The organism is Rossellomorea vietnamensis NBRC 101237 (assembly GCF_001591825.1).
In the GTDB taxonomy this organism is placed as follows: domain Bacteria; phylum Bacillota; class Bacilli; order Bacillales; family Bacillaceae_B; genus Rossellomorea; species Rossellomorea vietnamensis.
In genome coordinates this window covers 1-57,671 of the sequence record NZ_BCVQ01000022.1, presented here as the reverse complement: position 1 = coordinate 57,671, position 57,671 = coordinate 1, and the positions used below count along the sequence as shown (strand labels likewise).

Annotated in this window: 48 protein-coding genes and 2 riboswitches (1 of these 50 running past the window's edge); of the genes, 20 read left to right on the top strand and 28 right to left on the bottom strand. The window is 44.2% G+C overall.

The window, feature by feature from the left end:
- Positions 1 to 635, top strand: partial view of a UDP-N-acetylmuramate dehydrogenase gene (murB, locus tag BVI01S_RS12780; protein ID WP_061810430.1) — the 3' portion only. It extends 286 nt beyond the left edge of the window; the window shows 635 of its 921 coding nt (coding positions 287-921); the start codon falls outside the window, past its left edge; its stop codon occupies positions 633 to 635.
- 66 nt (positions 636 to 701) lie between these two features.
- On the opposite strand, the gene BVI01S_RS12775 is transcribed toward murB, so the two are convergent.
- Positions 702 to 1,613, bottom strand: a complete 912-nt coding sequence (locus tag BVI01S_RS12775; RefSeq protein ID WP_082804730.1) for a helix-turn-helix domain-containing protein — start codon at positions 1,611 to 1,613, stop codon at positions 702 to 704.
- A gap of 356 nt (positions 1,614 to 1,969) precedes the next feature.
- Between BVI01S_RS12775 and BVI01S_RS12770 the strand changes: the two genes are divergently transcribed.
- Positions 1,970 to 2,437, top strand: a complete 468-nt coding sequence (locus tag BVI01S_RS12770) for an NUDIX hydrolase (RefSeq protein ID WP_061810428.1) — start codon at positions 1,970 to 1,972, stop codon at positions 2,435 to 2,437.
- Positions 2,438 to 2,646: 209 nt separating this feature from the next.
- Here the strand turns inward: BVI01S_RS12770 and BVI01S_RS12765 are convergent, their stop codons facing one another.
- The 4 genes from BVI01S_RS12765 to BVI01S_RS12750 all read right to left on the bottom strand — a co-directional run bounded on the left by BVI01S_RS12765 (position 2,647) and on the right by BVI01S_RS12750 (position 5,411).
- Positions 2,647 to 3,054: a hypothetical protein gene (locus BVI01S_RS12765; protein ID WP_156477327.1), complete on the bottom strand. Its 408-nt coding sequence runs from the start codon at positions 3,052 to 3,054 to the stop codon at positions 2,647 to 2,649.
- 145 nt (positions 3,055 to 3,199) lie between these two features.
- A complete protein-coding gene (gene gloA2, locus BVI01S_RS12760) occupies positions 3,200 to 3,586 on the bottom strand; it encodes an SMU1112c/YaeR family gloxylase I-like metalloprotein (protein WP_061810426.1) in 387 nt (128 codons plus the stop codon).
- A 30-nt stretch (positions 3,587 to 3,616) separates the two neighbouring features.
- Entirely contained in the window at positions 3,617 to 4,363 is a 747-nt protein-coding gene (locus BVI01S_RS12755) for an NERD domain-containing protein (RefSeq protein WP_061810425.1), read from the bottom strand.
- Positions 4,364 to 4,484: 121 nt separating this feature from the next.
- Positions 4,485 to 5,411: a manganese-dependent inorganic pyrophosphatase gene (locus BVI01S_RS12750; RefSeq protein WP_061810423.1), complete on the bottom strand. Its 927-nt coding sequence runs from the start codon at positions 5,409 to 5,411 to the stop codon at positions 4,485 to 4,487.
- Between the two features lie 175 nt (positions 5,412 to 5,586).
- Here BVI01S_RS12750 and BVI01S_RS12745 point away from each other — a divergent pair, with 175 nt between their 5' ends.
- The 3 genes from BVI01S_RS12745 to BVI01S_RS12735 all read left to right on the top strand — a co-directional run bounded on the left by BVI01S_RS12745 (position 5,587) and on the right by BVI01S_RS12735 (position 7,495).
- A complete protein-coding gene (locus BVI01S_RS12745; protein WP_061810422.1) occupies positions 5,587 to 5,820 on the top strand; it encodes a hypothetical protein in 234 nt (77 codons plus the stop codon).
- 94 nt (positions 5,821 to 5,914) lie between these two features.
- On the top strand, positions 5,915 to 6,667 hold the full coding sequence (locus BVI01S_RS12740) for a plasmid pRiA4b ORF-3 family protein (RefSeq protein WP_061810421.1): 753 nt from the start codon (positions 5,915 to 5,917) through the stop codon (positions 6,665 to 6,667).
- Positions 6,668 to 6,703: 36 nt separating this feature from the next.
- Complete coding sequence (locus tag BVI01S_RS12735) at positions 6,704 to 7,495, top strand: SDR family oxidoreductase (RefSeq protein WP_061810420.1); 792 nt, start codon at positions 6,704 to 6,706, stop codon at positions 7,493 to 7,495.
- Between the two features lie 79 nt (positions 7,496 to 7,574).
- Here BVI01S_RS12735 and BVI01S_RS12730 read toward each other — a convergent pair whose 3' ends face one another.
- Positions 7,575 to 9,581, bottom strand: a complete 2,007-nt coding sequence (locus tag BVI01S_RS12730) for a penicillin-binding transpeptidase domain-containing protein (RefSeq protein ID WP_061810419.1) — start codon at positions 9,579 to 9,581, stop codon at positions 7,575 to 7,577.
- Between the two features lie 252 nt (positions 9,582 to 9,833).
- On the opposite strand from BVI01S_RS12730, the gene trhO reads away from it, so the two are divergent.
- Positions 9,834 to 10,799 carry an oxygen-dependent tRNA uridine(34) hydroxylase TrhO gene (gene trhO, locus BVI01S_RS12725; protein ID WP_061810417.1) on the top strand — a complete coding sequence of 322 codons (966 nt, stop codon included), beginning with the start codon at positions 9,834 to 9,836 and terminating at the stop codon, positions 10,797 to 10,799.
- A gap of 277 nt (positions 10,800 to 11,076) precedes the next feature.
- Entirely contained in the window at positions 11,077 to 12,279 is a 1,203-nt protein-coding gene (locus BVI01S_RS12720) for a LysM peptidoglycan-binding domain-containing protein (RefSeq protein ID WP_167562118.1), read from the top strand.
- Between the two features lie 46 nt (positions 12,280 to 12,325).
- Here the strand turns inward: BVI01S_RS12720 and BVI01S_RS12715 are convergent, their stop codons facing one another.
- The 3 genes from BVI01S_RS12715 to BVI01S_RS23285 all read right to left on the bottom strand — a co-directional run bounded on the left by BVI01S_RS12715 (position 12,326) and on the right by BVI01S_RS23285 (position 18,619).
- On the bottom strand, positions 12,326 to 13,612 hold the full coding sequence (locus BVI01S_RS12715; RefSeq protein ID WP_061810416.1) for a DUF3221 domain-containing protein: 1,287 nt from the start codon (positions 13,610 to 13,612) through the stop codon (positions 12,326 to 12,328).
- A gap of 113 nt (positions 13,613 to 13,725) precedes the next feature.
- Positions 13,726 to 18,033 carry a DUF8508 domain-containing protein gene (locus tag BVI01S_RS12710; RefSeq protein ID WP_061810415.1) on the bottom strand — a complete coding sequence of 1,436 codons (4,308 nt, stop codon included), beginning with the start codon at positions 18,031 to 18,033 and terminating at the stop codon, positions 13,726 to 13,728.
- A 160-nt stretch (positions 18,034 to 18,193) separates the two neighbouring features.
- Positions 18,194 to 18,619, bottom strand: a complete 426-nt coding sequence (locus tag BVI01S_RS23285; RefSeq protein WP_061810414.1) for a VanZ family protein — start codon at positions 18,617 to 18,619, stop codon at positions 18,194 to 18,196.
- A 406-nt stretch (positions 18,620 to 19,025) separates the two neighbouring features.
- On the opposite strand from BVI01S_RS23285, the gene tagU reads away from it, so the two are divergent.
- Positions 19,026 to 19,964, top strand: coding sequence for a polyisoprenyl-teichoic acid--peptidoglycan teichoic acid transferase TagU (tagU, locus tag BVI01S_RS12700; protein ID WP_061810412.1), 939 nt, complete (start codon positions 19,026 to 19,028; stop codon positions 19,962 to 19,964).
- A 98-nt stretch (positions 19,965 to 20,062) separates the two neighbouring features.
- A riboswitch (cyclic di-GMP riboswitch) is annotated at positions 20,063 to 20,147 on the bottom strand.
- Positions 20,148 to 20,696: 549 nt separating this feature from the next.
- Positions 20,697 to 21,869, top strand: coding sequence for a YecA family protein (locus BVI01S_RS23160; protein ID WP_280512997.1), 1,173 nt, complete (start codon positions 20,697 to 20,699; stop codon positions 21,867 to 21,869).
- Positions 21,870 to 21,961: 92 nt separating this feature from the next.
- Here the strand turns inward: BVI01S_RS23160 and BVI01S_RS12690 are convergent, their stop codons facing one another.
- From BVI01S_RS12690 to BVI01S_RS12670, 5 genes are all read right to left on the bottom strand, one after another.
- Complete coding sequence (locus tag BVI01S_RS12690) at positions 21,962 to 22,777, bottom strand: MetQ/NlpA family ABC transporter substrate-binding protein (RefSeq protein WP_061810410.1); 816 nt, start codon at positions 22,775 to 22,777, stop codon at positions 21,962 to 21,964.
- Positions 22,778 to 22,798: 21 nt separating this feature from the next.
- Positions 22,799 to 23,464 (bottom strand): methionine ABC transporter permease, encoded by a 666-nt coding sequence (locus BVI01S_RS12685; RefSeq protein WP_061810409.1) that lies wholly within the window; start codon positions 23,462 to 23,464, stop codon positions 22,799 to 22,801.
- Complete coding sequence (locus tag BVI01S_RS12680) at positions 23,454 to 24,467, bottom strand: methionine ABC transporter ATP-binding protein (protein ID WP_061810408.1); 1,014 nt, start codon at positions 24,465 to 24,467, stop codon at positions 23,454 to 23,456. Before BVI01S_RS12680 ends, BVI01S_RS12685 begins: the two co-directional genes overlap by 11 nt.
- A 69-nt stretch (positions 24,468 to 24,536) precedes the next feature.
- Positions 24,537 to 24,642, bottom strand: a riboswitch (SAM riboswitch).
- 209 nt (positions 24,643 to 24,851) lie between these two features.
- Positions 24,852 to 25,070, bottom strand: a complete 219-nt coding sequence (locus tag BVI01S_RS12675) for a DUF2922 domain-containing protein (RefSeq protein WP_061810406.1) — start codon at positions 25,068 to 25,070, stop codon at positions 24,852 to 24,854.
- A 40-nt stretch (positions 25,071 to 25,110) separates the two neighbouring features.
- The gene (locus BVI01S_RS12670; protein ID WP_060672475.1) at positions 25,111 to 25,329 is read right to left on the bottom strand and encodes a DUF1659 domain-containing protein; all 219 of its coding nucleotides are present in this window, start codon (positions 25,327 to 25,329) and stop codon (positions 25,111 to 25,113) included.
- A 136-nt stretch (positions 25,330 to 25,465) separates the two neighbouring features.
- On the opposite strand from BVI01S_RS12670, the gene BVI01S_RS12665 reads away from it, so the two are divergent.
- Complete coding sequence (locus BVI01S_RS12665; RefSeq protein ID WP_061810405.1) at positions 25,466 to 26,293, top strand: glycosyltransferase family 2 protein; 828 nt, start codon at positions 25,466 to 25,468, stop codon at positions 26,291 to 26,293.
- 39 nt (positions 26,294 to 26,332) lie between these two features.
- Here the strand turns inward: BVI01S_RS12665 and BVI01S_RS12660 are convergent, their stop codons facing one another.
- From BVI01S_RS12660 to BVI01S_RS12640, 5 genes are all read right to left on the bottom strand, one after another.
- On the bottom strand, positions 26,333 to 29,059 hold the full coding sequence (locus BVI01S_RS12660; protein ID WP_061810404.1) for a YhgE/Pip domain-containing protein: 2,727 nt from the start codon (positions 29,057 to 29,059) through the stop codon (positions 26,333 to 26,335).
- Between the two features lie 73 nt (positions 29,060 to 29,132).
- Positions 29,133 to 29,705 carry a TetR/AcrR family transcriptional regulator gene (locus tag BVI01S_RS12655; protein ID WP_061810403.1) on the bottom strand — a complete coding sequence of 191 codons (573 nt, stop codon included), beginning with the start codon at positions 29,703 to 29,705 and terminating at the stop codon, positions 29,133 to 29,135.
- 151 nt (positions 29,706 to 29,856) lie between these two features.
- Positions 29,857 to 31,236, bottom strand: a complete 1,380-nt coding sequence (locus BVI01S_RS12650) for a Glu/Leu/Phe/Val family dehydrogenase (protein ID WP_061810401.1) — start codon at positions 31,234 to 31,236, stop codon at positions 29,857 to 29,859.
- 222 nt (positions 31,237 to 31,458) lie between these two features.
- Positions 31,459 to 32,865 (bottom strand): coiled-coil domain-containing protein, encoded by a 1,407-nt coding sequence (locus BVI01S_RS12645; RefSeq protein ID WP_061810399.1) that lies wholly within the window; start codon positions 32,863 to 32,865, stop codon positions 31,459 to 31,461.
- Positions 32,852 to 33,370, bottom strand: coding sequence for an RNA polymerase sigma factor (locus BVI01S_RS12640; RefSeq protein WP_061810397.1), 519 nt, complete (start codon positions 33,368 to 33,370; stop codon positions 32,852 to 32,854). The genes BVI01S_RS12645 and BVI01S_RS12640 overlap by 14 nt, the downstream gene beginning before the upstream one ends.
- 238 nt (positions 33,371 to 33,608) lie before the next feature.
- Here BVI01S_RS12640 and BVI01S_RS12635 point away from each other — a divergent pair, with 238 nt between their 5' ends.
- The 6 genes from BVI01S_RS12635 (at position 33,609) to BVI01S_RS12610 (ending at position 40,935) form a co-directional block, all read left to right on the top strand.
- On the top strand, positions 33,609 to 34,397 hold the full coding sequence (locus BVI01S_RS12635; protein ID WP_061810394.1) for an ABC transporter ATP-binding protein: 789 nt from the start codon (positions 33,609 to 33,611) through the stop codon (positions 34,395 to 34,397).
- On the top strand, positions 34,381 to 35,136 hold the full coding sequence (locus BVI01S_RS12630) for an ABC transporter permease (RefSeq protein ID WP_061810393.1): 756 nt from the start codon (positions 34,381 to 34,383) through the stop codon (positions 35,134 to 35,136). The genes BVI01S_RS12635 and BVI01S_RS12630 overlap by 17 nt, the downstream gene beginning before the upstream one ends.
- 38 nt (positions 35,137 to 35,174) lie before the next feature.
- Positions 35,175 to 36,170 (top strand): aliphatic sulfonate ABC transporter substrate-binding protein, encoded by a 996-nt coding sequence (locus BVI01S_RS12625; RefSeq protein WP_061810392.1) that lies wholly within the window; start codon positions 35,175 to 35,177, stop codon positions 36,168 to 36,170.
- Positions 36,171 to 36,232: 62 nt separating this feature from the next.
- Complete coding sequence (locus tag BVI01S_RS12620) at positions 36,233 to 36,823, top strand: SCO family protein (protein ID WP_244886937.1); 591 nt, start codon at positions 36,233 to 36,235, stop codon at positions 36,821 to 36,823.
- 393 nt (positions 36,824 to 37,216) lie between these two features.
- Positions 37,217 to 38,434 carry a helix-turn-helix domain-containing protein gene (locus tag BVI01S_RS12615; RefSeq protein WP_061810391.1) on the top strand — a complete coding sequence of 406 codons (1,218 nt, stop codon included), beginning with the start codon at positions 37,217 to 37,219 and terminating at the stop codon, positions 38,432 to 38,434.
- An 89-nt stretch (positions 38,435 to 38,523) separates the two neighbouring features.
- Positions 38,524 to 40,935, top strand: a complete 2,412-nt coding sequence (locus BVI01S_RS12610) for a putative bifunctional diguanylate cyclase/phosphodiesterase (protein ID WP_061810390.1) — start codon at positions 38,524 to 38,526, stop codon at positions 40,933 to 40,935.
- A gap of 40 nt (positions 40,936 to 40,975) precedes the next feature.
- Here the strand turns inward: BVI01S_RS12610 and BVI01S_RS12605 are convergent, their stop codons facing one another.
- The 3 genes from BVI01S_RS12605 to BVI01S_RS12595 all read right to left on the bottom strand — a co-directional run bounded on the left by BVI01S_RS12605 (position 40,976) and on the right by BVI01S_RS12595 (position 42,765).
- The gene (locus BVI01S_RS12605; RefSeq protein WP_061810389.1) at positions 40,976 to 41,578 is read right to left on the bottom strand and encodes a TasA family protein; all 603 of its coding nucleotides are present in this window, start codon (positions 41,576 to 41,578) and stop codon (positions 40,976 to 40,978) included.
- A gap of 69 nt (positions 41,579 to 41,647) precedes the next feature.
- Complete coding sequence (gene sipW, locus BVI01S_RS12600; RefSeq protein WP_061810388.1) at positions 41,648 to 42,193, bottom strand: signal peptidase I SipW; 546 nt, start codon at positions 42,191 to 42,193, stop codon at positions 41,648 to 41,650.
- Positions 42,190 to 42,765: a hypothetical protein gene (locus tag BVI01S_RS12595; RefSeq protein WP_061810387.1), complete on the bottom strand. Its 576-nt coding sequence runs from the start codon at positions 42,763 to 42,765 to the stop codon at positions 42,190 to 42,192. Before BVI01S_RS12595 ends, sipW begins: the two co-directional genes overlap by 4 nt.
- A gap of 242 nt (positions 42,766 to 43,007) precedes the next feature.
- On the opposite strand from BVI01S_RS12595, the gene BVI01S_RS12590 reads away from it, so the two are divergent.
- The 3 genes from BVI01S_RS12590 to BVI01S_RS12575 all read left to right on the top strand — a co-directional run bounded on the left by BVI01S_RS12590 (position 43,008) and on the right by BVI01S_RS12575 (position 47,297).
- On the top strand, positions 43,008 to 44,765 hold the full coding sequence (locus BVI01S_RS12590) for a M4 family metallopeptidase (protein WP_082804731.1): 1,758 nt from the start codon (positions 43,008 to 43,010) through the stop codon (positions 44,763 to 44,765).
- Between the two features lie 277 nt (positions 44,766 to 45,042).
- Entirely contained in the window at positions 45,043 to 45,963 is a 921-nt protein-coding gene (galU, locus tag BVI01S_RS12580; protein ID WP_244886936.1) for a UTP--glucose-1-phosphate uridylyltransferase GalU, read from the top strand.
- Positions 45,960 to 47,297, top strand: coding sequence for a UDP-glucose dehydrogenase family protein (locus BVI01S_RS12575; protein WP_061810385.1), 1,338 nt, complete (start codon positions 45,960 to 45,962; stop codon positions 47,295 to 47,297). The genes galU and BVI01S_RS12575 overlap by 4 nt, the downstream gene beginning before the upstream one ends.
- Before the next feature lie 14 nt (positions 47,298 to 47,311).
- Here the strand turns inward: BVI01S_RS12575 and BVI01S_RS12570 are convergent, their stop codons facing one another.
- The 5 genes from BVI01S_RS12570 to BVI01S_RS12550 form a co-directional block, all read right to left on the bottom strand.
- The gene (locus BVI01S_RS12570; protein ID WP_061810384.1) at positions 47,312 to 48,433 is read right to left on the bottom strand and encodes a histidine kinase N-terminal domain-containing protein; all 1,122 of its coding nucleotides are present in this window, start codon (positions 48,431 to 48,433) and stop codon (positions 47,312 to 47,314) included.
- Positions 48,434 to 48,609: 176 nt separating this feature from the next.
- On the bottom strand, positions 48,610 to 49,638 hold the full coding sequence (locus BVI01S_RS12565; protein ID WP_061810383.1) for a MupG family TIM beta-alpha barrel fold protein: 1,029 nt from the start codon (positions 49,636 to 49,638) through the stop codon (positions 48,610 to 48,612).
- The gene (locus BVI01S_RS12560) at positions 49,635 to 50,993 is read right to left on the bottom strand and encodes a PTS transporter subunit EIIC (RefSeq protein WP_439951112.1); all 1,359 of its coding nucleotides are present in this window, start codon (positions 50,991 to 50,993) and stop codon (positions 49,635 to 49,637) included. Before BVI01S_RS12560 ends, BVI01S_RS12565 begins: the two co-directional genes overlap by 4 nt.
- A gap of 94 nt (positions 50,994 to 51,087) precedes the next feature.
- A complete protein-coding gene (murQ, locus tag BVI01S_RS12555) occupies positions 51,088 to 51,990 on the bottom strand; it encodes an N-acetylmuramic acid 6-phosphate etherase (RefSeq protein WP_061810381.1) in 903 nt (300 codons plus the stop codon).
- Between the two features lie 524 nt (positions 51,991 to 52,514).
- Positions 52,515 to 53,063, bottom strand: coding sequence for a competence protein ComK (locus tag BVI01S_RS12550; RefSeq protein ID WP_167562117.1), 549 nt, complete (start codon positions 53,061 to 53,063; stop codon positions 52,515 to 52,517).
- A 263-nt stretch (positions 53,064 to 53,326) separates the two neighbouring features.
- Here BVI01S_RS12550 and BVI01S_RS12545 point away from each other — a divergent pair, with 263 nt between their 5' ends.
- Positions 53,327 to 56,272, top strand: a complete 2,946-nt coding sequence (locus tag BVI01S_RS12545; RefSeq protein ID WP_061810379.1) for an EAL domain-containing protein — start codon at positions 53,327 to 53,329, stop codon at positions 56,270 to 56,272.
- 405 nt (positions 56,273 to 56,677) lie between these two features.
- Here BVI01S_RS12545 and BVI01S_RS12540 read toward each other — a convergent pair whose 3' ends face one another.
- Positions 56,678 to 57,523, bottom strand: a complete 846-nt coding sequence (locus tag BVI01S_RS12540; RefSeq protein WP_061810378.1) for a tyrosine-type recombinase/integrase — start codon at positions 57,521 to 57,523, stop codon at positions 56,678 to 56,680.
- Positions 57,524 to 57,671 lie beyond the last annotated feature (148 nt).

Sequence of the window (57,671 nt, the reverse complement as noted above, 5' to 3'; positions counted from 1 at the left end):
ATGTTTCTCAAATTGTTGCCCAAAGCGGAGCTGCAATCATTGACGTGTCACGAAGAGCATTAGCAGAGAAATTATCTGGACTGGAGTTTGCGTGTGGAATCCCAGGTACGGTGGGCGGCGCATTGTTTATGAATGCCGGGGCATACGGTGGGGAGATCAGCGACGTGCTTGATTACGCTTATGTAGTGGATCGCCATGGAGAACTCGTGAAGCGGACGGCAGCCGATCTTGAATTGGATTACCGTCACAGTAATATAGCCGAAAACGGGGACATTGTCCTTGAAGCAACGTTTAGCTTGAAACCAGGAAATTACGAAGAAATCAAAGAAATCATGGATGATCTGACCTATAAGCGTGAATCAAAACAGCCGTTAGAATATCCTTCATGCGGAAGTGTATTCAAACGTCCTCCAGGATATTTCGCAGGCAAATTGATCCAAGATAGTGAACTTCAAGGGACCAGCATCGGAGGAGCAGAGGTTTCAACAAAGCACGCTGGTTTTATCGTTAACAAGGACAACGCAACAGCGACAGACTATATTGCCCTTATCGAACATGTTCAGAAGACGGTAAAAGAAAAGTTCAACGTCGATCTGGAACGAGAAGTGAAGATCATTGGTGAAGACAAAGAATAGAGAAAAGGCTTGGGGATACCTTCCTCAAGCTTTTTTTTACTGAGAACCTGTTTTGTTAGAAAACGATTATCCTTCATGACTGCTGTCACAATTTGACAATTCATTTACATAGGCTGTTTTCTTTTCAGTCAGAAAATGATGATACTTCTGATCCCCCTTCATTTCAAAAATCAGAAGGGCTTTCTCCACATGAGATAGAGCTTTCAAGAAATTCCCCTGAAGTTCATAATTATATCCGATCTGATAATGTAATTCGGCCAACAAATGTAAATTCTCCGTGTCGATACACCATCGTATCGCTTCTTGACAGTACCCGATGGACTCTTCAAATCTTGATAGACGGGATAACACTCTTGCAATATTGTATAATAATCTGGTCTTGATCGATTTGTTATTCACTTCTCCTTCTAATGATAGGGATTGTTTGACCTTATTATAGGATTCTAATGCTTCATCAAGATGGTTTTCTTTAAATTGAATCGCACCGATTGTCAGTTGAATTTCCATTTCCCTCTCAGATAATGCTTTTTTCAGATTTCGAGTGAGTGTAAATGCGGTTTGTAATGTTTCTAACGCCACGGTAACATCGTTCTCAACCTCAAATTGGTAAATCCCTTTATGCCATAGAAGAAGCTGGAGATTGAATGGATGTGAGATGAACACCTGATTTTTCTCTTCTACATTTACAATCTCAATCATTTCCTCAAACTGCCTGTCTCTTCTTAGCTTCCATAGCTGCCTTTCCACTTCTTTTACATAATCCAGCCGTGGGATGGTAGCAATCTCAAAGAAGTAGTTGATATCAACACCTAGTTTTTTGGATATTTGATAAAGCGAGGTTGCGCTGGGATAGACAGCCCCTTTTTCTATCCTGCTGATTAGGGCCTGGGTACACACACCCTCAGCCAATTCCCCTTGGGTTAATCCTACGGTTTTTCTTAATTCTTTTATCTTGTTTCCTATAATAGAATAATCCATCTTTGCACCATACTTTCAATCATCTTAGTGAATGAGATTCCTCTTTGCTAAGCCATCATCCAGCAATCATTAGAACGAGTAAATTCTATCAAAAAGTTCATACCAGAAATATTAATATATTTATATTATTTATGAAATCTCAAAGGAATGCTACCTTTCCCTTTATTAGCAGAGGATAGTGCCCTGAGACCCTCAATACATAAGTTGCCGGAATATGATTAAATAAATGTAACGACAAATTACAATACCTTTTGATAGCATTTCTCACATGTTGGGGGGTGCTCTTTTTTTGTTTATTTATACGATACCAATTATATACAATACTATAATAAGGCATATGAGAAAGGATAATATCCATGAATGACTATATTAGGAGCATGCGGGAAAAAATCGGGAGTGATACGCTTTTAACTGTAGGATGCGGGGCACTCATTCAAGATCATGAAGGAAATCTCCTTCTTCAAAGAAGATTTCCTGATGACATTTGGGGAATTCCCGGTGGATTAATGGAAATTGGTGAGTCCTTTGAAGAGACGGTTAAAAGGGAGGTGTACGAAGAGACAAATTTACACATAACAAAACTGAATTTATTCGGAATTTACTCCGGGAGTAAGGGGTTTGCCACATATCCAAATGGAGATAAAGTATTTAGTGTTCAAATTATTTTTCTTGTAACCGAATATGAAGGACTATTGCAGAAAAACTTCGAAAGCAGTGAGCTACTCTTTCTTTCTAAACAAGGGCTGCCTTCAAACATAAATACTCATCAGGAACCCTTCATTATGGACTGGGTTAACGATGTGGATACTCCTATTATCAAATAACACTGATAGAGAATATTAATATATTTATATTTTCTTTGAATAATGGATTATTCGATTGTTTTTCTACAATCTGAATACCAATTCAATGCAAGAAGCTAAATACATTTATTTTATAACTATGTTTTAATAAATGTAACGACAAATTACAATACCTGTTGATGGCACTTTTCCTAGTGAAAAGTGCTCTTTTTTTGATAATCCGGAAGTGGTTAGAAATTGTAATCCCAAATGATCTTCCACTCACCTTCCTCCTCGACCGCATAGCATGTCTGGTTTATGGTCAATTTTCCAAATTGGCTGTCGTATGTCATCAATACATCGCCTTTTTTAACATTTTTAAACGTTGGCCCATCCTTACTGAACTTGAATTCTTTCTGATCTGATATCTCTTCGACTTCCACTTCAAAGGAGTCGACGTCCATATGCTCCATAAAAACATGATTCTTGGTCTGTATATAAGTAGACTTACTGAATTTTTTCTTCATCTCAGAATGAAAAAGTTCCCATGAACTCCCAAAATCACCTTCCTTCTCGAAATCATAAAAGTCTTCGATCACCTGTTCAGGATTATTCGAGTACCTCTCTCCTACACTGATGAACAAAAAGATCATCATCATGATTATCACACCAATCCCCACAAACACTAATGGAATGGGACTTCTCCTTCGCATATCCTCACCTCAAATAAACTCGTCTACTCTTATCTTTATGAGCCTTTCAGCGATATATGTGAAGTATAAAGAAATGAGGGACGGACCTCTATCAGATTTCATAGAGCTCCAATGGCAGTCCATCCGGATCTTCAAAAAACGTGAATCGCTTATGAGTATACGGATCTATCCTTATTTCCTCGGTTTCAATCCCCTTTTGATTTAACTCCTTTGCCGCCTCCTCGATATCCTCCACTTCCAAGGCTAAATGACGCAGTCCTTGCGCTTCAGGATAACTCGGACGGGCCGGGGCTTCAGGGAATGAGAACAGTTCAATGATATATTCTTCGTTTAACGCGAGGTCGAGCTTGTAAGAGTCTCTTTCTTCCCTGTAAATCTCCTGCTTTATATCCAAACCCAGTTTATTGACGTAAAAGTCTTTCGATTTGGTGTAATCTGAGCAGATGATGGCGATGTGGTGGATTTTTTTGAAGTTCATTCTGACAATCTCCTTTCTATTCCGTTCTTATTATGCAATAAATCGACATTTTGGAAAACGGCTGCATCCCTTAAATGATCCCTTTCCATCTTTCCGGTTACGAGTCACTAATGGATTTCCGCACTTTGGACATACACCTGCATTCACTTTCACCTGTTTTTCCCGCTGACCTGCCCTGACTTTCTTCTTATGTGTCCTTCCAGCTCCTTTTTCAACGATATTTCTTGCCTGCAGCAGCTCGGAAATCCCTTTAATTTGGAGCGAATTCAGGACTGTCTCATCATGATTCTCAATTAATTTCACCAACTGATTGGAATAAATGACAAATGAATGAGGAGAGGTAACGTCCATTTTTTTAATCGTGGATTTAGGATCAAAGGCAATGATTGAATAAAACGGAGGCTTGATTCTTTCGCCGATGATTTTCTCAATTGCTTTAATGTGTCCATAATTTTGGTAGAGGGGGTTATGAAATGCCTGCTTCTGCTTATAAATGACCTGAGTCCATTTTTTACTTCGTTCGCTTCCATAAATCCACCCTTGGTAATTTTTCGTTTCAATCACAAAGATGCCTGCTTTGGACAATACAATATGATCGATTTGAGTGGTTTTGCCATTTTGTGAAGGAATCAACATATCATGTAAAACAACATAGCGATCAAGATCAAGTTTCCCCAAATAGTACTTTACTTTCCCTTCTCCAATTTTCCCTTTTACTGTTGGGGTTGAAGCAAGAATTGCCACCAGCAGCATTAATAATAAAATAAGATAGCTCAATCAAAACACGTCCCCTTTGTGGAATTATTAACCAATTTTAATAGTACCACAACATCGGGACTTTTCTCCTGCATTTTCCCAACAAAAAAGAACAGTCCCGAAAGACTGCTCCAACTGATCCTTATTTCATTGCATCCGTCAACACAGGTACGATCTGCTTCTTACGGGAGACCACGCCTTTTAATAGGGCCGTGTTGTTTTGAAGTGTGACGTTGAACGCCTTTTCCACTTCAGCCGACTTGCTTCCAAGGGCAAGAGCCGTCGAGTCGTTATCCAGGATGTTTGTTACGACAAGAAGGAATAGATCCAGACCTTTTTCCTTGATCATCGTTTCCATGGCCGCTTCAACTTCTGCCTGGCGTCCGAATACGTCATTCACATCGACGACGTTAATTTGAGCCACTTCCACTTTCGCGGTCCCCATGGAGAATTCTTTCGCATCAAGGGTCACAAGTTCAGCGACTGATTTCGTGCTCATGTTGGCGCCTGCCTTCAGCATTTCCAATCCGTACACTTGTGGGTCTACCCCTGCGATGTCAGCCAGTTCATTTGCAGCCGCGACATCTTCGTCTGTGCAGGTCGGAGATTTGAATAGCAGAGAATCCGAGATGATAGCGGAAAGCATCAATCCAGCCATTTCCTTCGTGACTTCTACCCCTTTTTCCTTGTAGATCTTGTTTAAGATCGTTGCCGTACATCCAACCGGCTCAGCACGGTAGTACAGGGGATCTGCCGTTTCAAAGTTCGCGATGCGGTGGTGATCGATGACTTCAAGAACGCGTACTTCCTCGATGTCCTCGGCGCTTTGCTGGCGCTCATTGTGGTCAACCAGGATGACCGTATCCGTCTCAGCCGCAACCTTCTCTACTAAACGCGGTGCATCGACTTTAAAGTAATCAAGGGCATATTGCGTTTCACCGTTCACTTCACCTAGACGAACCGGCTCCACGTCCATCCCGATTTTTGATTTCAAATCTGCATAAACCAGTGCCGATGTAATCGTATCTGTGTCCGGGTTTTTGTGACCGAAAATTAGTGTTTTACTCATTAATCATTCTCCTAACTCTATGTAATGTGATTCATTAGTTATCTCTCTTTACATTTTCTTATATTACCATATTTAAAAGCAAAACCGTATGTCCGGATAAGATTTTTTCCAGTGATTGTGAAGGTAATATTCCCAGATTCTGTGTTAAAATAAGCAGAAGGAGGTGAAAAATACGATGGATCAGATCTTACAAGCAATCAGAGAACTTCAAGGACAAATGACTCGTTTTGAAAACAACATGAATGAGCTAATGACCAAAATAGAAAATCGTATGGACAAACTCGAATCCAGAATGACCGTGCTCGAGAAAAATGAGCAGCAAGACAGTTTGACGATTTTTGTAAAGGAAAACCGGGAACATAAAAGAGAACTTCATAAAGTGAAGCGGCGGGTGGGGATGGAGCCTTAGTCTTATTACGCTTCCTTCTTTATATAAGACTATAAATCATCTCCCAACATGTTCTCCCCTTATACTCAATGGTGATAATCCAAGGAGGAAAATTATGCTAAATCATGAAGATCTCCTGCAAAGCCTCATCACTAAGCTGAAAACCTCGGAAGAATACAGAGCATTACCTCCCCTAGATCAGAAAAGACTTGAAACTACGCTTATCGAACAATTCCAAGAACCAATATTGACTCAAATTCTGCCAAATGTAACTAATCCAAAGGTAGAAAAAGAAGTAACACAACCTGTGGAGAAAAAAACCTTTCAGTTAAAAATTTCTTTAAAAGGGGCAAAACCGCCCATTTGGAGACGGGTACTCATTCCTAACATTGTTTCCCTCCATCAATTTCATCATGTAATCCAAGCAGTAATGGGTTGGACGAATTCACATTTATACTCTTTCGATACTCGACATGGTGAGTTTGAATATCCTAACGAAGAGTATGAATTTGATGCGAATCGGACTTATGACTCCAGTAAAGCGATCCTTGGAAATGTGTTGGATGAAGAGAACGATAAGATATCTTACACCTATGATTTTGGAGACAATTGGCAGCACCAGATCCTCCTCGAGAAAATATCAGAGGATCAAAAATTGAATTTTCCGGTTTGCCTTAAGGGGAAACGAAATCGTCCTCTAGAAAATGGTGGGGGTATCAAGCATTATCAACATGTTTTAGAAGTACTATCAAACCCCGGTGAAAAAGATGAGGAAGTCATGTTTTTCAGGGAATGGTTTGCGGATCACAACCCCGAAGAATTTGACTTGGAAGGAACCAACGAAAGATTAAAAGAAATACGGTTTTAATATATAACGGCAGACAATAAAATGAGGTGGATTGAAATGGATTTCGGATTAAAAGATAAAGCAGTCATCGTGACCGCATCAAGTAAAGGTTTAGGAAAAGCCACGGCACTGGAACTGGCGAAAGAAGGAGCCCGCGTGCTTATTTCCAGCAGAAATGAAGAAGAGCTTCAGAAGACTGCAAATGAAATCATCGAATTAACCGGGAATCAGCACATTCATTACATGACATGTGATATGACGAAGCCCGAAGATATCCGCTCCCTCGTAGAAACCTCGGTATCGAAACTGGGTGGCGTGGATATTCTCGTCAATAATACGGGCGGCCCGCCAGCGGGAGGATTTCAAAAGTTCGAGGATGACGATTGGCAGTATGCCTTTGAATTGAACCTCCTCAGCTATATTCGAACGATCAGGGAGGTCATTCCTCATATGAAAAGAAATAATGGTGGGCGGATCGTGAATATTGCTTCATCGTCTACGAAGCAAGCCATCGACGGTCTGATTCTATCAAATACGTTCAGGACCGGAATGGTCGGGTTATCAAAAAGCTTATCAAGGGAACTCGCACAGGATCACATTCTCATCAACACGGTCGGTCCCGGAAGAATTGCAACGGACCGGGTGGCGGAGCTGGATCAACTAAACGCTGAGAAACGGAATATGACCGTGGACGAGCTGAGAAGTATGAATGAGAAAACGATCCCTATAGGACGCTATGGTGAACCGGATGAGTTTGCCAAAGTGATTGCCTTCCTCGTTTCAGATGCCAATACCTACTTAACCGGGCAATCATTGGTCGTTGATGGTGGAATGGTCACTGCTTTATAAACACTTTAATCCCCAAAGGAGGTCTTTGGGGATTATTTTTCGCATTGAAAAAGAGAGGAGCATCTGCCCCTCTCTCTCTTTATTTCCAAGTATCATAAAACTTCTTGGCCACTTGGACAGTATGCGTACTTCCCCCGGCATCTTGTACATCTTCAAGGAGCATGGCAAGGACCATGGACGGATCATTCTGATCATAGGAAACGAACACTCCATTTTCCTTGCCTTTCGTCCCCTGCTCCGACTTGATCTCTGCCGTACCGGTCTTACCGGCAATCTCCTTACCTTCAACACTCGCTTTTCCGGCGATGCCTTCTGTGACCACTTTTCGAAAATCCGTTTTCATCATATCTGCCTGTTCTTTCGAAAGCAGATCCTTCTTCCACACTTTTGGTTCTTCATCCTTCAGGAGTTTTGGTTCCATCATCGTGCCATCGTTGATGATCCCGCTATATGCACTTGCGATGTGAACGATGCTCATCAGCACTTCCCCTTGACCGAAAGCAGAATCGGCCAGCTGGACTTCTTTGGAGATTTTTCCGTCGTTTGAAACCTGTGATTTATAGATCGGGTAAGACATAGGAATTTCTTCGCCAAAGCCGAAATCCTTCAAACCTGCAATAAACGTCTCGGCACCCATATCCAGTCCGACCCGTGCAAAATAGATGTTGTCCGAGAATTTAAGGGCGCTTTCGAGATCCACTTTGCTCTCATTGTCGAAAACACGGACCACTTTATAATTACCCCATGATTCATCCTTTTGCCACTTCTTCCCCGGGATATCATAGATTTTTGAAGGATCCAGCTTGCCGGATTTCAGACCGACGGATGCTGTGATGCCCTTCATTGTGGATCCCGGTGAATAGGCAAGCTGGAATCGGTTCCTGAGCGGTTTTTTCGGATCGTCCGCCAGTTTTTTATATTTTTCTGAAGACATCCCTAATACAAACTCATTCGGATCATAGGCAGGCGTGCTCACAAGGGCCAGTGCCTCTCCTGTTTGGGGATTGATGGCGGCTGCCGTTCCTGCCTCATCCTTCATCTGTGCGTATATTTTCTTTTGCATCTCGGCATCAATGGTTAAGGTGATGTTCTTTCCGTCCTCAACCGGTTGCTCGGCTACGGTGAAGGTGTCTTCTGTATCTGGTTGCTTCAGATAGATACGCTGTCCGTCTTTGCCCCGCAGCTGATCCTCATAGACTTCCTCTGCTCCGCTTAAACCCATCAAGGATTGAGCAGTATAGCCTTTGTCTTTTAGCTTCTCCAATTTTTCTGCTGTCAGCTTTCCGATATAACCGGTCAGATGGGCAGTGGCTTCTCCGTACGGATATTCCCTTGCAGGCACCCGCTTGGAATAAAGGCCGTCCAGTTCAATTACTTCCAGTGCGAGAGGACGCTCTTTTAAGGCAATTTTTTTAATTGGGACAAAATAGTCAGGCTTCACCCAGCTAGCGTCCAATTTACTTTTTATTTGGTCTGTTGACAAATCCAATAGGGATGACAGCTTGCTCAAGTCATTTTCATTGAACTCTTTCGGGACAATCCCAAGCTCAAAGGCTTCCCCGTTGACAGCAAGGGGCTGCTGATTCCGGTCGAGGATCTCGCCGCGTTTGGCAGAAATGCTTTCCACTCCGACTTTATCATCCTTTTCCATTTCAGGCAGGATGAACGAAGGGTCCCAATCCACGAACCAGTTTTCATCGTCGTCCTTTTTTTCTTTTGTCAACGTGACATCTTTTTTATATGAAACCTCACCGGCGAGAGTTTTAAACGAGATGGTCATGGGGAATTTGGCTTTTGTTTCTTTATCCCACTCTACCTCTTCATCAGGCTTTTTAAAGGATACATTTACATCCTTCACTTCCAGATCTTTATAGATGTCTTTATATCTTGTAACGAAATCTGCTTTTTTGTATGTATCTTTGGTTGAAGAGTTTGCGTAATCTGAGAACATACTATCAAACTTCCCTTTATTCCAAAGATCCACGTATTCCTGCAGGCGATCATCCGGCTGGGCCTTTTCCTGACATCCTGCGAACAGTAGGCTGAGAGCGATGAAGGTACAAAGCAGCATGATTTTTTTGATCATATGTAGTGACAACCCCTTATTTATTCTTATACTCATTGTTTCAAATCGTATCCAGATTTACAAATTTAATGTATTTATATTTTATATTCTAAACTCAATTTCCACCACCATTTCCTCACAATCCCCAGTATTTCTCACTCTCATATGATGCATTTTCGTAAAAATTTGTTATAATAGTACATCGTAAGAGTAATAAGGAACTGAATCCTAAGATTATATCTTGCAAATATATATCGATAGGTGGAAATAAACATGAAAGATTACCGAGTACTACTGTATTACAACTATGTAGACATTGAGAACCCCGAGGAAGTCACTGCCCAGCACAAACAAATGTGCCAGGATATCGGCCTGATGGGGCGCATCCTGATTTCTTCTGAAGGAATCAACGGGACATGTTCCGGTACGATCGAACAGACGGATGCTTATATGGAAGCGATGAGACAGGATCCACATTTCAAGGATACTGTATTCAAGATTGATGAAGCAGACGAGCACGCGTTCAAGAAATTGAAAGTGAAGCACCGTCCAGAGCTTGTGACTCTCCGTCTTGAAGATGATGTGAATCCGAATGAGCTTACTGGTGAATATCTTGAGCCAAAGGATTTCTTTGAACAAATCCAACAGGAAGATACAATCCTCCTTGATGCACGTAACGACTATGAATATGAATTGGGTCACTTCAGAGGAGCCGTGAAGCCGGATATCAAAAACTTCCGCGATCTTCCGAACTGGGTCCGCGATAATAAAGATAAACTTGAAGGCAAGAAAATCATCACGTATTGTACAGGTGGGATCCGCTGCGAAAAATTCTCAGGCTGGCTAGTAAAAGAAGGCTTTGAGAATGTTGCACAGCTGCACGGAGGTATCGCAACTTACGGTAAAGACCCTGAAGTAAAAGGGCAACTTTGGGACGGTCAGCTTTACGTATTCGACGAGCGCATCGGTGTTCCTGTCAACCAGACCGAACACGTTGTCGTAGGGAAAGATTTCTACACAGGCGAACCTTGTGAACGCTACGTAAACTGTGCACACCCGCCTTGTAACCGAAAGATCCTTTGCTCTGAAGAAAATGAGCATAAATATATGAGAAGCTGCTCACATGAGTGCCGCACGAGTCCTGAGAACCGCTATGTTATGGAACACGGTTTGACGGAGGAAGAAGTGGCAGAGCGTTTGGCAGTGATTGAGAATGAGAAGGTAAAAACGACTATTTAAGTGATAATATATAACAAACCGCTTGGAGTAATCTCCAAGCGGTTTGTTTATGTTGCTATTTCTTCTCTCCCCTGATAAAAATCCAAAGCTCCCTTTCAATCTTTATTAAGATTATATCTATTACACATAATCCAAATTCCCCACAAAAATTTTCAAAAAATTTAGACTTACTAACAATCTTTTATGATATATTCTAATTAATACTATAATCTTCCACTATATGATAAAAAATGTCGGAATCAACCAATATCTCATGTTGAAAAGGAGAACAGACAAATTGAAAAAAGCGATCGTAACAGTGACGACAACGGCAATTTTATCTTCCGGTTTCATTGCACATGCTTCGGCCAGCACTCATAAAGTCGAGTCCGGTGAATCTTTATGGTCGATCTCAAAAAAATACAATACAAATGTGAACGATTTAAAAGCATTGAACAACTTGTCGAGAGATGCTATATTTCCAAACCAAGTTCTAAAAGTTGTCCAGACAAGCTCTCTTCCTCAGACCCAACCTAAAACTGATCTGCCCAAATCCATCATTGTTCCAACCAAATCATATGAGGTTAAGTCTGGTGATACTCTTGGAAAGATTGCAAATTTATACTCCATTTCAATATCTGAGTTAATGAAGCGCAATAACCTGACAAATCATTTAATTTTTCCAGGGCAGAAACTTAATGTATCGAACAGTTCTTCAACACCTTCCACACCCGATACATATGAACCAAGTCACCCAATTATTCAGCAAACAGCTACATACACAGTAAAATCCGGAGATACTTTATCACATATCAGCGTAAGGCTTGGCATGTCTATTCAGCAGATTAAAGATCTGAACGGTTTAAAAAAGGATACGATTTATATCGGCCAACAGTTGAAAACAGTCAAAACCACGGGTACCCAAACGGAAGAAACACACACACTACCCGAAAATACGACAGAAAGCAAAAAATATACCGTGCAGCCTGGAGATTCTCTTTCAGCCATTGGAAATCGGTTTAACGTATCCATACAGGATTTAAGGACGTGGAATAACCTTACGAATGAGCGTATTTTGGCTGGTCAGGTTCTTTCAATAGGCCATTCTATTGATTCGTCCACCCCGGTGAATTCCCCTCAGGGCGGTGTTGATGTAGTCACTCAGGCAAAATTGCTCCTTGGAACCCCCTATGTTTGGGGTGGCACAACACCTGCAGGCTTTGATTGCAGTGGATTCATTTATTATGTACATAAAGAGGCTGGTCAAGCGTTAAAAAGATACTCAAGCGAAGGGTATTACAGTCGGTCATATTACGTTGACAGTCCAAAACCCGGCGATTTGGTATTCTTTGAGAATACCTACAAAAAAGGAATCTCTCACCTGGGGATTTATTTAGGGAATAATCAATTTATCCACGCAGGGGACAACGGCGTAGAGATTACTAGTTTGAGTGACTCGTATTGGAGTTCAAAGTTCGATGGATTTAAACGATTGTATTGATTATTAAAGAGTGCATGGATTCTGAGTCCATGCACTCTTTTTCTAGTTACCTACTTTCCTCATCTGGTATGACAATCTCGATTACTTCTTTATCCTTAAGGAATATAATGGTCCACTCATCTTCTTTTTCATTATAAGAGAGATCCCGGATACTTAGGATGTAATGATTTTGATCATTCCCCGCTTTTTTGATCCCCGACTGAATCACTTTTGACTCTGATAAATCAGCATGTTCCGGTTTATACTCAGGGAGAACGTCCACATAGAGAGCTGTACCCTGACCCGGATAGGATTCCATAATGGGTCCGGAAGCCTCTACCTTTACCCTTTGTCCCACTTGTAATTTTTGTGAGGCTTCCGGAAACTTATATCTTGTAGCTGAATAAAATTCCTTCTCTCCGCCTGTTTCACTAAAGTCTACTGACTGAGCAGAAACCAGGAGCATTCCGTTCTCCCCAAGATTCATGACGTATTCACCTTCTTTTGACGTCTCCTTGGAGTACTTATCTTTAGGATAAGTTATGTCCTTTTCTCCTTTCTTAGGAACAAGTCGACCTTGTTGATGAAAGACCACCTTCCTGTTTGGGAAAGCATCGACCAAACCGTCTTTCTGATCTTCGGTGAGAAAATTATGTCCGATTTCAATATTCCCGGTAACGGTATCCACTGAGACTTCACCTGCTAAACGATCCGGTGTCTCATGCTTTTTAACAATGGCTCTCACTTTTTCATTTACTTTATTCATCAAAAGATTATTTTCAGCTGTCGTATGGGGTGTATAGAAGATAAAGAGATCTTTGGCTTTAAGTTCTCCAGCATCCACCTTTTTTTGCATTTCAGTGAGAAACTTTTTCAATCGGTCATCTGGTTTTTTAATACCAATCCAAAAACCTGATTGCTCAGCCCCCCTACTCTTGCTTTCTGAAAAGACGACTCCAGCTTCATCTAATCCTCGGTATCCTCCATATATTTCTTCCAACAGCGGCATAACCGTATTTCCAACAACCGATTGAAGTGCTAATTCATTTGCTAATTCATCAGTGGGTTTACCAAATTGCCCTTTTTTATAGTCCTGCCCTTCTTTTACTTTTTGGACAGTTTGATTCCATTTTGGTGTCTCTTGGGCCGTTTGTTCCAGCTTCGCTATGATGTTTCGGTCACTTATGATCTCAATGGTTTTCCAGCCTGAATTGTTTTCCGGCACGGCGGATTGAGATTGAGCTTGATCTTCACCTTGACTTTGTTGGATGGTTCCAACTTGACTACCGCTCCCACAAGCCGTTAACGATAAAAACACTGAGATCATGACGGTATATTTTAATTGATTTTTCATCTACTCATCCCTTTTGGCTTGATACATATTAGACGAAAAATAAAATAAATAGTTACATAATCAGGAAAAAAAGCACCTACTCTTAAAGAGTAGATGCTTTTGCTTGATCAATCTTAGTTCATAAACTCAACAAAACGTAATGTCTCAGCAATGATTTTTGCCATTTGATCCCGCTTTGTATAATCATTTGGCTTGAATACTCCGCCTGCCATACCGTTCATGATACCAGCCTGAGTGGCAAGGTCGAGGGCTTTTTGAGCTTCATCAGACATGTATTTAGAATCCTTATATTGCTCAGAACCCTTATTACCATCTAAATCTGCTTCATCATATCCGACATAATCCATAGCTCTAGCAATCATAATGGCTGCTTCCGCACGGGAAATTTTATCGTATGGTTTAAAGGTACCATCTTCCTTACCTTTTATAATACCTGCTTCCCACGCTGCCACAAGTTCACCATCTTTATTTACTGCTTCGTTTCCTGAAACATCTTTAAACTGACCGGCATAAGGAGCATCCGCAACTAGTCCTAAGCTTCTGGATATTAAAGCAGCAAATTCACCACGGGTCATATCGGCATCCGGAGAATAAAGTTCTGCGGTTTTCCCGTAGATTATGTGTTTAGAAGCTAATGTTTCAATATACTCCTCTGCCCAGTTCACTCCGTCATTCACATCTTTGAAGGTTTTGTCCATTTGGACGACTGCATAACGACTATTGGTCTGACTCATGATCATAGCATTGTTACCATCAAATAAAGTTGGAACAGCTCTGATGGTTCCATCTTCTTTAATCATAACCGCGACTGCTTTGCTTGGATCCACTTCTTGATCTGTCATAAGGCTACGCTTTACATATTGATCGAAGTGTGACAACTCTACTTCTTTTTCTCCATCGTTTACTACTACATTAAATTCAACGACAGGAGAAACAACTTCAAGGTCACCGAGTTCAGTTCCTGACACTTTCTTGATTACAACTCTCGCACTATCGATATTCTGTACATCCAATTCATTGATAGGAAGCATATATGTTCCGAAAGCAGTCTTTACTTCAATGACAGTTGCTTCGTTATTATCTTTCAATGCTTGAAGAACCTTGTCTGAAAGTTCTATAGCTTGAGCATCTGTGCTTAACTCGAAGGTGACTTTTTCAAATTCACCGCTGAATTTTTTCAATAGTTGTGATACTTTTTCATCGTTTAGCTTTTGAACACCAGAAACGATCAACGAGGAATCCAGATCAATCGTCAGTCTCCCATCTTCTGGTTCCGTTGGGTCTGGGTCAGTAGGTGTACCGCCGTCGTCATCTTCATTTTCAAAGTGAATTTTAGCAAGTACCGGATCATGGTCGCTTGCACGTCCATCCTCTTCACTAAAGTCAGAGTTGATGTTGACACTATCAATCATTGTCGAGTTTGCTAGATTATTTGTTACTAAAATATGATCAAGGACTTGAGAGTTTCCTTGATAGATATAAGAATATCTCTCTTTAGTAGGAAGCTTCTCCATCATATCGGTTAAAACATCGCCTTTAAGCGTCTTAAGAGGGTTGGAGAATTCAAAGTCGTTCAGGTCACCCAGAACCACGACATTCGCGTCATCAACGTTTTCGTTCACGTCTTTCACGAAGTTATTGATGATTGTAGCCTGTTTAACACGCTGTGCTTCACTTCCAAGGAAAACCGGATGTTCTGCACCGAATAATGCACCGTCTCCCCCTTTGGAGTTAAAGTGATTCGCTACGACGATGACTTTTTCACCATTGAACATGAACTCGGCAGCGAGTGGCTTACGGGAATCATCAAATGCTTCGTTCATTGGGTCGACGCGTCCCGGGTTTTGTGTAAGTCCGTTTTCATCTACATCCACCGGTGTGACCGCATCTCCAGCTTCTTTGTCTGTCAATTGAACGCGATCCGGATTATAAATGAATCCGACACGGATATTTCCGCCAGGCTGACCGCCGTCCACTTTGTCACTAGGTGCAATATCAGTGAATTCGTATGTCGGACCACCGGCTTCTTCAATCGCTTTGATGATGGCTTTATAAGAAGCACTTGCATCAGTCGTTCCATCATCCGTTGGACCGTTATTATCCTGAACTTCGACAAGGCCGACGATATCAGGGGTTTTCAAATTCTTAACGATTGATTCGGCAATCTTATCCACTTTACTTTGGTCGATTCCAGCGTAGAAGTTCTCAATATTATATGAAGCGATCGTCAAGTCTTCTTTCACCGGAGTGATGGCCGTCACTTCACGGACTGTACCTCCGTCAATGATTTCAGGGAAATCACCTGTTGGACGGATTTTGAAGTTACTGTAATCGTAGCTCACGTTTCCAGTAACGGATCCATTAAGGGTATCGCCTGTTTTGGCATTGATATTGATCCCATCGACGTCAATCAACATTCTCTCTGGATTGTAATCTTCAGGAGAAATCAATACGCCTCCCGCTCTTGTGCGGAGTTGGTCATCGCTTGTGTTTACAACGACCGAAAGTTCATCATATTCAATCGGACCTGTGATCGTGGCATCAGGAATTTCAATCAGCATTCCTTCAAGACTTTCATAGAAGTCCAAGCCGTCTGTTTCGGGATCAAATGTTTTCATTTCATCGTCTTCTACCACTTCAGTAGGCGGAACGCGGTCCTCACCCACCACAACTGCCGCAGGGACAGTGTTGCCTGAGGATTCTACCGATACAGCCGATGCAGTAATTTGAGTCGTCAGAAGATCTTTTGCATCGGAATAGCCGTCTTCTCTCCACTCTTTTACTTGTCCAGCGACGTTCACTTTGTCCCCTACGTTTACGGAACTTCCTTTCGCATAAACATAGATTCCTTCAGAAGTCGCTACATTATCGTCAGGAGTCTCTGCCTGCATGTAGAATGCACTCGAGCCAGCCTTTCCTGTCACAATCCCTTCCACGTTTGAAACGGTCATGTTTTCATAAGGAGATGTATGGGATTCTCCCTGGATATCGTGGATGCTTAAGCCGTCTGCAGATTTAAGGATTTTGTAGGTGAAAGTGGCCACTTCACTTGTGTCTCCGTCTTTTACTACGACGGCTTTGATGGTGACATCTGAAGTAAGCTCTAACGGTTCAGTATATACAGGACTCGCAGATGTAGGATCAGTTCCATCCGTTGTATAGTGAATAGACCCACCTTCCGTTGCAGTTTGAAGTGTCACCTTCGTCCCTTCGACTACAGAACCCGAAGCGGGATCAGCCGTTACAGAGAAGGCCGTTTCAATGACATCTGCCGTATTCCGAGGGACCAGTTTGTATTCGTCAAAATTATAATCAACCACTCCACGAAGGATTTCGTACGTTTTGCCAACTTCAATCATTGTCCCATCATTTGGTTTAATAACGAACTCACCCTTGCTGTCTGTTGCGGTGAAGTTACCGTTACTGTCTTTGGATTTCACAGTCACATCCGTAAATTCCACAAATATCCCTTCATGCTCTTCACCATTCTCCGCTGAGAGGTCTGTAGATGTCAGAGAAGCTGGTGATGGGACTCCCTTGTCTTCTTCTGTGATTTCTACACTTGTAGCCGTTGCTTCGATTTGCTGCATTCCATAGTAGTCTCCGAGTTTACCTTCTGCGATGACTTCATCACCCGGCTCGGCAGTGAGTCCGCTTGCACGGACGATGACGCCTGCTGTCCCGTCCTGGATGAACAGATTGATTTGTCCGCCTGCTTCAAAGACCGCGGTTGCTGTACCCTGGACTTTGACTACTGTTCCTTTAGGGGCTGTGCGGGCATCTGCTATAGTAGATAATTCAACGGGTTCTGTGTCTGAAGGAATATCTCCTGATGGATGGAAACCCAGGTAATCAATTGTGTCTTGTGGTAAAGCACTCCAATCGACTGAAGGCTCGAAGTCGTTCGTTTCATCAGAATCACCTGTGAAAACAGAGTCTTTACGAAGGAGCGTAACCTCACTTGCAAATGTAGCTGAAGAGCCTACTTGTCCGATTGAATCAATAACCGTGTCACCTTTATTTAGTGTAATAGGGTCATTTCCGTTAAAAGAAGTGACCGTACTGTCTTGAATATTTGCTTTTGCAAGAATAGCTGTACTTGCCTGCTTATTGGAAATAACCAGTACTTCTCCATTGCTTAGCGTTCCGGAGAGTTGCATCGACCTTTTATTTGTTTTATCACCGTTTATATATAGTTCTAAGGAGTAATTGTCTAAATTAATGTCTAAACCAGTTCCGTTATACAACTCAATTGCTTTATTATTACTCGAACCCTCGATATATTCCGAAATGATTAAGTCCTGAAATCCTTCCTCCGCAGCAGATACATTCTGAGGTAATGAAGGGGTCAATAAACCTAAAGCCATACCGGAAGCAACGGTTGCACTTAGCAATTGCCGCTTAATTTTTTTACTTTTCATACTCTTCCTCCTGTCCATAGTTAAATAAAGTGGAAGATTCGCCACTATTTTCAAGTATACAACAGGATTTGTCATAATAGTGTAAATTAAGAGTTAATTCTTTATTAATTGTATGCGTTTTCAATCCTTCACTATCAACCTTTACGAATGACAAAGTGGCTCACCCATTGGGTTCTATTGGATAATACTTCTTCTGTGAAAGCAGAACCCTTAATGCAAAATAAGAGAATATACCTACAGAATCATAGAAAACATCCAGGAGGCATCCAGTTCGTGAAAAGTATACCTGAGCGATTTCCGTTATGAGGGCGTATCCGATTGAGATTGGTATGACAATGAGAATTTTATTAGCTACACGACTAAGCAGCAAAGAGAATAGGAAAAAGCACATACCGTGTCCGATTTTCTGAGTGAAGTAAGTGGGAGAACCAAATGGGTAGCCTGTGAAATTCAGAAATGGATTGAAGTCAGGATGAGGGTTAAACTGGAAATGTAGTTGCTGATAAAATACCAATTCATGTACATTCTCGGTACAGGTCAAAAGGAAGATAAGAATACCAAACGATAATGTTGCAATGAATTTCATTTATTTCACCTCTTATAGCATTTTCACCATTAGAGTTTGAATATATAACTTACTCTTCTTCAAATTTATTTCTTCTCATTTTCTCCCAAGAATTTATGTTCTATTAAATAGAAAGAAACCCTTCTATGTTGATTGGCTTGACACCAAAATGTGTTTGGGGGCATGGAGATTTACACGGTCTCTATTATACTAGTGGCATACCCTGACCTAAATTAATAAGTCCGTCCCCGCCTTCCTGCATTTTTTGAAGTGAATTCCCACTTTAAATATCTTTAAAAGTATATTTACCATTATGAAAAATTGTATTGTATAATTGGACTACATCTGTTTCAACATTTTCAAACTGTTTTCCAATGACCGTTAGTATTCTATTAAAAGATAAAATAGCAAAAAGTGGGGATCAATCTTGAGAAGTGATAAACATAAAAAAAACCGTAAAAAAAGAAAATGGACAAAGGTAGTTGGTATCATCCTTCTTTTGTTCATATTAGGCGGAGGTGCATATACATACAGCATTTATCACTCCCTTAACAAAGCAGTGGAGACCATTCATTCTCCAATTGATCGGGACATGAGCTCTAAACGCACCAAAGAAATCGAATTCAATAATAAACAACCCTTCTCTGTTCTTCTTTTGGGAGTAGATGAAAGAAAAAATGATTCTGGTCGTTCAGATACCATGATTGTTCTGACTGTAAACCCTTCTGAAAAATCGGTAAAAATGATCAGTATTCCCCGTGATACTTTAACTACCATCGTTGGGAAAGGGACAGAAGATAAGATTAACCACGCCTATGCATTCGGTGGAGTGGAGATGTCTATGGATACTGTTGAGAACCTCCTGGATATTCCAATTGATTACTATGTCAAAATTAATATGGAAGGTTTTCAGGATATCGTTGACGCCGTGGGAGATGTGACCGTTCAAAATGATTTAGATTTCAGCTATGGTGGATTTGACTTCCCTGAAGGTGAGCTTACATTAAATGGGGATGAAGCACTTGCTTTCTCACGGATGAGATATGAGGACCCACGTGGAGATTTTGGCAGACAGTTAAGACAGCGCGAAGTCATTCAAGCGGTCATCCAAAAAGGGGCCAGCGTATCAAGCCTGTGGAAATTTGACGATATCTTTGATGCTTTGGGAAGTAACATCAAGACGAATCTAACATTTGAAGAAATGGTCGATATTCAGAAGCACTATAAAGATGCGTCTAAAGACATTCAACAAATTCAAATTAAGGACGGGCATGGAGAAAAGATTGATGGAATCTACTATTATCTCATCCCGGATGAAGAATTGAATTCAATTCAGACAACGTTACAAAAACATTTAGATATTTAACTCGGAGAGGAGCTTATGCTTCTCTTTTTTCTTATTAAGGTGTTTTTTAGACAAAAAAATAAACCTATGTGTTAGGCTATCGTTCTCCTCAAACCGAATTCGGTAACTGGCAAGCATAGTCTCCTGACCTTAGCCCCTGTAGTTTTGCGTCACCACTTTTCAATGGGTTTGCCTTTGTCGGACGGTTTACTATTATTATCTTTCGCTCATCCAAAAATCCGTTTTCGTGGAGTATGGAATACTTTTATATATATTACTTTCTCTTCGCTTTTAAAGAACTTTATTCCAAAGAACTTTAATGGTGTCCAAAGTTCTTTCATATAATAGACCGGCAATAGTCTCCCTCCCTCAACATTTTATATTTATTTCCATATTTCTATGATAAGGTAACTAGTCTGAATTATCTATCAATTTTAAAACCTATATATCGACACTTTCAGACAATAAAGGAAAAGGATAATTATTGTTATACAGATGGTGTCGACTTTTGATTCGGTAAGTTCATTGCTCTTCATATTGAAGTATACCCCTCCTGATAGGAAGTATAGTTTCTATTACCTTTTTGACGTAGAATGGGCTGTTCGCTGAAACGGTTCCGTTGTATGCCATATTCACAGATTACCAGCTTTCAAGTTCCATAGAGTTTAATTCCCTATGCGGAAGTCCGTCCCTCTTCCATTTTCCCCTTCCACCCATTACACTGAAGGAAATACGATGATAAAGGATGATTGGATGAACAGTTTTGTTGAGAGGGTTGAGCCTTATTTTTTGAGTGAGGACCCGTTTGTGCAGAGGTATGCGATTGAGATGTTGGAGGATACTTATTTACCTGAAGGAAATACATTTTTGATGGGGTTGAAAGCCGTTGACCGTGGACCGGTATCGAGATATTCATCCCCTGTTCTTCCTAATTTATTGTACCTGCCACTGGATGAAGATGGCATGAAAGAAGTAATCAATCGATTAAATGGCATGAATAAACAGGATAAAAACCGACTGTTTTACACTCAATTCGTTACAAACGCCAGCACTGAATTATTAATTACATATAGAAAAGAAGTAAAAGCATTTGTTGGTGAGGAACAGTTAAAAAAAGTAGAGAAGCTTCCTTCTTTAACGGTAGAAGGGCTATATATGGCATTGGCTGACGTTATGGTCTACCTGGATGAACATGAGTTTAATCAAGGCCTTTATGATCATGGAAAAAGAATCATCAAAGAGCTTGTTAAAAAAGGCGGCATTGAAAGCTGGGAAGTACAGAATGGACTTCAGAACAATATGGATGAAAAGGAGTTTTTCGGATTTGAAGGTATTTATCAAGTCTACATGGCCGGTGAAATCCAGGAAGAAAGTGTTGTCCCTCAATTAGCCAGTCTCTTCAAAAATGAAGAAGAAGGTGACTTTTTATTTGAGGAAACAGCAAATGCCCTGGTCAAAATAGGGACGGACCTTGTAGTGCGGGAAGTTGAAAAAATAGCCCTATATGGGAATACCTACTTCTACACTCTGGACGTACTGGGCAGGATCAAATCTAAAGAAGCCGAAAAGGCACTATTAAGACTGTTTAATCAAACAGATGACCTTATTGCCAAAACGATCATTGCAGATAATCTATGTCGGCAATTATCAATAGACGCCATCCCTATGATAGAGGACTTTATTGAAACGGGGTATGATGATGGGTTGTTTTGTTTAGAAGAATCTCTGTATGTCAATTGCGTCATGAATGGGATTCAACACCCCAAACTTTCAGAATGGAGACACTTGCTGGAGATAATGGAACTTGAAATGTTAAATGAGCCACCTGCGTTTATTCCGCAACCCGTCATAAAAGAAGAAAAAATCGGACGCAACGACCCATGCCCGTGTGGAAGCGGGAAGAAATATAAGAAGTGCTGCCTATAATAGATGAGGGACGGACCTCCGCATTTTCATGCGGAAGTCCGTCCCTATCACGTTTCACTATTGAATTATGGTGAAAATCGAGGTCCGTCCCTCTACTCCATCCACTCCGGCTTGCCGAATCCTTTGAATTCTTGGTCGATGGTTTTTTCGAATTGGTCGGCTTCGACGACGGCTTTGATGTCTTTGGCGAGTTGTGAGTCGACGTCTTTCGTGTTCATGACTACGCGGTTTCGGTATTGGTCAGGCATGTCCTCCAGTTGCAGGGCATCGAGTAGGTCCATGTCTGCTGCCAGTGCATAGTTCCCAGGAACTGCTGATAGATCGACACTGTCGACTGCCCTTGGAAGCTGTGCCGCTTCGATCGGCTTGAACTGAAGGTTTTTCACATTTTCATCAATGTCTTTTTCGGATACGGTCAATGGATCCGTGTCCGGCTTCAACGTGATCAGCTTGGCGTCCTCAAGGATTTGAAATGCACGTGCCGCGTTTGTCGGATCATTCGGGATCGCGATGGCACTGCCTTCTTTGATGTCCTTGATGGAATCGAACTTCTGTGAGTAAATTCCCATCGGAGCCGTTGGTACGACAATGACTTCGGACAGGTCCATGTTATGCTGCTTCGCGAAGGTTTCCATATAAATTTTGTGCTGGAAGAGGTTCGCATCCAGGTCCCCCTGTGCCAGTGCGTTGTTCGGCTGTATGTAATCACTAAATTCTTTCACTTCCACCGTATAGCCTTTTTCTTCAAGACCGGGCTTGATCGCTTTGGTCACCATATCACTGTATGGGCCGGATGTGGCCCCGATGGTCACTTCTTTTTTATCTTCCGAGCTTGCCTCTTCTCCGCCGCAGGCAGCCAGTAAGCTCACTGTTACCGCTAATGCTACAAATAATATCCACTTTTTCACTTGTTGTTCCCCCTATAGTTGTTATCGTTTATCGACTAATCGTGCAAATATATCACCCGTATATTGGATGAGTTGAACTAAACAAATCAGGATGACGACGGTCGTGATCATCACCGTATTGTCATAGCGGTAGTATCCGAAGCGAATCGCAAGATCCCCGACTCCTCCGCCGCCTACGATGCCGGCCATGGCAGAATAGGCGACTAAACTGATCGTTGTAATCGTGATCGCCTGAATGACGGCCGGACGCGCTTCCGGTAACAGCACGTCTTTGATGATCATCCATGGACTCGCTCCAACTGAAACCGATGCTTCAATGACTCCCTTGTCAATTTCTCTTAAAGACGTTTCTACCATTCTCGCAAAAAACGGAATGCCCGCAACCGAGAGTGATACCGATGCCGCCGTCGGTCCGATGGTTGTCCCGGTCAATAGTTTGGTTAAGGGTAAGAGTGCGACTAATAGAATAATGAATGGAACCGAGCGGACCATGTTCACCACGAATCCGACGACCTTTTTAATGAAACTATTTTGCAGGAACAGTCCCTTGTCTGTGACGAACAGAAGAATCCCCAACGGCAGTCCCACTATGATCGCTACCGCCAGCGAAATCCCCACCATATACACCGTTTCAAAAAAGGCTTTATTCAATTCTGGCAGTATAGCAGTCAATGAATCAGGCAGCATCCTCCAGCACCTCCAGGCTTTGTGTCTTCGCTGTAATATAACGAATCGTCGCTTCGATTTCGTCAGCTGATCCAATCAATTCCATAATGAATATCCCAAGTGGGACATCCTGAATATATTCAATCTTGCCGTGAAGGATATTCCCCCGCACCTTGTAGCGCTGAAACACCTCTGATACGACGCTTTCCTCGGCGATGGATCCTTTGAACTGAATCTTGATGAGCTTTCCTTTTCTCGATTCCACCAGATGCTGAGGCAGTTCGAATTGGAGAATCGTTTCGATGAACTGCTTCGTCAAAGGCTGTTTTGGTTCGGCAAACAGGTCATACACGGGACCTTCCTCCACGATCTTCCCGTCCTGCATCACAGCCATCCGGTCGCAGATTTCTTTGACGACTTCCATCTCATGGGTGATAAGGACAATCGTCAATCCCAGTTCCTTGTTGATCTTTTTCAACAGCTTTAAGATCGATTTGGTCGTATTCGGATCGAGGGCAGATGTTGCTTCGTCACAAAGTAGTACGGATGGGTTGTTTGCAAGGGCCCTCGCGATTCCTACCCTCTGCTTTTGTCCGCCGCTGAGTTGAGCAGGATACGAATCCGCTTTATCTGAGAGACCGACCATCTCGAGGAGCTCGGTGACTCTCGGCTTGATTTCCCCTTTTGGTACATGTGCCGCTTTCAAGGCAAAGGCCAGATTGTCAAAAACCGTCTTCGATTTGATCAGGTGAAAGTGCTGGAAGATCATGCTCGTTTTTTGACGGGCAAGTCTTAACTCCTTGGATGTGAGCTTCGTGAAATCCTGTCCATCGATGATGATTTCCCCGGATGTCGGGGTTTCAAGTAAATTCAGGCAGCGAATGAGTGAGCTCTTCCCCGCTCCGCTGTACCCGACGATCCCGAAGATCTCCCCTTTTTTGATGGTGACAGAGACGTTGTCGACACCGACCACCGTTTGCTTTTTCGTTTTGTACGTTTTTACTAGATTCCGAATCTCGATCAATGTGCACACCCCTTTTTCTCCAATAAAAAATGCCTCTTTCAACTGAAAGAAGCATCGCCTGTTTATCTCGACTTATCTTTCAGAATGAAATCATTCTGCAGGAATTAGCACCGTTCCATTTCTGGAGGTTGCCGGACGTCATAGGGCCTGATCCCTCGGTCACTCTTGATAATTGAATGTATGTAATTTTCAAAAATTTATCTTATAGAGGATAATACTGGGTATGGGACGGGAAGTCAATAGGGGATTTTGAGGGTGATTTTATGTAAGCGTTATCTTTGTTGTCCCCTCAGTGTTTACTATTTTTCTCAAAAAAACCAATCTTTCTAAGCAGGTCTCTTCACAATCAAAAATGTCCCCCATTAAGGAGGACACTTCCACTCGCTACATCACATCATAATCCGTCACATTACGTTCCACCACCCGGGCACCTTCCACACTCACAAATGCGCCCGTCGAACTTGCAAACACATTGGTCGCAATCAGGTTGTCCATCGCGGCTTTCACTGCCACTGTATCGATCGGATCGATCGGGTCATTGATGGATAACTTCGCCGACTTCCCGGTTTCCGTTTTAAATTCCAGTTCCAATACTTTCGCCATCGTTTATACCTCCTTCCCATGTGATATCACTCACTTTCTCTTACTCATTAATGTCAAAACTCTGGAGCTTCTCGACGTTGAAAAGCGCTTTGGATGAAAGACTTGCGATGGATAACGCCGCACTGTTCATCTCATCAGCTGATGCCAGGGCATTGATGTAGCTGTACGATTTGTACGCGAACTTAGGCTTGCCTTTCTCATCCTGGCCGTCATTGTAAGCAAGACGAATTCTCGTCGACTTCAGATCCGCTGTTGCCATGTACCTCACCTCCTTTCACCCTTTATATAGGCGAAGGCGAGGCAGAAAGACACCTTCCATAAAAATATTGTGGCATTAAACAATTCAGAGAAGAATATTATAGGTGAATATACCCACCCCCAAAAAGGAGAATATGATGATAAATGACCCTATAAGTGTTGTCATACCAACCTATAACCGACCATTATCCTTATGTGAGCTATTGGAAAGTCTCATCCGGCAAACACATCCGCCGACGGAAGTAATCATAGTGAACGATGGTGGTGAGAATGTAGATTTTGTAAAGCCTCTCTATCCGGAATTAGAGGTGACGATTCTGAATCCATTCCCGAAACCACATCACGTAACGGCCAGAAACCTGGGTATTCAGGCTGCAAGAGGCTCATATATTCTTTTATGTGATGATGATGACATGCTGCTTCCCCAGCATATTGAAGAATCGATGAAATTAATGAGAGAAGAAAATGTGGATTTCGTGCATAGTGACGCTGAAATATTTGATTTCAGAGTAGAAAATGGCGTTAGAGTTCCCAAGAGTCAAAAGCTTTTTGCCTATCACTATACGTTAGACGACATGAAGAAATTCTCGACCTACATCCCCTCAGGAACAATTTATCGACGAGATATCCATCAAGTCATTGGGCATTTAGATCCTGAGATGAACAACTACTGGGATTGGGACTTATTTTTGCGGGTGTACGAGACATTCAATATACGAAGGTTGCCCATGGCAACGGTCCTTTACGCGTACGGCCACACGAGTAACTCTGCGGCCCCTGCTAAAATGCGTCACTACCTGGACAAACTTTGTGCCAAACATAACTTGAACCCACTCCCCACCAACAACTTCTGGACCCTGCTCCAAGAACCCGAACTGCTCGCGCGGAAAGCATCCTCCCATAGAAAATGGGACGGCCAACCGATCCGCTCCCGCTATAACAGAGGGACGGACCTCCACTCCTAGCACCAGCTCCTAAGAATGAAGGTCCGTCCCTCAAATGGTTTATGCTTCTATTTCCCGATAATGCTTCCTGCGAAGGATGCGAAATCTGAATGTGAGATAAAGGATGGTCCCTCCCATGGCAACACATAAGAAGATGAGGGTGAACATCACATTATGCCACATGAACGCATAATCCCCTGTGGAGATGATCGCCCTGAATGCATTGATCGTATACGTCATCGGCAGGAAGTTTGAGAAATGCTGCAGGAATTCAGGTACCAGTTCGATCGGATAGGTTCCTGCACTGCTCGTTAATTGTAAAATCAAGATGAGGATCCCGATGAATCTCCCTGGATTATCAAGGGATGTGACCAGGAATTGGACGATGGATAAGAACGTCCAGCTCGCCAGGATACTCATCATGATAAAGAGCGGGATACTGGTCACTTCAAGGCCGAGTCCCCATAAAAGAATGGAATCTGCCAGCAGTGCCTGGAAAACCCCTGCAAACATGAGAACGCCGAATTTCCCGATGAACCAACCGAACCCGCTTCTCGGCGTGACAGCCGGTTCCCTCATTGGGAAGATGATCGAAATCACGAGGGCACCGACAAATAAGCTGAGTGACAGGAAGTACGGGGTGAAGCCCGTTCCATAGTTTGGTACATCGTGGATCGGTTTGTCTGTAAGCTTGACTGGTTTTGCGAACATATCATAAATATCGTCATTGGCGTTGACGTCATTCGCATCCTCGGCACCGTCCGCAAGCTTGTTTTTCAGCTCGGATGATCCATCCGTCAGCTTATTCAGGCCGTCTGTCAGATCCGTTGAACCGTCTGATAGTTTTCCAAGACCCGAGGATAGATCTGTCGATCCGTTCCGGAGTTCTCCCAGACCGCTCATAAGATCCTTGAATTTGGATGAGAACATCCCCAGTCCTTCTGACAGGTCATCGGATCCTTTCGAAAGCTCCCCAAGTCCGTTATACAGTTTCCCGGTTCCGTCATATAAGCCGCCGAGACCGTTGACGAGCTGATCGGAGCCTGTAGATAAGCGGCTTGTTCCATCGGCGAGATCGGATGATCCTTTGGCGAGTTTCGCGGATCCTTCTTGAAGGGCATCGGTTCCATTGTCGAGTTTACCGAGGCCTGTCGTTAATGCGGTGCTTCCGTATTCGAGTTGCTGGACCCCTGTTTGGGCCTCACCTAATTTTTCACTGAATTGAGAAAGACCGGCAACGAGCTGACTCTGACCATCAGCCAGTCGATTTGCTCCATCTGACAGCTTCTGCTGACCATCTGTAATCTGACCGAATCCGTTTAAGATCTTTGACTGGCCATCAGACACCTCTTTAGCACCCGATGACAGATCTTCGGATTTAGACTGCAGCACCGTTGCGTTGTCTGAAAGCTGCTGCAATCCTCCACTTACCTTTTGGCTGCCTCCCGTCAATTGACCAAGGGATGATTTGAGTTTCTGCAGTCTTTTCTTTTGAGCAGGATCCTGTTCCTGTTGGATCAGGGTATCGACATTGGCCGTTGCTTCCTTAAGCCCCTGACTGACCTGATCTGAGCCTGCTTTTGTATCGCTGGCGCCGTTTTTAAAATCAGTAGCTTTGCCAGATAATAATTCTGCCCCATCCGCTACCTTTTTAGAGCCTTCTGCCAAAGCAGGTAAGTTACTATTCATTTCATTTAATCCGGCCAGTGACTCCTGAAGGCCCCCTGCAAGATCCTGTGCGCCTTTCTGTGAGTCCTTCGCCCCGTTCAGAAGTTCTTGATTCCCTTCTGTCATTTGCGTGACGGCTGCATCAAAGGATTGTAGCCCGTCCGACACTTTTTTAGAGCCCGTATAAGCTGAATCGACACCTGTTGAAAAAGCAGTGGACTTCCCGGCGAGTTCCTGAAGCTTTTCATTTAACGTCTGAGCTCCGCTATTCACGCTGTTGATCCCGCCGTTCAGGTCTTCTGCGCCGCTTTGTGCTTTGCCGATATTTTCTTTCAGTGCACCTGCTCCGCTTTGGGCTGAATTGACGCCATTTTCAAGCTTATCGGCACCCGCCGCAACGGATCCGACCCCGTCATCGAGTTTATTCGCTCCCGATTCGGCATCTCCCAGTCCGTCCGACAGTTTATTGGCACCTTCATGGGCCGAGTCGATCCCGTCATGAAGGTCATCGGATCCAGAGGAGGCATCGCCAAGCTTATCATTTAGCTCGCCTGCGCCGTCACTTGCTTCAGTCAGTCCGTCCCCAATCTCCTTGATTTGGTCAAACATCGATTCGGCATAGGTCTTCGTGACCGCACCCGATACCTCTTCCTTGATCTTCTCGATAGCCGAGTCTCCTATTTTGGAAGAAATATAGTTTGAGCCTTGATTGGCCGTATAGACCAATTCCAGTTTCTCGGGATGGACGTCCTCAAGGGTCGTCGCATGTTCGGAGAAATTCTCGGGGATTTCGATTTTCAAATAATAATCCCGGTTTTCAAGGCCCTTATCGGCTTTCTCTTCATCTACGAATCTCCAATCGAATGTGTCGTTCTCTTTCAAATCTTCTACAAAATCTGTTCCTATTGTCAGTTCTTCGCCGTTAAAGTCGGCACCTTTGTCATTGTTGACGACGGCAACAGGGAGCTGATCCACCTGTCCGTACGGATCCCAGAATGCCCATAAGAATGTTCCACTGTATAATACAGGGATAAACAATACGGCTAAGACGGCAATCAACAATGTCTTATTCGTAAAAATGTTACGAAATTCACCCTTCAGCGAACGCAATCCTTTCATTTTATCAACCCTTTCGAATATATGACTATCTTCACCATTTGGTCAAAAGGACTCTAAAAAAAGAAAGGACCATTTACGTGGATAATCCTTTCAGTAAATAATCCTCCATGATTGCGGCGATTTTTTCAGACGATAGGGGTGGATGATTCCGTTCCCAATCGGACACAAGTGAAATGTATACCTTCAACAAGATGAATGAAATGATTTCCGTATCACAAGGCTTGATCTGCCCACTCTCCATAGCCCGATCAATCTTGCTCTTTACATAGGCGATCAATTCATTTTCAATATGATGAAGCATTTCCTCCACTGCGCGGGTACCGATCTGTTTCTCTTCCTCGATCAGCTTAAGCATCAGCTGATGATCGGTCCGGTACTCAAGAAGCGTAATCAATGCCTCATGGACATTTTCATAAAAGCTGTTGTCAGGTTGGATGGCAAGATCTGCTGACGATTTCATTTCCCTTACCATGCCATACACGATTTCTTGGAACAGTTCATCCTTATTCTTAAAGAACGTGTAGATTGTCCCTTTCCCGACATTCGCAAGCTTCGCTACCTGATCCATCGTCGTTGCCTTATATCCGAACAGCGAAAAAGACTTCGTCGCCGCTTCCACAATCAACTCTCTTCGATCAATAGACATCCTTTCATAAACCCCCTGACCAAATCAGTGTTTCGTTCAAACCCATTCTAAAACCCACTATAACATCTTCCCGGAATAGATTCAAAGAAGAGAGGGACGGACCTCCATTCCTAGCACCAGCTCCTAGGAATAAAGGTCCGTCCCTCAAATGTTAATACAGTTTTCCCTGTCGATATAGGACCGTCGAGAGTTTCATGACGGAGTGGATGTAGCAGTTCTGTCGGAGGGGGAATGGGTCTCCGAAGAAGAGGGGCAGGACGGTATCCAGGGTGGTTTTCATTTTGTCGTAGAGGAGGTTGAAGACTTCTTCCTCTGTGTAGAACTGGGTTTCCCTGCCCTGCAGCCATTCGAAGTAGGAGACGATCACCCCTCCGGCATTGGCGAGGATATCAGGGATGATGATGACCCCCTTATCACTCAAGTACGAATCCGCTTCTGTCGTGATCGGCGCATTCGCTCCTTCGACGATGATCCCGGCTTTCACCTTCCCTACATTATCCTTATGCACCTGATCTTCAAGGGCAGCAAGCATCAGAACGTCAACGTCCAGATAAAGGACCTCATCTCGCTCTTGAATTTCCGCCTTTACGCCCATTTCCTTCAACTGGCCGTCTTCAGTCGGCAGGTCACCCTTATTCTTCATCGTGAACTCGACCAGAGCCGGAATATCCAGGCCATCTGCATTGTACAGTGTCACATTCCGGTCGCTAACCGCCACCACTTTGTTTTGCAAATGAGTGGACTGATGGGCTTCAAGGGCTGCCACCGAGCCGACGTTCCCGAATCCCTGGACGGCGATTGTCAGGGGTCTGTCCTCATAATCAAGGGCCGTTTTCGCAAACACATTATCCGTCTTCGTCAGCAGGCTCTTCTGTTCCTTCACGAAATTATGGACGAGATAACGGAATGTAAAGAATACGCCTTTCCCAGTCGCTTCCCGGCGGCCAAGGGACCCTCCATTCACGACGCTTTTCCCGGTAAAGCTTCCTCTATAGGGCATTCCGGGACGAATGCTCTTGTATTCGGCCATCATCCAGTCCATTTCCCGTTCACCGGATCCCATATCAGGAGCCGGGATATCCTTATCAGGTCCGAGGATATCACTGAAGTACTGCACATATTTCCTCGCGATCAAATGAAGCTCCTTCTCGGAATACTCGCGGGGATTCAGGATGATCCCGCCTTTCCCGCCTCCAAACGGTACGTCATGAAGGGCATTCTTCAACGTCATCAACGACGCCAGGTTCACGACCTCTTCCTCATTGACCGACTCATGGAAACGGATCCCTCCCTTATACGGCCCGAGGGCATTGTTATGCTGAACCCGGAACGCCGGGATCCGGACGACCTTCTCATCATCCAGCGGAATCCTTAAATACGATTTATGTACGTGATTAGGCGTCGACAGGATCGACGTCAATGACGTAAACGCTTTCTTTCTGTTCTCACCTTTCACTTCCGGCAAAAATGACTGGTCCTCTAGTAACGCATCCAATGATTTTTGAACGATATCTCTCGTTTGGCTGATCAATATGGGTCCCTCCTATTGGTTTGAAGAAAATATTGGTATTTAGTATAGGATTACCCTCTTTGGGGTGGTTAAAAACGACTAATTTCTTATGCAGCCTGGAAATTTCACTATGATAAAAGCCACACGTTTCAATAGTTGCTTGGAGATTATTGTATCCCTGAGCAGCAGAAAAGAGACATCCTCTAAATAGGGTGCCTCTTGTGACTTTAAAAGATCAATATTCTACCAACTGTCATAACGCAATATTCCATTTTCTAAGCTTAATAATTCTCCCGCGCTTCCTTCCTCCACTTTATAAGGTTCACCGCTCTGAATGACAGTGTCAACTATGTCAGCGAATTGTTCCCTTGTGTACTTTTTAGACTTATAGGACATGAGATCGATAAAGAGCTCTTTATATTCAACAGGGGCTCCAGATACGAGTGAAACGGTGGCGATGATTTTCCTTCCGATGATGACATTTGACACATCCGAGTTTGGAGTATAATAAAACCGCGCTCCATATTTTCTCGCAATGTCGTCATATCCTTTTCCGATTTTATAGATACTGAAATCGCGACTTAGTTTAAATGTATGGCCGTTAGGATCTGTCATTGTAAATTCCATCGGGTACAGCTCATCTTCCGGACTGCTCTCATCAACGCTTTCTTCTTTTTCTTTTGTCAGCGGAACGCTTGAGTTCACTTCTTTCGGTTTCGAAGCTTGTTCTTCTCTGCGCTTTTGGGCCACTCTCTCTTCTTCCGTACGCTTATTTTCTTCAGCTTCTGCCTTTGCCACTAGCTGCTGAAACTCGGCTTTTGCCGTGTTGATTTCTTTTTCCATCCTGGCAGCCATTTTTTTGTTTTCCAGACGGTTAACCTGGCTCATTACATCCTCTGACTTTAGTTCGAATTCTCTGGCATCCACCGATTGTTCCACAGCCATTTTTTTAAGATCTTGAACATCCTTTTGGAGACTCGTATAGTTCTTAAACTCTTTCTCAAGGGTACTCATTTGAGCGGAATATTCACCTATGAATGCATTAAGGGACGCATTTCCCCTTTGATCGAATTTCTTTAAAATTCCAGTCAGATCACTTTTCAACCGTGATATTTTCTCACCTAGATCTTTTTCAAACACGTTTTGAGAAAGAACTTTGTTCACATCATTGATTTGGTTTTGGAGCTCATTGACCTGAGGTACGGCTTGATGATAGATATCTATTTCCCTCATCATGGAGGACAACTCTTCTTTGTCAGAGGATGCTTCCACCTTTTCCAATGATGATTGAGCCGACTTCATTTTGGACTCTTTTATCGGATTCAACAATTGCCCTTCTTCAGTACTCTGCAGATTCCCTTCCATCTCTTCATAAACCGCTTGGATTTCCTTCTCTGCCAGAACATATTGTTCTTGTTCCCGCTCTTTCTCTGTTTCTGAAATGATATAAACGGTAAGTAATGAAAATACGAAAATACCAAGTGCTGCTGCAACGAGACCACCCCATTTACCCCCTTTCCATATTCCCCTCTTAGAAGGTGATGTAGGCTGATGATTGAGAAGGGTGGTATGAATCCGTTCTTTCGCTGATTCGTTCATTTGTAAGGGTGGAAGCTCTTTTTTTATATTTTCTTCGTTAATTTTCTTCATTTATTTCTCCTCCTGTTATGGATTGTAATTTTTTACACGCCCGGTGAAACGTGATCCGGACTTTATTTTCCGTCCACCCGAGAATCGAAGCTGTCTCCTTTACGTCAAAGCCATTTATTCCTTTTAGAATCAAAACATCACGATAATTGGATTTTAGTTGATTGATAGATGACAGGAGCTCCCGACTACCTTCGTTTAGAAAATATAAAGATTCAGGGGTTTCTAATGAGGCGCCTTCATGGCTAATGGGTGAAAATGAAGTAAAGGACCACTTACACCTGTTCCTTTTTCTAAGTTCATCCAGCGCAAGATTTCTTGCAATGGAGTATAACCACGTTTTCGGATTGGCTTTCCCTTCAAATGCTTCTATTGAGTTAAGTGCCCGAATGAACACTTCCTGAACCAGATCCTCCACATCTCCAGAACCCATGCGATAGACAAGAAACGTATAGATGGAATCACTGTAATGTTGAAACCAATCTGCAACCAACCTATTGTCAGACATCCCATTCCCCCCGTTTTTCCTTTATATACATTAGACGATTCTCACCCTTCAAATATTTCATTTATTTGGATATTTTTTCATTTTATTTACAAATTCATCATTTAGATTGACAAGCCCTTCCTTTTTCTATCCTTTTACCAAAATAAAGGAAACCTTGACAACCTCCCCCAATATACTATAATTGTATTATTTATATTCCGACTAAACTAATAAGAATTATAAGATAAGGGGTGATGAAATGTTCATCGAGATCAACCATTTAAATAAGCAATATCTTGATAAGACGGGTAAGCCCACTGAAGTGCTAAAAGAGATTAATCTCGAGATTGATAAGGGTGAATTCGTATCCATCCTCGGTCCATCGGGTTGCGGGAAATCCACCCTCCTTTCGATTGTGGCAGGATTGACCGACTCTACATCGGGAGAAGTCCTTGTAGACGGAAATCCGATAAAGAAACCCGGAAAAGACCGGGGCATGGTCTTTCAGCAGGCTGCGCTATTCCCGTGGCTGAATGTCCGGGATAACGTCACATTTCCCCTAAAAAAGGAAATGTCCAGGAAAGAAGCAAGGGCCCAGGCCGCCAAATATTTACATATGGTCCAGCTCGGAAACTATCAGGATCATTATCCTCATGAGCTGTCCGGCGGGATGCAGCAGCGGGTGGCCATTGCCCGTGCCCTCTCCATGAATCCGGAGATCCTGCTCATGGATGAACCATTCGGCGCCTTGGATGAACAGACCCGCTCCCGCCTCCATCATCAGCTTGAAACGATCTGGATGGAAACAAAGAAGACCGTCCTCTTCGTCACTCACAGTATCTCGGAGTCTATCAAGCTATCAGACCGGATCATCGTCATGGGGACCCGGCCCGGAACGATTCTAGCCGATATCAAAGTGGATCTCCCTCGTCCACGGGATGCCCATAAAGAAGAAATGGTAAAAATCGAAGAACATATCATGAGTTATTTAAAGAAGGAAATCGACAAAGTGATAAGTGAGGAATTGGCCTATGAACACCGCTCTTAAACGCATCATCTTCTTCGCCCTCATCATCGGCCTTTGGGAATCCGGGTCACGATTGGGATTCTGGACGGAAATCATTCTTCCATCGCCTACATCCGTTTTCCATTCACTCTACACAGGCATTGCCGATCAGACCCTTATCATCGATCTGATCGCGAGCTTCAAACGGCTTTTCATCGGCCTTGGGATCTCGTTAGTCATCGGCACAAGCATCGGCGTGCTTCTGGCAAAATCAAAAACCGCCGACGATACCCTCGGATCTTTGCTTCTCGCATTTCAGAGTGTACCGAGCATCGTCTGGCTGCCACTGGCCATCATGTGGTTCGGACTCAATGAAAAAGCCGTCATATTCGTGGTTATCCTCGGGGGAACATTCGTCATGGCCCTGAATATCCGGATGGGGATCAAAAACGTCTCCCCCCTCTTTTTGAAAGCCGCACAAACGATGGGCTCGAGGGGATTGGACTTATTCATCCGGGTCATCTTCCCGGCTTCGATCCCCTATGTTGTCACCGGATCGCGCCTTGCCTGGGCATTCGCCTGGCGGGCACTGATGGCAGGCGAACTCCTCAGTACCGGTCCGGGGCTTGGATACACGCTCCGCTACGCCTCGGATTTCGGAGACATGAGCCTTGTGATTGCCGTCATGATCATCATCGGTGTCATCGGGGCCATCGTCGATCAATTGCTTTTCCAGCGAATCGAGAAATCCGTCATCAAACGTTGGGGATTGGAATCATAACCAAATTTGCGGGTCACCCGCTATTAGGAGGATAAATAATGAAAAAGATGTTTTTACTTGTCACGATTTTCTTCACATTCCTTGGGATTCTCGCCGGCTGCGGGACTGAAAAGAGTTCAGGTGGCGACGTCAGCAAAAAAGTCGTCATCGGCTACTTCCCGAATATTAACCACGTACCGGCTATGGTTGCGAAAGACAAAGGATTTTATGAAAAAGAACTGGGGGACGGCACGAAGGTTGAGTACAAAACGTTCCCGGATGGTTCTTCGTTCATGACTGCCTTGAAAACAGGTGACATCGATGCGGGTCTTGTAGGACCTGGTCCAGCCATGAATAACTATATGACCGGAGCGGACGTGAAAATCATCGGAGGCGGATCGACGGGCGGAACCGTGGTTCTTGCAAGTAAAGAAAGCGGCGTGAAGTCCGTTAAGGATTTTGCAGGCAAATCGTTCATCACTCCGGCAGTCGGTTGTACCCATGATGTCCAGGTGGAAACGTTCCTCGGCGAGCACGGAATCGAGTCCCAGCGTATCGGGGGCACGATGAAACATGTAACCGGGAACCCAGCTCAGTATGCGAATATCCTAAAGTCAGGTAAAGTCGACATTGCCGTCGCACCTGAACCTTGGGCAGCCGTGATCCAGCAGGAAACCGGCGCCAACATCATCATCGATCATGATGAAATTTCCTTCGGGGAAACACTACCTGCTTCCGTACTCGTGGCCTCAGGAAAATCGGTAAAAGAAAATCCGGACACCATCCAAAAGATCGTTGATGCCCATAAAAAAGCGACTTCATATATAGAAGAAAATCCTCAAGAAGCCAAAGAAATCACGATCAAAGACGTAAAAGAAGTCACCGGTCAGGAACTGAGTAAAGAAGTTGTCGACCAGGCATGGGAACGAATCGGATTCACCTACAAAGTGGATTCAGACGCAGTCCAGGCATTCGCGGACTCATCCTACGAACTCAAATTCCTGAAAGAAAAACCGGAATTCACCGATCTCATCGACAAACAATTCATCGACTAACGAGCAAGGTCCGTCCCTCCACGCTAGAGGGACGGACCTCTATTATAGAAGGAGGTAGCGCAGTGGGTGTGAAGTCTATGTTATCTATTGTCGCTCTAGGTTTTCTACTGCTAGGTGGATGTCAGGGTCAGGATGTGGAGGAGTCGTTTCCGATGAAGGTCGAGGTCGGGGACTTGACCGCGGTTGATCAGGACGGGGAGAAGACGTCATTGGCCGCTCTCAACAAAGAGAAGATCCTCGTAGCCGATTTTATTTTCACGAATTGTGATACGGTCTGCCTGCCGATGACGGCGAATATGGCGAAGCTTCAGAAGAAGATTGCGGAGGAAGGACTTGAAAATGAAGTCCAATTGGTTTCAATCAGCGTCGACCCGGAGCATGACACGCCGGATGTGCTGAAGGAATACAGCAGCCGGTATGAATTCGATGACGGGAACTGGAGCTTCCTGACGGGATACTCCCGGGATGAGATTGAACACTTCGCTAATGTGTCGTTTAAAACTCCTGCAGCAAAGGTCGAGGGGTCGAATCAGTTTGTGCACGGGACCTCTTTTTATCTGGTGAGCGAGAACGGCGTAATGTTGAAGCAGTATGAAGGGGTGTCGAATCCGCCTTATGAGGAAATGATTGAAGATATGGAGCGATTGAAGTGACCTTTCCGGGTGGTTCGGGGAGGTTTTTTGTTTGATTGAGGATTTTTTGGGATTAAGGGAGGTTATTCTTCCATTGTAACCGGACTTTTTCATATCCTTCTCACGTCTATTTCAGGAATCATGCCACTTTCGGGAAGGATCAAGCGTGATTTAGGATTTTCATGCGGTATGAAAATTTTTCATGCCCGCTACACGGGAATCATGCCGAATTTCAATTAATCATGCCGACTTGTCGAAAAATCTCTGCCCTGCATCTAAACTCCCCACCCAATAACCCCCAAAACCCCATGCCTTCCTTCTCATTTATCTTTCATCCCCCCTTCCTATGCAGGAAAATCCAGCATCCTTACCAAATACTACTCATCAGGATACATCACACAGGAGGGATCACTCATGCACACGGGGGAAATCATTCGTTTTTACAGGGAAAAAGCAGGTCTGACCCAGTCTCGGCTCGGAGAGGGCATATGTACCACGACACATGTGAGTAAGATCGAACGGGGAAAAACAGCTTATTCGGATGAGATCATCTCCCTTTTTTCTGAACGGCTCGGGATTGATATCCATCATGAAATCGAGACATTCCAACACCTTGAAAAGCAGCTCGACCTCTGGCATAACAGTATCATTATGAGAAGGATGAATCTTGTGGAGAAGATCAAAGCACAGCTGGAGAAGTCCGCTTTTCTTGAATCCTCCAAGTATGGTACCCATTTTCACCTGCTCATGGCGAGGTACTATATCTTACATCAAAAAACGGAAGCAGCTTGTGCCATTCTCGATTCCATCAATCCTTTGAATCTACCGGCTTTTGAAAGCAATCTCTTTCATCATGTCCAGGGGATCATCTATATCAATCGAAACTCGGATGAGAACCAGCAGAAAGCCATCAACGTGTTACAAAAAATCGATATGAATGACTACCATAATCATGAATGCTATTATCATTTATCCATTGCCTACCAATGCGTTGGGAATAAGGTCATGGCATACTTCTATGCGGAGAAAGCACTGGGTTATTTTAAAGAGACGAATAATTACCTTGGTTCCATTAAAGCAGAGTCCGTCATGTTGCTGCAATTAAGTGGTGAAAACCATTTGACCGAAAGGTACCGGAATCTGATCGAGGATTGTGATTCCCTCGGATTCCTTGAGCAAAAAGGAATGCTATTGAACAACTTAGGCTATGAGTATTACAATCGAGGCGATTTTTCACGGGCCAGCCGCTCCTTCAAGGAAGCACTCAAGCTTGCGGAAAAAGGCTCACTCACCTACTTGAGAAGATTGTGCAATTTTACGGATGCCTGCATGGAAGGTAAGCTGTGCACCGATAAAGAGCTGGAGAAGCACATCCACCTTGGGCTCCAATTAAGCAAACGTTTGAAAAGCTCTTTATTTCTTAAGCTGTTCGAACTGTTCTCCCTCAAAAAGAACCAGTGCCGGGATGAATATGTCTCCTATTTGGAACGTGAAGCACTGCCCTATTTTATCGAAACAAGGAACCTGCTGCTGATCGAACGGTATGGAAAGGTGCTTTATGATTACTATGTGGAAAGAGAGCAGCTGAACAACGCCATCCTGTTGACCAGGCAGCTGGAAACAAGCCGTTGAAGAACTCTGTCGATAAAATGAAAAAATAGGAAAATTCCGTCGAAATACATGATATACTGTTAGAAATAGGTATTTGGACGGAGGTAAAAATGGCTGATTCTCTACTCATTTTCATCAATATAACTATGAGCGTTCTATTATCGGCCGGCTGCAGCTATTTGGCACTGAAGGAAGCGTTCAAGCGAAACGGCCAGAAACAACTGGTAACCAAAAAGGAGTTATGGCTCCCTTCCTTTATTTATACGATTTTTTATTGCCTGCTCCACGCTTCAGTGACGTTGATGGTTTCATACGACATCTTCATCCAGCGGTTCGTCTATTTCGCTCCGATCTTTATCGTGGTTTGCTTTTTCAGCATTTTTCTTTCTCTCCGGCTTTTTCAGGACGTGAATACGGATAAGGTTCACTTCATCAAGGGAGGATTCATTTTTTCCCTGATCATGATGGCGGGGAATTTTGCCACGTATACAGGGTTGATTTATCCTCATGTTGAATTCAAACCGATGTACATAGGGTTGACGATTCTGATGACACTTGGCGTGACGTTTCCTTTTTTCCGGATGCTCCTGCAGCTTAATAATCAGGAAAGCAGTTCCTATGGAGGGAAAACGCACGCATTCTGGAGCTTCATTATGGGGCTTGGTTTCTCAGGAATCACCTATCTGACGGCTTATTCCCTTCTTTCACCGGAGAAATATGGCCCGCAGCTGTCCCGGGTAGAAAACAATCAGATGCTACCCTTCATCATTGAAATGGGCATCCTGCTGGCACTCTGGTTCATCCCGGACCAATTGGCCAATGATTTGCATAAAAAACAGATGAAGGACATTTACGAGAAAGAACAGGAATACAGGTCCTTATATCAGAATAATCTTTCCGCCATTTTTACGTATAATCGGGATGCCGTCATCATAGAGGCCAATAACAGGGCGGCGGAAATGACGGGCTACCCCATCGACATGATGATCGGACAAGGGTTTCATTCGTATGTAATGGAAAAGGATCTGGACCAGATCCAGACCGCTTTCCAAAAATCCCTGATTGGGGAGGCGTCAAAATTCGAAATGAGATTCCCCCACCGGAAAGGGCACATCATGTCCATTCAGGTGATCGTGGTGCCAATTCATCTCAACGGGGAAGTGACGGGTGCACATGTCCTGGCGACGGATATTACGGAGGCGATCCGGGATAAGGAGCAAATCCAGTACCTCGCCTACCATGATGAACTGACCGGATTACCGAACCGGCGCTATTTCAATGAAGAGTTCGAGAAAAAAGTACAGGAGGGGCATGAGCAGATGGCCATCCTGCTACTCGACTTGAACCGTTTTAAAATCGTCAATGACACATTGGGCCATGGATACGGGGATGAGCTCATCTCACGTGTGGGGAAAAGGTGCGTAAAGGTGCTGGGAACGAAAGGCTTCATTGCACGGATGAGCGGTGACGAGTTCATCGTCCTGCTCCCTTCCATCGGATGCCGGAACGATGTCCATAAGGTGGCGGCAGCGATTCATGAAAGTCTGGAGACCCCGTTCGATATAGGGGGCCATGACATCATCACGTCCACTTCCATCGGGATCTCCCTTTACCCTCAAGACGGGCATGATTTGTCCACCCTTTTGAAAAAGGCCGATATCGCCATGTATACGATGAAAAAGAGCGAAGGCGCGTATCAGCTTTTATTTTCCGATCAACTTGAGGAGAAAGGAATCAACCCGATCGAGCTTGAGGAAAACCTGAGAAAAGCGCTGATCAATGAAGAGTTCGAGCTGTATTATCAGCCTCAATTCTCCTTGACGACGAATAAGATCGTCGGGGTGGAAGCATTGGTGAGGTGGAATCATCCAGTAAAAGGACTGATTTCACCCGTCGACTTTATTCCATTAGCTGAAGAAACGGGGCTGATCATTCCACTCGGACACCGCATCCTGATTGAAGCCTGCAAGCAGCTGAAAATCTGGATTCAGGAGGGTCATACGTTCAAGGTCTCAGTCAATGTCTCTTCCCGTCAGTTCCACGATGCTACGTTTGTGGACATGGTGAGGGATGTTCTGAACACTTATGACGTCCCCCCTTCACTCATCGAACTCGAGGTCACGGAAAGCACGACGATGCACCATGTGGAAGAAGCCCTGGCAAAACTGAATGCCCTGCGGGAAATCGGCGTGTCGATCGCCATCGATGATTTCGGCATTGAATACAGCTCGTTAAGCTACCTGCAGAAATTCTCGATTCAAACGTTGAAGATTGATCGTAGCTTCATCATGGGACTGGATGATCATGAGTCCAATAAAGCAATCGTATCCGCGATTCATGCCATGGCCAAGCATTTGAATCTGACCATCGTGGCAGAAGGGGTGGAAACAGAATCACAGTTGGCATGGTTGAAGGAATTGGAATGTGAGTATGCGCAAGGGTATTACTTCAGCAAGCCCGTACCGGGTGGGGAGCTGATGGAGTATATCACGGCGCGTGAAACCCCTTCTGCTGTCGGGTGAAATAACCCCCTGGAGACCTCCAGGGGGTTTCGTTTAGCGTTTATTCATGTAGTGTTCCCTCGCCTTGCTCTGCGTTGAACGTCCAGTTGACCTTCAGGGCGTCTCCCTGGAATTCATTCTGGTCTTCGCCATTATCGACGAATTCGAAAAGGACGAGGATTTTCTCACTGCCGCCAGCAGGGATACCATCGGGAACGACTTCACTGCCAACGAAGGTGTTCATGGCGGTCAGATCCGGTGTCTGATTCTTCAGTTCGAATAGAGATGTTTCCACTACTGGTGAATAGGCGCTTCCTTGATTGTACATGATGGTGACCTTGATATGCTTGGCGAGGTCATCCCCATTGGCCGCACCGTTTTGCATCGCATCCTCCACTGTATAGTTTGTCCCAAGGAGTACTTTGTAGATGTCGAGTGTTCCGTTGTTTTCCAGGGTGAATTCACGCTGGATTTCATCACCCGGCTTGATGTTCTCCACATTCACGACCACTTCAGGATTCACAGCGAGATCCAATGTTCCAGCAGCAAACGTATTCTGCGTCTCAACCGTATCGCTGAAATAAGCGTATGTACCTCCACCCATCAATGAAAACCCCAATGCTGCCGTTAATACTCCCTTGCTTACCTTCTTTGCAAAACTCATATTCTTCTTCCTCCCTTTGTTTTATCTATTTATCAATCTATCATTCGTCACAATCGACAAATAACAGGATCAACCAGTGGTGTTGACTTCAACTTCCTTCAATGTCACAAAAATGGATCGTACCGCTGAAAAAACGAGAAGGAGTCCCGGAATGAATAGTAGAAGGGCAGACCCTACTTTCGAAGACGCATAGTTTACGGCATAGCCCAGATACGGGACGGTGAAATCCGAATAGCTTCCCACGATGTTATGAGTGAGGACATAACCCCGGTCGGGTGCGTCATTGTTGTCCCCTTTTGTGACATAAAGAGTTTGACCATTGCTTTCTTTCATGTCGATGATTCGGTGGGTGATCAACTTATCCTCTGATCGGAAGGTGATGATCTGATTTTTCTTATATTCCCGATCGGCTTTTGCTTTTTCGATCACAATCACCGATCCCGTTTGAAAGGTGGGCTCCATGGAACCCGACAGGACGACCTTAAATTGATGGTTCAGGATCGTTGGCTCTCCTCCCGACGCCCTCGACGATAAGACGATGAAGGCCAGTGAACAGAATAGGATGAAAGTGATGGCGACGGTTATTTTTCTGAGTATGAAGAATGATTGTTTCATTCGGATTCCCCCTCTTGTTTTCCAGCGTCCTCAGAGTCTTTTACCGGGATCATTTCACTCGTGACAGGTCCTGCATCTTCATCCGGTTTCTTCCCTTCGACAGATGTTTCCCCTGCCCCTCGCAAGCTCTCAATATATGATTCAAGCCTGGTGATTTCCCCCTCAGCATCGATGTTCCCCACAAGCTTGTCCACTTTTAAAAATCCTTCTATTACATAGTGAAATTCCTTTGGGTCGTTCAATGCTTCCTGATAATAACTTTCCATTTTGGTATGAAGTGTCTGTAAAGCCTCGTTACCCTTAACTACTTTTCCTTTTAAAAGAAGGGCCTCTTCCAAGTTGAGATCCTCATACCCTCGATACAGCTGCCCAATCTCCTCAGCCTCCACCTTTGCTTCTTGCTCCATCTGCTGAATCGTAGCCGGGAAGACGAATGCCATTGAGTATGCCATGGTGCCGCTCGTTTCCTGAGTGGAAAAAGCCGCTTCTGTTTCCCCCATCAGATGGAGGGTCAATGATAGATTTATACATACTAAACCCGGGATCAAGAGTTTGCCGAAACGCCCTGTCATTTCCTGACGCCTCCTTGGTTGCTTTATTGGTTCTAATCGTAAAATAGCGGTGCCTGCTTGTAAATCGGGTCATTTCCATGTCGAATTCGGGGTTATTTCCAGGGAAATTGTCATTCTTCACGTCCATATCACCGGACAAAGCCATTCCCATTAACCCAATTGACCATGATTTGATTATTCTGAATAATTGGAGGTGTTCTACATTACTTTTCGGAGAGGTGATTGGTTTGAAACAGAAGAAGATGAAGAAGAGAACGATACCCGTGTTGATCGCGACCTCCCTTGCATTAGGGAGTCTGGCGGCACCAGGCTACAATGTGCTGGCGAATGATCAGGTCAAGGGCAGTCCTTCCTACATAGTAGAGTCATGGGATGCCCCTGAAGGATTGTCAAAGCAGGATGTGCTGTATCAGTTCCTGCAGTCCAAAGTGTTACAACCCCAAACGAAGTCAGTTGTATCCATCGAGGCGGCAAAGAACCAATTCAAGATCATTCAAGAGGAAGCCGACAGTAAGCATGGTTCCTATCATTTCAGAACCGTCGAGCAGCTCGGCGGGGTTCCTGTATATGGATCGGAGCAAACCATCGCATTGGATTCAAACAATGATGTGAAAGCCTTCTTCGGAAGTGTTTCTCAAAATCTATCAAAATCTGCTGTCCCTACTGAGGCATCCGTTTCCAAAGAGGAAGCCCTCGAGACAGTAAAAACGAGTATCGACGGGGAAATTGGGAAAGTCTCAGATTATGATGGAATTGAATCGGAACTTATCATCTATCCTCATGAAGGAAAGTATGTTCTATCTTATCTGGTAAAAGCTTCGACGTCCGTCCCAGCACCAGGCTACTTCCACTACTTCGTGGATGCTACGACCGGTGAAGTCATCAACCACTACAACGAGATCCAAGACGCAACGAAAGACTTTAAATCGAGCGGGGAAGTGACACCGAGTTACGTGAAAGCTTCCACAAGGGCCCTCCCTCCTGCCACCCAACCGGTACAGGCCCGGGGAATGGACATGTTTGGGAATCTGCAGACCTTTAACGCTGTAAAAGACATGGCCAATGGCACACATTATCTATTTGACGGGACAAGGGCCAATGGCATTCATACGTTTAAAGCCAACCAGATGCCACCCAATACGTTTATCATTCTATCCGCCCTCTTCGGTTTGACCGGTTTCGAAGTGACAAGTCCGAAAAGCTTTTTCTATGATCCGGCCGCTGTGTCCGCCCATCTCAATGCAGGGAAAGTATTTGATTATTACAAAACGAAGTTCGCTCGTAACTCCTTGGACAACAATGGCATGAAACTCATTTCTACCGTCCATATCGGGGAGAAATGGAACAACGCAGCCTGGAACGGAAAGCAAATGCTGTACGGTGACGGAGACGGTGAGCGGATGATCTCCCTTTCCGGTGGTCTTGATGTCATCGGTCACGAAATGACGCACGGGGTCATAGACCGGACTGCCGACCTTGTTTATAAGAATGAATCGGGTGCCATTAATGAATCCCTTGCAGACATCATGGGGTCTTTTGTAGAGAATAAAACAGGAGACGACCTGTGGCTCCTGGGTGAAGACATTTGGACACCGAACCGCTCCGGCGATGGACTTCGGGACATGAAGGATCCGGCATCCGTATATATCGGTGGATACACGGAATCAGGCTACTACCCTGATCACTATGACGATCGTTATCTTGGGGATCTTGATAATGGCGGTGTGCATATTAACAGCTCCATCAATAATAAAGCCGCTTACCTGTTGACCGATGGCGGAACCCACCATGGCGTGGAAGTGACGGGAATCGGCAAGGCGAAAGCAGAGAAGATCTATTATCGTGCCCTCACTCTTTATTTGACAGCGACATCCGGCTTCAGCGAAATGAGACAAGCAGCCATCCAGGCGGCCAGGGACCTGTATCCTGACCGTAATGGCGAGTCTTCTGCAGAAGTAAAAGCGGTGGAAGCGGCTTATGATGCGGTGGGTGTGGAGTAAGTATAAATGTGGTGCTGATCTTGGTGGGTTTGCAGAGCCTGCCGAGGTCGTTTTTTTTGCTGGGAAGTGGAGTTTTTGAAAAAAATAAGAGTGATGAATATTCCTGGGAAAAGATGTGGGGGAAACCGCTCTTATTCACCAGTTTAAACAGGAATGACCTCATCCAAACAACCCCCAACCTATGTAAATTCTTCGTAAAACCAACCTTTCCCAAGGGATATCCCGCCCCCTCCTCTGATAATATAGAAAGAGATACATATTTTCGGAGGTGTATAGCGTGAATCAACCCGATCTGTCCTTACCGAAGAAGAAAGTAACAAAAGCCATCATCCCGGCAGCAGGACTCGGTACTCGATTTCTCCCGGCCACGAAGGCCCAGCCGAAGGAAATGCTCCCGATCGTAGATAAACCGACCATTCAATACATCATTGAAGAGGCCGTGCATTCCGGGATCACGGATATCATCATCATTACCGGTCGCGGCAAGAGGAGTATCGAGGATCACTTTGATAAATCATATGAATTGGAAGCAACCTTGGAGAAAAAAGAAAAATGGGACGCCCTTGAGGAAGTCCAGTCGATTGCGAATCTGGCAAACATTCACTATATCAGACAGAAAGAGCCCCTCGGGTTGGGTCATGCCGTCCTTTGTGCCCGTTCCTTCATCGGGGATGATCCGTTTGCCGTCATGCTCGGGGACGATATGATCCTATCTGAACAACCGTGTGTCAGTCAGCTGATTGAATCGTTTAATGAGTTTCAAGCGCCGATCATCGGAGTTCAGGAAGTGAAGAATGAAGAAGTATCAAAGTATGGGATTGTCAGCCCTTTCCCAACGGAAATAGCGCAAGATGACCATCTTCACCGAATACGGGGGCTGGTTGAAAAACCTCTTCATCATGAAGCTCCTTCAAACCTGGCAATCATGGGAAGATACATTCTAACTCCTGAGATTTTTTCTTATTTAGATCGATTACAAGCGGGAGCAGGCGGAGAATTTCAGTTGACCGACGCATTAAACCACTATAATCAGGAACACTCCATGTATGCCAAAGTATTTGACGGAGACCGCTATGACATCGGAGATAAGTTCGGCTTCATTAAAGCGACGATTGAGTGTGCAATGAAAAGACCGGAACTCCAATCGTCATTAACCTCATACTTAAAAGAACTGATTGAAAAGGTGGGAACGGAATGAATGTTGCAGTAATCGGGGCAGGCTATGTGGGTCTTGTCACAGGGGCATGCCTGGCGGAGATCGGGCACCACGTCATTTGTCTGGACGCAAACAAAGAAAAAGTGGAGGTGTTAAAGAGGGGAAAGTCCCCCATCTATGAACCGGGATTGGAAGAATTATTGCAAAAGAACATCCAATCCGGCCATTTGTCCTTTACCACAGACTATCACGTTGCCTGTGAGAAAGCTGAAGTCATCATCATTGCCGTGGGAACCCCTTCCCGTCCGGATGGCTCTGCCGATCTGTCCGCCCTTCAGGACGTCGCGGAGAAAATCGGCCTACATGCCCGGGAAACAGGCACGATTGTTGTGACAAAGAGCACCGTTCCCGTAGGGACCAATCGCAAGGTGCAATCCTGGTTGGCCACTCATTCGTCTTCAGCCGCCACGTTCAAGATTGCTTCCAATCCCGAATTTCTAAGAGAAGGATCCGCCATCCATGATACGTTCAATGGTGACCGGATTGTCATCGGTACGGATGATGAAGAGGCTGCCATGAGATTAGAATCTATGGTCGCACCGTTTGGGGTACCGGTTTTACACACCACAATCGAAAGCGCTGAAATGATCAAATATTCCTCCAACGCCTTTTTAGCAACCAAGATCAGCTTCATCAATGAAATCGCGAATTTATGCGAAAAGCTTGGAGCGAACGTAGAAGATGTGGCGAAAGGAATGGGCATGGATCAGCGCATCGGCTCTTCGTTTCTTCAAGCCGGTATAGGCTATGGGGGCTCATGCTTTCCGAAAGACACGAATGCCCTCGTGCAAATGGCTGGGGAAATGGAGCATGACTTCGAATTATTGGAATCTGTCATTCACGTGAATGCCAAACAACAAGTGAAATTGGTTCAAATGGCGAAACAACATATCAAGGACCTGAAAGAAAAGCGGGCAGGGATATTGGGTCTGTCCTTCAAACCCAATACCGATGACATCAGAGAAGCTGCTTCAATGGAAATGATCAAACAGCTGGTGGCTGAAGGAGCAAATCTTACAGTATACGACCCAGTGGCCCTGGAAAATGCGAAGTCAGTTCTTGGATCAAGCGTCACTTACGCCGACAATTGCTTCGAAGCCATCGAGGATCAGGACATGTTGTTTATTGCAACCGAATGGGAAGAGTTTAAAGTGTTACGATTGAAGACCATCGCTAAGCTCATGAAAACCCCCATCCTCTTAGATGGTCGTAATTGTTTTTCCCTGGAGGAGGCGAAGGAAGCCGGAATCCATTATTATTCCATTGGCAGGCCTGCCGTCACTCATACCGCAATGAAAAAACCCCATTCCTGGTGAATGAGGTTTTTTTATTACATTATGACGTTTGATTCAACAGGGATCCCAATTGTAAACGTAGTCCACTGATCATCGGAATGACAGTATATATCCCCGCCATGCTTTTCAATCAATTTTTTACAGATATAAAGGCCGATTCCCGTCCCGAGGTCCTTCGTCGTGTAAAAAGGTTCAAAGATCGCTTCGATGGTTTCTTCTTTGATCTGGGGGCCATTGTTGGAGATGACGAGATTCGCCCTGCCCTCATTTACATCACAGGAGACATTGATCTGCCTGTGCCCTTCCACTTCCTGAAGGGCGTCGATGGAGTTCATGATGAGGTTGAGAAATACCTGCCTTAACTCATCACGGTTTCCGAGCACCTTGATATCTTCCTCACATCGGAAATCGATTGAAACATCTCCATCCAGGAGGCTCGGATACAGGAACTCGATGGTTTCTTCCAAGTGATCGGTCAGGATGATTTCTTCCCTTGTACTATCGATTATATCTTTTCTCGATACGTGGAGGAATTGAGAAATGCGGTAATTCAATTGCTCGAGCTCATGCTGCATGATATCCAGGTACGGAAGATCAGGATAGCCGTTCTGCAGGAGCTTGGTGAAACCGATGATGGACGTCAGGGGGTTCCGGAATTCGTGAACGAAGCTTGAGCTCATCTGACCGAGGATCGTCAAGCGTTCCTTGTGGGTTTGATCGATATACAGTTCCTTCTCTTGAAGCTCCTGCTCTTTGATTTCCGTATATTTTCTGACGGCAAGATAGGAAAAGCGGTCAAATAGCGAATTGATATCTTCAATCAAGGGCTGCAATTCCCGCAGTTCGATTCCAGAATTACTCACCCATTTGATGATGATACTCTTGCCAATATTCACGTTGTATACAAATTCGCTTATATTTACGTTGGCATTGACCCGTTCCTGGGCCGTCTTGTTGGCAAGTGTGGTGATTTCTTCTTCCGTGAGGGGCTTCACAATCGCACGCTTCACTAATTGAAACATCTTCACACCATTATTCAATACTTCTTCTTTATATATATCATTATCTGAAATGACGATACTTTTGCGCCAATTATGTAGAAATTCGTCTGAATGATCTTCCAGGTATTGTATCAGCATGATTGAAGCACTAGTCATTGATTGGCATTCCCTTCATTCCGGTTATTGTCGAAATATTCGTTGATAATATCATAACAGAAAAATGGGGGAATTTAATGAGTATATTTAAATATGTCATGAAAAGAGGCACATGGCTTTTGATTCCTCGTTGAAAATGAAAAAGAGCATGAGAAGGTCCCCACGCTCTTTTACTACTAGTTTAGAAGGTCCGTCCCTCTGACCAATCGGAGCTTTTGACCTGGTTGGATCCATTCCAGTAAAAGAAGATCTTTGTCACACACTCTCCCTATCACATTGACTGCAGGGTTCCTCTCCAGGTCACGTCGAACAATCTGCATTTCACCCTTGTACCGCCCATACAGATCATTATCCTGTGTAATCGCACCCCGCGGCCGCTCCCCGGTATGTTGTGGAGGGAGCTCACTTTCCGTCCTTGTGTCCAACAACCGAAACACATCCCGGCCCGGATCCGGTCTGAGCTGATACTCCCCTTCGATTTTACCGCTTCCACTGTAAGAGAGCTGGATGACATCCTCCTGATCAAAGCGTACAAGTTTTTCAAGCAATCCTTCAGAACAGCCTGGATCGCCAACGAATATACCCGTCACGCCCCACCGCTTCAATTGTACGGCACTGACGTAAGGACTTTGACCACGGTGGTCTTCCAAAGTGGGAAGGCCCAGATGAAGAGGGCCTCGCTTCTTTTCATCGCCTGGTATGAACGCATAGACGGGAATGCCGAGCGTATCATACAGATGTTGCTGCTTCAGAAAATACTCCTCATCCAGCCCCGTTTCGGGTTTCGGATAAAAATTATGCCAGGCAATCATGCTCCCTGTTTCCAGGCCGCAATCGATCCACCGTTGCAGTTCTTTTTCTCCAACGGTACTGGCATTGATGGCGATCCGAAACTGACGGGATAACTCGAGCATTTCATCCGTCGTGAATCCATCGTCCAGTCTCAGGGACGTGACGCCCAGTTCCTTCAGCTCTTCAAAATGATGAAGCCCTAACAAGGCAGGTGTCTTTTTCGATACATCGGCAAATACCTGGAACCCTTCCTTTTTAAAAAGGGAGAGTAGATCCCTCACCCGCTTACGGCTGATCCCTGATTCTTCCGGAATATGAAGAGAGGTAAAAGCGAGCTTGACACCGGATGAAGAGGCACGAAGAATCCTCTCTTCGGCATCTTCATCAGACAGATAAACGGAAATTCCAATCATTCAAACTCACTCGCCATTTCATCCTTGAACCCGAACAGGTACGTCAAAGCAAATCCTGCCCCATAAGCAATCAATAGTCCGAGAGTATAGTAGAGAATCTCCCCTGCATTGACCAGGAAGATCAACGGCAGACCGGATACACCGATGGCAAACGTCGCCACATCGAAGTACGCCTGGAAGGCCCCACCGAATCCTGCACCTAAACAAGCAGTCAGGAACGGACGGCCTAAAGGAAGAGTCACACCGAAGATAAGCGGCTCACCGATTCCAAGCATCCCCGCAGGAAGCGCCCCGCCGATTGCCCGCTTCAGCTTCTTCTTCTTCGTTTTCACGAAGATGGCAAATGCCGCTCCAACCTGACCGGCTCCACCCATAGCAAGGATCGGCAGCAACGGGTCGTCCCCGATTGTATTGATCAGTTCCAAATGTACAGGCGTCAATCCTTGGTGCAAGCCTGTCACGACAAGAGGCAGGAAGGTTGCGCCAAGGACGAATCCGGCAACAAGGCCACCCATGTCAATAAGAGATAGAAGACCATTGGTAATAATGTCTGAAATAAAACCGCCGACCGGCATAAATACCGTGTACGTCAATAAGCCTGTAACCAATAACGCGATCGTAGGCGTCACGATGATATCGATTGCCTGTGGAATGACCTTTCGAACGTTCTTTTCAACAAATGCCATGAAGATGGCGGCAATCAAGACACCGATCAATCCGCCCCGTCCAGGCAGTAGATTTTCCCCGAACAGTGTCACATCACCAATCGCCGGATTGATGATCAGGATCCCGGCCAAGCCACCGAGTGCCGCCGAGCCCCCGAATTCCTTCGCCGCATTCATCCCGACAAGGATACCGAGGTAACCGAATAATCCACTACCAATGATGGAAAGCATCATGACAAGCTGGGATTCCCCGCTCAGCCAGCCTGCCTGCACGAAGAATTTCGTGAACCCGGTGATCAATCCTGACGCAATCAGCGCAGGGATCAGGGGAATGAAGATATTCGCCACGCGTCTTAGAAGCAACTTGAATGGTGTCGCGTTCTTTTTCTTCAGATCAGCCTTTTGCTCCGCTGCACGGGCCTTCAGGTCAATATCTCCTTTTGTTTCGGCAACCAGCTTCCCGAATTCCTCCGTCACCTTATTGACCTTCCCCGGTCCCAGGATGACCTGATACGTTTCATCCTCTACAAATCCAAGGACACCCTCGGTTTTTTTGATTTCTGCTTTCTGAATGAGTTCTTCGTCGTACACTTTCACTCTTAATCTCGTCATGCAATGTTCATAGCTTGCGATATTATCAGCACCGCCAAACCGTTCCAATAGGACTCCAGCCAGTTCTTTATTCGTCAATTTCACCTTCCCCTTTCGTTCCTTTTATCTATTGAGTGTCCCTCCCATTTAATGTCTATGAATGGGACGGGACAGGTACCCCTATACAAATAGACTATTTTTCAATGGCCAGGCGTACATAGCCGTTGGCATCTTCCAGGCGGCTCTTCGCTTCTTGGTATCCGCAGCCGAGGGTAATCATCACAATCGAAGGTTTCACTTCGTTATTTGCCTTTTTCAAAGTCGCTGCGGCTGTTTCTTTATCAGCACCCGTGATGCTCTCTATGATGCCGATCGCCCGCTGTTCTAGCTTGTAGTTACTGATATTCACATCCACCATCAGATTTCCGTAGGCCTTCCCAAGCTTGATCATACTTGCTGTGGAGATCATATTCAGGACCATTTTCTGAGCCGTCCCCGCTTTTAACCGGGTGGATCCCGTCAATGCTTCGGGACCTGCATCTACTTCGATCGCATGCTCTGCCTCTGCAGAGATTTTAGATCCTGTGTTACAGGAAAGAGACACCGTGGTGGCACCAAGTTCCCTCGCGTATTTCAGTCCACCGATGACATAAGGGGTACGCCCGCTTGCTGCGATCCCGACAACGGTATCCAGAGGAGTCAGTCCGATTTCTTTCAGGTCGGACACTCCTAATCCCTCATCATCCTCGGCTCCTTCCACCGCTTTCACGAACGCTTTCTCACCGCCGGCAATCAATCCGACGACGACGTCACTGTCCACGCTGAACGTCGGCGGGCATTCCACTGCATCCAGGACACCGAGCCTTCCGCTGGTGCCGGCGCCTATATAGATCAATCTTCCGCCTTGTGAGATCGATGTCACGACTTTATCGACGACTTCTTCTATTTGTGGGATGACGAGCCGGACTGCTTCCGCCACCTTCTGATCTTCCTCATTCATCATGTGAAGAATCTCGCCGGTACTCGCTGTATCAATCCCGAGCGTATTCTGGTTCACCTTCTCTGTTGATAATTCAAAAACATTATCTTCTTTCACAAGTCATTCCTCCCAGAAATCTGTATGCGTTTTCATTAACTCTATTATACTCGTTTATAAAATAATATTTCAATTACATTTTATATTATATGAAATTAAATTTTAGGATAGACCATTGTTTTTGATGGGAATAGTGGGGAAGTTTTCTATTTTAATAGTTATCCCTTGATAACCCTTGTTGATGAAAAGGAGAGTGCTGGTTGATTTCCGCTGCAGGTGCTCGCTTTCCGCGGGGCGTGAGTTGAGCCTCCTCTGGCATTGCCCTACGGGGTTTTAACTTTCCCACTATTCCAGCACCTTCCGCTCCAATCAACTCATGAGCATAAAAAATATAGTAAAAATAACATAAGTTTCAAAGATCATCAAAACCATACCAGTTAACAGATCATTATTAGGTTCAATTATGTAACATCCTCATCAAATAGACCCAATTTATTCAAACAACGACAAATAGGAGTTGGAACACGTTTCCTACTCCTGTTTTTTTATATTCGATTGTTTGCTATCTTCTGGAAGTCCGTCCCTCAAAAATCGGCGCCAAGTTCGTCCGGGTTGTGAAGGTATGAGTGGAATCCAGGCAGGTAGAGTCCGGTTTCGTTGTGGTTCATGTATGAGATTGTCGGGATGGTGGAGAAATGTGTCATGGTGATGGCTGCCCTTTCCCTTTGTTTTGTGATGACGCTTTCTGAGCAGTTGATTTCAAGCTCTTCTCCGTTCGTAAAATGCACATAGGTTTTTCCTTCTTTGGTGGAGGTTGATTCGATATGCTGGCAGAACAGCCATATGCAATCATAATCGGTCGGGGCCTTGGTGGGTATCGCATAGATGTATTGCTGCGGGCAGATCATGAGAGGTGTTTTTCTAAGGTAGTCGAATGCATGCCGGACGGCTTTGATCCTTCCGTCGTAGGTGGATCTGTATGCCATACAGGATTCGTCCAGAATCTCCATGGAGGACTTTCCACTGTACGTCTTTCTCCTATCAAAGTCATGGACAACCGACTGATGACCCCCATCATACGCGGGACAAATTGCCACAGTCCTTCGAGTAACCATTTCTTTTAAACCTTTCAAATCAAACACCATCCTTTTTCCTTTTTATCATTAGCCTCTATTATCAGAATTTTCTTAGATATGAGACTTTATTACTATTATATACCAATCCCAGGATATTTCCATTTATATTTGTTGTTTTTTAAGAAAAATCTCACAATTTGAAGAAATGAGTATGATTTCGTCGAAATTACTCCTTAGTCCATTCCAATTGACATACTTATTATGGTATATTTTTCATAGTATATTTGTAAGTTCCTTTATGGTGAAAGGGGAAAAATGGCTTGTTAAATGTTATTAATCTTCTAAGAAAATCGCAAAATGATTCAGTTGATGACGAACATCTGATGAATATGTATGAGTTGTTGTTCCACCACTATCCTGATCCCGTTTATATTCTGGATATTGACGGTCATATCATCGCGTCAAATTCAGCATCCAAGATTTTGTGTGGGAAAAAGGTTCGAAATATTCAGCAATTCATTGCAAACTGTGTACCTCAACCGTATATCCCTACTACTCTCGATCATTACACGAAAGCTGTAAATGGCGAATACCAGCAGTATCATAGTGTACATATTCTCAAGGACGGACAGCTCATGGATACAAGTGTCCACCTTCAGCCCCTATTCAATCAAAACGAAATTTTTGGTGTTGTGCTTCTGATTAGTGATGTCACCGAAGTGGAAGCCCAGAAAGCGATTCTTTCAAAGCTTGAAATGAACGTCCATAACGTAGAAGAGCTGGTGGACATCGGTACGTGGGACTTTGATATTGTCGAAAACAAAGCGTTGTGGTCTGATCACATGTACACCCTGTTTGATTTGGATGTAAACGAGGTCCCTACCTATGAGAAAGTGTATGAACGAATCCATCCCGATGACCGGGAAAACTTCCATTCACATTATAAAAAAGCCATTGAAGACAAGTCCACCTTCAGTATTTCCTATCGCATCATAAAGAAAGACGGTTCAGAACGGGTATTGAATCAGTATGCCGATGTCCTCCTTGATGAGAACAGGCGTCCGGTCCGCATGATCGGGACGTCCCATGATATTACGGAACAAGTTCAGATCCAAACGAAAATGGAAGAGCAAGAAGAGCATGTAAAGAAAATCTACAATAACCTGGACGCAGGGATCTGGTCCATGGATGTACGAGAGAACAAAGTACTGTTTACTTCGACAGGGATTGAGAGCATATCCGGCTACAACTCCAGGGAGTTTGTAGAAGGATCGATTGTATGGGCTGACCTCATTTATTCCGACGATCTTTCCTATTATCATTCAAGGCAGGAAACCCTCTCGACGGCCAAGCCACCGAAAGGACGCTACCGTATCACGCATAAGAACGGTAGTATACGCTGGATAGAAGATAATACGATACCCGTCTTTGATCATGAGGGAGCACTCATCCGACTGGACGGGATCATCACAGACGTCACAGAACAGATTAAATCAGAAGAAGCCATGGCCCACCTCGCCTATCATGACTACTTAACCGGTCTTCCCAATCGACGGATGTTTGAAAACGAGCTGGGTGACCTCCTTGAGAGCGCGCGCATATTACAGAAACCGTTTGCCGTCTTGTACATCGATATGGATGGCTTTAAACGCATCAATGACACCCTGGGTCATCTAAAGGGCGATGTTTTATTAAAAGAGATTTCCAACCGACTGCGTGAAAATACCCCTGACATTGATCTTGTTGCTCGAATGGGAGGCGATGAATTCACCATCCTCCTTCGTCACATCAGGGATACAGAAGAAGCCGTGTCGTTTGCCCAGAGGTTGATCACATCATTGGAAGAACCCTTCTTCATCTCAGATTATGAGTTATTTGTTACAGCAAGCATTGGAATGACCGTCTATCCAATCGACGGGGAAGACTCAGAGACTCTCATAAGCAGGGCAGATACCGCTCTGTACCGAGCGAAGGAAATGGGAAAAAACAATTTTCAAATCTATACTTCTTCAATGAACATCGAATCTTATAAACTATTTCAGCTAGAAAAGGATCTTCGGAAGGCGATTAAAAATAATGAACTCCTTCTGCACTACCAGCCAAAGGTGGATACCAATACAGGTAGACTCCTGGGAGCAGAAGCGTTGATCAGATGGCAGCACCCTGAGTGGGGACTCGTTTCCCCTCATGAATTCATTCCCATCGCTGAAGAAAACGGACTTATCATTTCGATCACTGATTGGGTGATCCAGACAGTATGCGAACAAATAAGAGAATGGGAACGTTCAAATGTCCGCGCTGTTCCGGTATCCATTAACATGTCACCCAAACGTTTTCTGCGGAATGACTGGATGCAAACCATTCTCACTATCATAGAGGAAACCGGAGTGGATCCCTCCCTTCTCGATCTTGAAATTACCGAAAGTGTCCTGATCCAGAACGAAGAGTCGTTCATTTCAGCAGTGGAAAGGTTGAAAGAGATTGGCATACAATTTTCCCTGGATGACTTTGGAACCGGATTCTCTTCCCTTTTATATTTGAAGAAATTCAAGGTAGATACCGTAAAGATAGATCGGAGTTTCATCCGGGACTACCTGAACGAAAGTGATGCCGAGATTACGAAATCGATCATTCACTTGGCACATGGATTGCATTTAAACGTGGTGGCTGAAGGCGTGGAAACAGATGATCAGCGAACCTTCCTGGAGCAGCAGGGCTGCGACATCATACAAGGGTACTTGTTCAGTAAACCGGTCCCTGCTGAAGACTTTCTCGCCTATTTACGAAACCCGGTTTTATCAACCGAGCAAACTCAGCCTCTCATCCCTGTCGAGGAAAGACGGGAAGTATTCAGAATTGACTTCACATATCCTTTAAGCACGGACATGACAATTGCAAGCGTGAATGGAAAGCAGGCATTGGTGGGTACAACAGAAGTGTTGGTAGAGAATATGGGACCCGGTGGACTGCGCTTCCTGACTCATTTGCGGTTGCCTGTATCACCTGGGATCACTTTTGATTTTCACACACATATACTCGGTGAATCAGTCAACCTTCCAGGAAAAATTGTGTGGAAGCAGGAAAAGGGGTCGGACTTCTTCTTATACGGAGTACAATTCCTCCTCACCCCTTCAGAGCAGACGACATTGACTAAGCTGTTGAATAAATTATCCATTGAGGTGGTGAAGACGCCTACTCCTGGAGGGTGCAAGTTTATTCAGGCAGATGGGGTAGATTACTTAAAGGATCACTTCATAAAAGAGTAATCAGATATAAACCTCAAAGGTTCCTTTATAAAAATTATTCGCTTTCTTTTTAAAAAAGGACTTTATTCTCATTATTCTTTCTGCTAGCATACTTTAAAGTAATTAGGTGCAATGATTAGAGCATTTGGGAGAATTTATACCCGTGCAAAATCACCTATCAAATTTCAAATATAAAATAAAAGTGGAATTCGAATACACGAATTCCACTTTTTACACATCGACATCATGTTGCAATTAATGATATAAAGAAGAGGTACGATAAGACTTTGGGTTGTAAGCTAGCTACTTACTCCCTTACTAAGATATTGATTTTGGGTAAGTCAATATCTTAAACTCATAGAAAAAGGATGCGGACTTTAGTTCGCATCCTTTTTTCTTTCTACATAGCTGTTCCAGTCAAGTAAATCAATTACATGTTTCCCTGGAAAAAGTATTTCGTATCGCTCTTTCGTATTCATCTTGTTGAATCCTGGATTTCGCATATTTTTTCGTTACATTAATGTCTTTGTGCCCGGCAAGCTTTGAGACGATTTCCAAGCTGACACCTTTATCAATTAATTGCTGACAAAATGTATGTCGCAGCTTTTGAGCATTGACTCCATATTTTTTCAACATATACTGAACAGAACGCTCCGTCATTCTTTCATTAGATTTAGAAACAAATAGAGCTTCCTCCTTTTTATTAAATGGTAAATAATTTAATAAATGATATTTCAACTCATCCGACAGAGGAATGACTCTCTTATCATTAGTAGCAGAAATAACCGAAAGTTGATTAAGCTGTAAATCAAGATTAGATTTATTTAGCCCACATAACTCAGATACACGAATTCCTGTATGAAGCAACATATACACAATAGCAGTATTTCTTTCGTTCTCATTTTCTTTCACTTCTGATAACAATTGATCACACTCCGGCAGTGACAGAACCTCAATTTCATCTTTCTTAATACCTTGTTTCATTCTTATATCTAACGTAATTTCCGGTTTCTTCAAGTATTTTGCAAAAGTCCTTATCACTCCAAGAATCTTGTCATTCGTAGTGGGACTCTTACCCTTATCTTCTAAGAACAAGATGAATTCCTGAACATCCTCTTGTGTAATATTCATAAGTTCTTTATGAGTGGTGTGTAACCACTCCTCAAACTTTTTAAGTTCCTGATGGTAAGTCGAGATGGTATTTGATGATTTCCCTTCATGTTCAAGCCATGTTAAAAATTGATCAATAGTAGCACTAGAAGACTCTTGCAAGTGTACCACCCTTTCGAGTCAAACCTCTTTTTACTAATATCGTAGAACTAATAGAGGAAGAAGTCAACTTCTCCGAATGTAAACGCGGAGAAATCAGACAAATCTTTATGTTCTTCGAACTTCAAATCAAAACAAAAAAAGAGTAACT

What these genes read in the sequence shown, in the direction of transcription:
- BVI01S_RS12775 (WP_082804730.1), bottom strand. Translation starts at nt 1,613, where the DNA reads ATGGATTATTCTATTATAGGAAACAAGATAAAAGAATTAAGAAAAACC.
- BVI01S_RS12770 (WP_061810428.1), top strand. Translation starts at nt 1,970, where the DNA reads ATGAATGACTATATTAGGAGCATGCGGGAAAAAATCGGGAGTGATACG.
- BVI01S_RS12765 (WP_156477327.1), bottom strand. Translation starts at nt 3,054, where the DNA reads ATGATGATGATCTTTTTGTTCATCAGTGTAGGAGAGAGGTACTCGAAT.
- gloA2 (WP_061810426.1), bottom strand. Translation starts at nt 3,586, where the DNA reads ATGAACTTCAAAAAAATCCACCACATCGCCATCATCTGCTCAGATTAC.
- BVI01S_RS12750 (WP_061810423.1), bottom strand. Translation starts at nt 5,411, where the DNA reads ATGAGTAAAACACTAATTTTCGGTCACAAAAACCCGGACACAGATACG.
- BVI01S_RS12745 (WP_061810422.1), top strand. Translation starts at nt 5,587, where the DNA reads ATGGATCAGATCTTACAAGCAATCAGAGAACTTCAAGGACAAATGACT.
- BVI01S_RS12740 (WP_061810421.1), top strand. Translation starts at nt 5,915, where the DNA reads ATGCTAAATCATGAAGATCTCCTGCAAAGCCTCATCACTAAGCTGAAA.
- BVI01S_RS12735 (WP_061810420.1), top strand. Translation starts at nt 6,704, where the DNA reads ATGGATTTCGGATTAAAAGATAAAGCAGTCATCGTGACCGCATCAAGT.
- BVI01S_RS12730 (WP_061810419.1), bottom strand. Translation starts at nt 9,581, where the DNA reads ATGATCAAAAAAATCATGCTGCTTTGTACCTTCATCGCTCTCAGCCTA.
- trhO (WP_061810417.1), top strand. Translation starts at nt 9,834, where the DNA reads ATGAAAGATTACCGAGTACTACTGTATTACAACTATGTAGACATTGAG.
- BVI01S_RS12715 (WP_061810416.1), bottom strand. Translation starts at nt 13,612, where the DNA reads ATGAAAAATCAATTAAAATATACCGTCATGATCTCAGTGTTTTTATCG.
- BVI01S_RS12710 (WP_061810415.1), bottom strand. Translation starts at nt 18,033, where the DNA reads ATGAAAAGTAAAAAAATTAAGCGGCAATTGCTAAGTGCAACCGTTGCT.
- BVI01S_RS23285 (WP_061810414.1), bottom strand. Translation starts at nt 18,619, where the DNA reads ATGAAATTCATTGCAACATTATCGTTTGGTATTCTTATCTTCCTTTTG.
- BVI01S_RS23160 (WP_280512997.1), top strand. Translation starts at nt 20,697, where the DNA reads ATGAACAGTTTTGTTGAGAGGGTTGAGCCTTATTTTTTGAGTGAGGAC.
- BVI01S_RS12685 (WP_061810409.1), bottom strand. Translation starts at nt 23,464, where the DNA reads ATGCTGCCTGATTCATTGACTGCTATACTGCCAGAATTGAATAAAGCC.
- BVI01S_RS12675 (WP_061810406.1), bottom strand. Translation starts at nt 25,070, where the DNA reads ATGGCGAAAGTATTGGAACTGGAATTTAAAACGGAAACCGGGAAGTCG.
- BVI01S_RS12670 (WP_060672475.1), bottom strand. Translation starts at nt 25,329, where the DNA reads ATGGCAACAGCGGATCTGAAGTCGACGAGAATTCGTCTTGCTTACAAT.
- BVI01S_RS12665 (WP_061810405.1), top strand. Translation starts at nt 25,466, where the DNA reads ATGATAAATGACCCTATAAGTGTTGTCATACCAACCTATAACCGACCA.
- BVI01S_RS12660 (WP_061810404.1), bottom strand. Translation starts at nt 29,059, where the DNA reads ATGAAAGGATTGCGTTCGCTGAAGGGTGAATTTCGTAACATTTTTACG.
- BVI01S_RS12655 (WP_061810403.1), bottom strand. Translation starts at nt 29,705, where the DNA reads ATGTCTATTGATCGAAGAGAGTTGATTGTGGAAGCGGCGACGAAGTCT.
- BVI01S_RS12645 (WP_061810399.1), bottom strand. Translation starts at nt 32,865, where the DNA reads ATGAAGAAAATTAACGAAGAAAATATAAAAAAAGAGCTTCCACCCTTA.
- BVI01S_RS12640 (WP_061810397.1), bottom strand. Translation starts at nt 33,370, where the DNA reads ATGTCTGACAATAGGTTGGTTGCAGATTGGTTTCAACATTACAGTGAT.
- BVI01S_RS12635 (WP_061810394.1), top strand. Translation starts at nt 33,609, where the DNA reads ATGTTCATCGAGATCAACCATTTAAATAAGCAATATCTTGATAAGACG.
- BVI01S_RS12630 (WP_061810393.1), top strand. Translation starts at nt 34,381, where the DNA reads ATGAACACCGCTCTTAAACGCATCATCTTCTTCGCCCTCATCATCGGC.
- BVI01S_RS12625 (WP_061810392.1), top strand. Translation starts at nt 35,175, where the DNA reads ATGAAAAAGATGTTTTTACTTGTCACGATTTTCTTCACATTCCTTGGG.
- BVI01S_RS12615 (WP_061810391.1), top strand. Translation starts at nt 37,217, where the DNA reads ATGCACACGGGGGAAATCATTCGTTTTTACAGGGAAAAAGCAGGTCTG.
- BVI01S_RS12610 (WP_061810390.1), top strand. Translation starts at nt 38,524, where the DNA reads ATGGCTGATTCTCTACTCATTTTCATCAATATAACTATGAGCGTTCTA.
- BVI01S_RS12605 (WP_061810389.1), bottom strand. Translation starts at nt 41,578, where the DNA reads ATGAGTTTTGCAAAGAAGGTAAGCAAGGGAGTATTAACGGCAGCATTG.
- sipW (WP_061810388.1), bottom strand. Translation starts at nt 42,193, where the DNA reads ATGAAACAATCATTCTTCATACTCAGAAAAATAACCGTCGCCATCACT.
- BVI01S_RS12595 (WP_061810387.1), bottom strand. Translation starts at nt 42,765, where the DNA reads ATGACAGGGCGTTTCGGCAAACTCTTGATCCCGGGTTTAGTATGTATA.
- BVI01S_RS12590 (WP_082804731.1), top strand. Translation starts at nt 43,008, where the DNA reads ATGAAGAAGAGAACGATACCCGTGTTGATCGCGACCTCCCTTGCATTA.
- BVI01S_RS12575 (WP_061810385.1), top strand. Translation starts at nt 45,960, where the DNA reads ATGAATGTTGCAGTAATCGGGGCAGGCTATGTGGGTCTTGTCACAGGG.
- BVI01S_RS12570 (WP_061810384.1), bottom strand. Translation starts at nt 48,433, where the DNA reads ATGACTAGTGCTTCAATCATGCTGATACAATACCTGGAAGATCATTCA.
- BVI01S_RS12565 (WP_061810383.1), bottom strand. Translation starts at nt 49,638, where the DNA reads ATGATTGGAATTTCCGTTTATCTGTCTGATGAAGATGCCGAAGAGAGG.